At 44.7% G+C, this 47,640-nt stretch carries 34 protein-coding genes, 6 tRNA genes, 1 rRNA gene and 1 pseudogene; 19 read left to right on the top strand and 23 right to left on the bottom strand.

The features are described from left to right. Positions 1-127 (top strand): annotated as a pseudogene (locus tag IQQ51_RS27685) (EamA/RhaT family transporter); the annotation flags it as partial. A 138-nt stretch (positions 128-265) separates the two neighbouring features. On the opposite strand, the gene IQQ51_RS25930 reads toward IQQ51_RS27685, so the two are convergent. The 3 genes from IQQ51_RS25930 to ftnA form a co-directional block, all read right to left on the bottom strand. Next, positions 266-1,459, bottom strand: coding sequence for an NAD(P)/FAD-dependent oxidoreductase (locus tag IQQ51_RS25930; protein ID WP_050053166.1), 1,194 nt, complete (start codon positions 1,457-1,459; stop codon positions 266-268). Positions 1,460-1,707: 248 nt separating this feature from the next. Further along, entirely contained in the window at positions 1,708-2,031 is a 324-nt protein-coding gene (uspB, locus tag IQQ51_RS25920) for a universal stress protein UspB (RefSeq protein ID WP_009848060.1), read from the bottom strand. A gap of 68 nt (positions 2,032-2,099) precedes the next feature. Continuing rightward, positions 2,100-2,627 (bottom strand): non-heme ferritin, encoded by a 528-nt coding sequence (ftnA, locus tag IQQ51_RS25915; RefSeq protein WP_017066029.1) that lies wholly within the window; start codon positions 2,625-2,627, stop codon positions 2,100-2,102. A 189-nt stretch (positions 2,628-2,816) separates the two neighbouring features. Here ftnA and uspA point away from each other — a divergent pair, with 189 nt between their 5' ends. After that, positions 2,817-3,251 (top strand): universal stress protein UspA, encoded by a 435-nt coding sequence (gene uspA, locus IQQ51_RS25910; RefSeq protein WP_017060149.1) that lies wholly within the window; start codon positions 2,817-2,819, stop codon positions 3,249-3,251. A gap of 52 nt (positions 3,252-3,303) precedes the next feature. Further along, positions 3,304-4,182, top strand: a complete 879-nt coding sequence (locus IQQ51_RS25905; RefSeq protein WP_086774453.1) for a carboxylate/amino acid/amine transporter — start codon at positions 3,304-3,306, stop codon at positions 4,180-4,182. Positions 4,183-4,295: 113 nt separating this feature from the next. On the opposite strand, the gene IQQ51_RS25900 is transcribed toward IQQ51_RS25905, so the two are convergent. The 3 genes from IQQ51_RS25900 to IQQ51_RS25890 all read right to left on the bottom strand — a co-directional run bounded on the left by IQQ51_RS25900 (position 4,296) and on the right by IQQ51_RS25890 (position 9,042). After that, the gene (locus IQQ51_RS25900; RefSeq protein WP_193842508.1) at positions 4,296-4,886 is read right to left on the bottom strand and encodes a hypothetical protein; all 591 of its coding nucleotides are present in this window, start codon (positions 4,884-4,886) and stop codon (positions 4,296-4,298) included. Positions 4,887-5,027: 141 nt separating this feature from the next. Then, positions 5,028-5,807: a class I SAM-dependent methyltransferase gene (locus IQQ51_RS25895; RefSeq protein WP_193842507.1), complete on the bottom strand. Its 780-nt coding sequence runs from the start codon at positions 5,805-5,807 to the stop codon at positions 5,028-5,030. Positions 5,808-5,919: 112 nt separating this feature from the next. Next, positions 5,920-9,042: an EAL domain-containing protein gene (locus tag IQQ51_RS25890; protein ID WP_193842562.1), complete on the bottom strand. Its 3,123-nt coding sequence runs from the start codon at positions 9,040-9,042 to the stop codon at positions 5,920-5,922. Between the two features lie 126 nt (positions 9,043-9,168). On the opposite strand from IQQ51_RS25890, the gene asnC reads away from it, so the two are divergent. After that, the gene (gene asnC, locus IQQ51_RS25885) at positions 9,169-9,633 is read left to right on the top strand and encodes a transcriptional regulator AsnC (RefSeq protein ID WP_008218581.1); all 465 of its coding nucleotides are present in this window, start codon (positions 9,169-9,171) and stop codon (positions 9,631-9,633) included. Between the two features lie 102 nt (positions 9,634-9,735). Here asnC and prlC read toward each other — a convergent pair whose 3' ends face one another. After that, the gene (prlC, locus tag IQQ51_RS25880; protein ID WP_193842506.1) at positions 9,736-11,778 is read right to left on the bottom strand and encodes an oligopeptidase A; all 2,043 of its coding nucleotides are present in this window, start codon (positions 11,776-11,778) and stop codon (positions 9,736-9,738) included. Between the two features lie 279 nt (positions 11,779-12,057). Between prlC and IQQ51_RS25875 the strand changes: the two genes are divergently transcribed. The 3 genes from IQQ51_RS25875 (at position 12,058) to IQQ51_RS25865 (ending at position 14,823) form a co-directional block, all read left to right on the top strand. Then, complete coding sequence (locus tag IQQ51_RS25875) at positions 12,058-12,897, top strand: 23S rRNA (adenine(2030)-N(6))-methyltransferase RlmJ (RefSeq protein ID WP_048612424.1); 840 nt, start codon at positions 12,058-12,060, stop codon at positions 12,895-12,897. A 188-nt stretch (positions 12,898-13,085) separates the two neighbouring features. Then, positions 13,086-14,441: a glutathione-disulfide reductase gene (gene gorA / locus IQQ51_RS25870; protein WP_193842505.1), complete on the top strand. Its 1,356-nt coding sequence runs from the start codon at positions 13,086-13,088 to the stop codon at positions 14,439-14,441. A gap of 130 nt (positions 14,442-14,571) precedes the next feature. After that, on the top strand, positions 14,572-14,823 hold the full coding sequence (locus IQQ51_RS25865) for a DUF6482 family protein (protein ID WP_017067233.1): 252 nt from the start codon (positions 14,572-14,574) through the stop codon (positions 14,821-14,823). A gap of 92 nt (positions 14,824-14,915) precedes the next feature. Here IQQ51_RS25865 and IQQ51_RS25860 read toward each other — a convergent pair whose 3' ends face one another. Then, a complete protein-coding gene (locus IQQ51_RS25860; RefSeq protein ID WP_193842504.1) occupies positions 14,916-16,157 on the bottom strand; it encodes an NADH:ubiquinone reductase (Na(+)-transporting) subunit B in 1,242 nt (413 codons plus the stop codon). Positions 16,158-16,457: 300 nt separating this feature from the next. Here IQQ51_RS25860 and IQQ51_RS25855 point away from each other — a divergent pair, with 300 nt between their 5' ends. The 4 genes from IQQ51_RS25855 to IQQ51_RS25840 are packed head-to-tail and all read left to right on the top strand — an operon-like array spanning position 16,458 to position 21,353. Further along, positions 16,458-17,783, top strand: coding sequence for a serine/threonine protein kinase (locus IQQ51_RS25855; protein WP_193842503.1), 1,326 nt, complete (start codon positions 16,458-16,460; stop codon positions 17,781-17,783). Positions 17,784-17,797: 14 nt separating this feature from the next. Continuing rightward, positions 17,798-19,234, top strand: a complete 1,437-nt coding sequence (locus IQQ51_RS25850) for a hypothetical protein (protein WP_048612419.1) — start codon at positions 17,798-17,800, stop codon at positions 19,232-19,234. Beyond that, positions 19,234-19,806, top strand: coding sequence for an ECF-type sigma factor (locus tag IQQ51_RS25845; RefSeq protein ID WP_048612418.1), 573 nt, complete (start codon positions 19,234-19,236; stop codon positions 19,804-19,806). Before IQQ51_RS25850 ends, IQQ51_RS25845 begins: the two co-directional genes overlap by 1 nt. Before the next feature lie 50 nt (positions 19,807-19,856). Further along, entirely contained in the window at positions 19,857-21,353 is a 1,497-nt protein-coding gene (locus tag IQQ51_RS25840) for a hypothetical protein (RefSeq protein ID WP_228013262.1), read from the top strand. Here the strand turns inward: IQQ51_RS25840 and IQQ51_RS25835 are convergent. Further along, complete coding sequence (locus IQQ51_RS25835; RefSeq protein WP_193842501.1) at positions 21,350-22,219, bottom strand: hypothetical protein; 870 nt, start codon at positions 22,217-22,219, stop codon at positions 21,350-21,352. The two genes, IQQ51_RS25840 and IQQ51_RS25835, sit on opposite strands and share 4 nt — an antisense overlap. A 224-nt stretch (positions 22,220-22,443) precedes the next feature. On the opposite strand from IQQ51_RS25835, the gene IQQ51_RS25830 reads away from it, so the two are divergent. Next, positions 22,444-24,774 (top strand): hypothetical protein, encoded by a 2,331-nt coding sequence (locus IQQ51_RS25830; RefSeq protein WP_193842500.1) that lies wholly within the window; start codon positions 22,444-22,446, stop codon positions 24,772-24,774. A gap of 248 nt (positions 24,775-25,022) precedes the next feature. Beyond that, entirely contained in the window at positions 25,023-27,821 is a 2,799-nt protein-coding gene (locus tag IQQ51_RS25825) for a hypothetical protein (protein WP_193842499.1), read from the top strand. 79 nt (positions 27,822-27,900) lie between these two features. Here IQQ51_RS25825 and IQQ51_RS25820 read toward each other — a convergent pair whose 3' ends face one another. The 10 genes from IQQ51_RS25820 to IQQ51_RS25775 form a co-directional block, all read right to left on the bottom strand. After that, positions 27,901-28,863, bottom strand: a complete 963-nt coding sequence (locus tag IQQ51_RS25820) for an SPOR domain-containing protein (RefSeq protein WP_193842498.1) — start codon at positions 28,861-28,863, stop codon at positions 27,901-27,903. Positions 28,864-29,050: 187 nt separating this feature from the next. Further along, a complete protein-coding gene (locus IQQ51_RS25815; RefSeq protein ID WP_048607511.1) occupies positions 29,051-29,989 on the bottom strand; it encodes an ABC transporter permease in 939 nt (312 codons plus the stop codon). 2 nt (positions 29,990-29,991) lie between these two features. Then, positions 29,992-30,969 carry an ABC transporter permease gene (locus tag IQQ51_RS25810; protein ID WP_048612413.1) on the bottom strand — a complete coding sequence of 326 codons (978 nt, stop codon included), beginning with the start codon at positions 30,967-30,969 and terminating at the stop codon, positions 29,992-29,994. A gap of 178 nt (positions 30,970-31,147) precedes the next feature. Further along, entirely contained in the window at positions 31,148-32,701 is a 1,554-nt protein-coding gene (locus IQQ51_RS25805) for an ABC transporter substrate-binding protein (RefSeq protein ID WP_048607508.1), read from the bottom strand. Between the two features lie 94 nt (positions 32,702-32,795). Then, complete coding sequence (locus IQQ51_RS25800; RefSeq protein WP_019826573.1) at positions 32,796-34,523, bottom strand: dipeptide ABC transporter ATP-binding protein; 1,728 nt, start codon at positions 34,521-34,523, stop codon at positions 32,796-32,798. A 950-nt stretch (positions 34,524-35,473) separates the two neighbouring features. After that, positions 35,474-35,550: transfer RNA gene (locus IQQ51_RS25795), tRNA-Pro, on the bottom strand. A 55-nt stretch (positions 35,551-35,605) separates the two neighbouring features. Then, positions 35,606-35,681, bottom strand: a tRNA-His gene (locus IQQ51_RS25790). Positions 35,682-35,725: 44 nt separating this feature from the next. Continuing rightward, positions 35,726-35,802 (bottom strand) — tRNA-Pro (locus IQQ51_RS25785). Positions 35,803-35,879: 77 nt separating this feature from the next. Beyond that, positions 35,880-35,955, bottom strand: a tRNA-His gene (locus IQQ51_RS25780). A 48-nt stretch (positions 35,956-36,003) separates the two neighbouring features. Next, positions 36,004-36,080, bottom strand: a tRNA-Arg gene (locus IQQ51_RS25775). 298 nt (positions 36,081-36,378) lie between these two features. On the opposite strand from IQQ51_RS25775, the gene IQQ51_RS25770 reads away from it, so the two are divergent. Then, positions 36,379-36,792 carry a c-type cytochrome gene (locus IQQ51_RS25770; RefSeq protein WP_017063036.1) on the top strand — a complete coding sequence of 138 codons (414 nt, stop codon included), beginning with the start codon at positions 36,379-36,381 and terminating at the stop codon, positions 36,790-36,792. A 96-nt stretch (positions 36,793-36,888) separates the two neighbouring features. Here the strand turns inward: IQQ51_RS25770 and rep are convergent, their stop codons facing one another. Continuing rightward, on the bottom strand, positions 36,889-38,907 hold the full coding sequence (gene rep, locus IQQ51_RS25765) for a DNA helicase Rep (RefSeq protein WP_017061960.1): 2,019 nt from the start codon (positions 38,905-38,907) through the stop codon (positions 36,889-36,891). A gap of 180 nt (positions 38,908-39,087) precedes the next feature. Here rep and IQQ51_RS25760 point away from each other — a divergent pair, with 180 nt between their 5' ends. The 4 genes from IQQ51_RS25760 to ubiK all read left to right on the top strand — a co-directional run bounded on the left by IQQ51_RS25760 (position 39,088) and on the right by ubiK (position 44,299). Then, entirely contained in the window at positions 39,088-39,669 is a 582-nt protein-coding gene (locus tag IQQ51_RS25760; protein ID WP_017629442.1) for a TetR/AcrR family transcriptional regulator, read from the top strand. Positions 39,670-39,687: 18 nt separating this feature from the next. Further along, entirely contained in the window at positions 39,688-40,794 is a 1,107-nt protein-coding gene (locus IQQ51_RS25755) for an efflux RND transporter periplasmic adaptor subunit (protein ID WP_019820916.1), read from the top strand. 11 nt (positions 40,795-40,805) lie between these two features. Beyond that, entirely contained in the window at positions 40,806-43,928 is a 3,123-nt protein-coding gene (locus IQQ51_RS25750; RefSeq protein WP_193842497.1) for a multidrug efflux RND transporter permease subunit, read from the top strand. A 119-nt stretch (positions 43,929-44,047) separates the two neighbouring features. Further along, positions 44,048-44,299 (top strand): ubiquinone biosynthesis accessory factor UbiK, encoded by a 252-nt coding sequence (gene ubiK, locus IQQ51_RS25745; protein WP_009848085.1) that lies wholly within the window; start codon positions 44,048-44,050, stop codon positions 44,297-44,299. A 274-nt stretch (positions 44,300-44,573) separates the two neighbouring features. Here ubiK and ilvC read toward each other — a convergent pair whose 3' ends face one another. Then, complete coding sequence (gene ilvC, locus IQQ51_RS25740; RefSeq protein ID WP_017631997.1) at positions 44,574-46,058, bottom strand: ketol-acid reductoisomerase; 1,485 nt, start codon at positions 46,056-46,058, stop codon at positions 44,574-44,576. A gap of 146 nt (positions 46,059-46,204) precedes the next feature. Between ilvC and ilvY the strand changes: the two genes are divergently transcribed. Then, positions 46,205-47,095: an HTH-type transcriptional activator IlvY gene (ilvY, locus tag IQQ51_RS25735; protein WP_048612410.1), complete on the top strand. Its 891-nt coding sequence runs from the start codon at positions 46,205-46,207 to the stop codon at positions 47,093-47,095. Between the two features lie 125 nt (positions 47,096-47,220). Here ilvY and IQQ51_RS25730 read toward each other — a convergent pair. Together IQQ51_RS25730 and rrf are read right to left on the bottom strand one after the other, a co-directional pair. After that, positions 47,221-47,311: transfer RNA gene (locus tag IQQ51_RS25730), tRNA-Ser, on the bottom strand. Positions 47,312-47,380: 69 nt separating this feature from the next. Beyond that, positions 47,381-47,496, bottom strand: a 5S ribosomal RNA gene (rrf, locus tag IQQ51_RS25725). Between the last annotated feature and the right edge of the window lie 144 nt (positions 47,497-47,640).

Genomic DNA, 47,640 nt, shown 5'->3' with positions numbered 1-47,640 from the left:
CTCACTGATGCTACTTTCAACCATCATAGGTGAAGAGATTCACCCTGCAACGCTGTTTGGTTTGGTACTGATCATTGCTGGCTTGGTGATTCAACAGATCAAGTTTTCAAAAAACAAAGCTGCGTAAAATAAGAGCTAAATGATTCGATTGAGCACGAAAAGCTATCGATAAAGTCGAATCTAGAGCTAGAACACAATGTGTGATACAAAAATGGCGAGTCGTATGACTCGCCATTTTTATGTCATTTAAAATCTATGGTTAAGCTTAAACCCACTGGCCTGCAGCAAAGCCAGAACTCCAACACCATTGGAAGTTATAACCACCAAGCCAGCCAGTAACGTCCATTACTTCACCGATGAAGTAGAGGCCAGAGACACTCTTACATTCCATGGTTTTTGACGATAGGTGATTGGTGTCCACACCGCCTAGAGTTACTTCGGCCGTTCGGTAGCCTTCGGTGCCGTTTGGCGCGATTTTCCAGTTTTCTAGATGCTCTACGATGTCGTTCAGCTGTTTTTCATTGAACTGCTTTAGCGGCTTGTCTTCAAGCTCTTTACGGTCAATCAACACTTCCACAAAACGCTTCGGCAGTGCTTTCGCCAAGGTATTTTTCAGGCTCTGATTTGGGTGCTTCTCGCGAGAGTTAGCCAGCAGCTCAGCTACATCGACTTCAGGTACTAGATTAATCGAAACCGACTGACCCGCTTTCCAGAACGAAGAAATTTGCAGAACTGAAGGACCCGATAGGCCGCGGTGGGTAAACAGCAGTGCTTCTTTGAACAAGGTTCCGTCTTGCGCGGTGATCTCGGCAGGAATTGCGATACCAGAAAGCTCTGCGAAAGCTTCTTTATCTTCTTTATGCAGAGTGAATGGCACTAAACCTGCGGTAGTTGGCATCACAGACAAACCAAATTGCTCGGCAATCTTGTAGCCAAATGGCGTTGCGCCTAGCTTAGGCATCGACAAACCACCTGTCGCTACAACCAGTGAGTCACACTCAACTTCGTCGGTATTAAGGTGCATCTTAAAGCCAGCGTCTGTTTTTTCGATTGAGTGAACATCACAACGGTAGCGCTGTTCAACTTTCGCCTGCTTACACTCGTCAAGCAGCATGCTCACAATGTCTTTTGCGGTGTGGTCATTTACACAGAACAACTGGCCGTGATCGCGTTCTTCGAACTCAATACCGTACTTGCTGACCATCGAGATAAAATCCCAGTTGGTGTATTGAGATAAAGCTGACTTCACGAAGTGAGGGTTGTTACACAGGAAGTTGTTGGCTGAAACATCATAGTTAGTGAAGTTACAACGGCCGCCACCTGAGATTAAAATTTTTCTGCCTGGTTTCTTTGCATGATCAACCACCAGCACTCGTCGGCCGCGTTTACCAGCTTCCGCAGCACACATTAAGCCTGCGGCGCCCGCACCAATTACGATTACATCAAATTTTTCACTCATGTGGTTCTGCTTTTCTTCACTTTTGCAGCCCGAGTACACCCTGTTCTCGAAATGCCATCAATAAAAAAGGATGTGCATAAACAGCACATCCTTACTAATTGCTCGCTATTTTAGCGGCAATTTTAAACTTTGCAATTGATGTTCAATTGTACAGTTTGCAGACAGCAGCAAATCCACGACTTGGCTTAGCGAACCAACAACCAAGCTTCACACCAAAACCTAAGCTCTACTTCACACGTACTAAAAAATTAGACGATGAAAGAAGACAGCAAGGTTACACCTAGCAGAGCGGAAGAGAGTATGAATAACTGTCTTACACGATCGCACTTCGAAGTAAAAACTTCGTCATGATGATGGTGATACTCTTTGCTTTTGATGTAACTGAACAGGCGAACCTGTTTGGTCATATTGCCATGGGTTGTGAAAAAACCGCCTCCGTCTACTTGTTGATAAAGTAGAGGATGCGCTTCTCGCATAATATAAATGAGCGTTCTTAGCGCAGTAAAATAACGCGCCCAGTTCACGCAAGTCACAACCATTAGTGCAAATAGAATAGTGTCGCCGCTGATCATCCTTTCCTCCCTACATCTTCATAAGAAAACTCAAAAGAAAAAGATAATCAGTGTCTTTCTCGTACTACCTAAACGGCAGGAGCTTCCATAATTGAAGATGAACCATCTTTTGCCAATTGCGCTAGGTCTTTATCAATAAAGAACAGTGCTTTACCGTCTTCACCAACAAGTTCTAGCTTATCCAATACACCTTTAAACAACTTCTCTTCTTCGTGTTGCTCTGCAACGTACCATTGCAGGAAGTTGAAGGTTGAGTAGTCTTGTGTGCTGAAAGCAACGTGAGCCAATTTGTTGATCTTTTCAGTAATCATCTGCTCATGTTCATAAGTTTCACGGAACACTGCGCCAAGGCTTTCGAATTCGTGTTTTGGTGCTTCAATTGCACCCAGAATTGGCATTGCACCTGTTTCGCTTACGTAAGTGAAAAGACGCTGCATATGTTCCATTTCTTCTACTGCATGAACACGCAGAAACTCTGCTGCACCTTCAAATCCTTTGTCTTCACACCAAGCACTCATTTGTAAGTATAGATTGGATGAGAAAAATTCTAGGTTAATTTGATCATTCAGTTGCTCAACCATAGTTTTTGACAGCATTTAAGACTCCTAATTACATCCTCAATTTTCTCTACTATATCACTATTTAATGAATATCTCGCAGGCCATTAGTTAACCAATATTTCGAGCTGTCATTACGCAAGACAGTGGATATGAGATCACTTCAGCAAAAAAAGCCATCGCATAGTGCTAATCTTTAAACAGACAATGAATAAAGGAGGTAGCGATATGAGTTACAAACATATTTTGGTCGCAGTCGATTTATCAGAAGACAGCAAATTAATTGTGGATAAAGCGGTAGCATTGGCAAAGCCATTGGAAGCCAAAGTCTCTTTTATCCATATCGATATTAACTACGCGGAGCTCTACACTGGCCTGATTGATATCAACATGGCCGAGACCCAGCACAACGCGATGGAAGCGTCTCGTATTCAGCTGCAAAATTTTGCGGAGCACGCTCAATACCCGATCACCCATACCCTAGTAGGCAGTGGTGATTTGAGTCATGAACTGTGTGACACCATCAACGAGTTCAATGTTGATCTCGTGGTTTGCGGTCACCATCAAGACTTTTGGAGCAAGCTGCTTTCGTCAACACGACAACTGATCAACGCCTCTCCAGTTGATATGCTGGTCGTGCCTCTAAGAGATTCAGAAGACTAATGATTTAAGGTTAGGTAACATACAGCTCATATCTTATTAACGAAGTTTTACTATGAGCTATTTAGCTGGTGTTACCCTCCTATGGGCCTTCTCCTTTAGCCTGATCGGCGTTTACCTTGCGGGTCAGGTTGATTCTTGGTTCTCTGTTTTAATGCGTGTTGCCCTTGCTGGCGTCGTATTTCTTCCTTTCCTAAAGTTTCGCGGCGTATCGCGTAAGCTGATCGCTAAATTGATGGCAATTGGTGGTATCCAGCTTGGCCTGATGTACTGCTTCTACTATCAGTCTTTCTTACTGCTATCCGTTCCTGAAGTCCTTTTGTTTACCGTTTTCACGCCAATTTACGTCACGCTTATTTATGACTTTCTCAAAGGCCAGTTCTCTCCGTGGTACCTAGTGACGGCGGCAATTGCGGTATTGGGCGCGGTATTCATTAAATTCGCAGGCATCAACGAAAACTTTTTAGTTGGCTTCCTCGTCGTGCAAGGCGCGAACCTGTGCTTTGCTATCGGTCAGGTGGGCTACAAGGTGGTGATGGAGAAGGAATCAACCGAGTTACCTCAGCGAACCGTATTTGGTTACTTCTACTTAGGAGCGCTATGTGTCGCGTCAGTGGCTTTCATGCTACTGGGCAATCCAGAGAAACTACCCACCACCACACTTCAATGGGGAACCCTGATCTACCTTGGCTTGATTGCTTCGGGGCTGGGTTACTTTATGTGGAATAAAGGCGCGTGCATGGTGAATGCTGGCGCGCTGGCAGTGATGAACAATGCCTTGGTTCCTGCGGGCCTAGTGGTGAATATCCTGATTTGGAACAGAGATGTCGATTTGGTTCGCTTGTCTATTGGTGGCGCCGTTATCTTGTTCTCTCTATTCGTCAATGAAACTTGGGTGAAGAAGCGCGTAGCAAGATCTGCCAGCAATGCCTAACTGATTTAAATGAGCTGCATGAGTTAGCTCGGATAACCCCAAAAAAGCAAAAGAGCGACCTAAGGTCGCTCTTTTTAAATCATCGCTGTAGCAATAAACCATTAAAATCAACTTCAGTGGATGTGATTATGGCTCACTACCTGGGTCTTGGTTTCAGTGAAGGCCACATCATCAAGTTGCAGGTTGATGCGTTCAAGGTCACTTTCCAGCTTCTGGCTTTTCTTAAACAGCTTTTGCTGCTTCTTAATCATCTTCGCCAGTTTCTTATTGTACTTCTCTTGTTTCTTAGCTGCTTTCTTCGCTTGTTTGAGTTCAGCTTTCTCATCACCGCTCGCCTTCGCCATCAGTTTTTTCAGCTTGTTTTTTTTCTGTGCTGCTTCTTTTTTTGCAAGCTCAGGGGCAATATCAGCAGCGGCAGGATCGAACATTTGTACGCTCGGTTCAATTGTCTCGTTGAATTCTGCAAGCGATAGTTCTGGTGCAGGTAATGTTTCCGCTAGCAGGCCGCATGCGACTTTCTCTTCAACGGGTTTGTTTTGACAACCAAGAGGTGGAATTGCGGTTGGTTTGCATAGATTCGCTTGATCCGCCGAAGAACGCGCGCAAGAACGACACACGAACTTAGGTTCAGTCACCAAGCTGTGGATCTCGCCCAAGTGTTCAGTGATATCTCGACGGTTTAACTTACAAAAGCGTTTAGCCATGCTACAACTCCAGCTAAGAATAATAATGATTCTTAGTTAGATATACATCCGTAACGCGACTATCGCAAGTGTTAAATGGCAATTTATCGTATTTATGACGGGAAATTTTCTTAGCGTGTAGCTAAGTTATTGATGCTTCCGCTAAGTCATTGATGCTTTCACATACACGTCAAAACGGTTCTTTTTGGTTTCGATCGCCATGCTCGGTTTTTGCTCGTCTAACCAAGCTGCGTAATCCGGTCTTTTAACCACAACTCGCTTCGATGCCAACTTCATCGCTGGCTCAAATAGATCATCAGCATCGAGATCGGCACCCACCAAAGATTGGAATACGCGCATCTCTTTTTTGACCAAAGCCGACTTCTTTTTGTTCTCTGGGTGTGGGTACATTGGGTCGAGGTACACCACGTCTGGCTGTTCGAAGTCAGGATCGTTGCTGAGCTTATCCAACGCATCGTGACTGGATGCGTGAATCAGCTTCATACGTTCACTGACCCAACCACCGATGTCTGGGTCTTGTTGCGCTCGCTGCAAGCCATCATCAAGCAGTGCAGCCACAACTGGATGACGCTCGACCATTTGCACCTTACAACCTAGAGAAGCCAACACAAACGCATCGCGCCCTAAGCCTGCAGTACCATCAAGAATAGTTGGCGTTGCGCCTTTGTTTAAACCCGCTGCTTTGGCAATCGCCTGACCTTTACCACCACCAAACTTACGTCGGTGACCAACAGCGCCTCCCACTAAATCAACAAAGATAGCGCCAAGCTTCGGTTCATCGACTTTACGTAACTCAAGTCGCTCACTAGTCAGTACCAAAGCAAAATCACTGCTTTCATCATGAGATAAGTTCCAGCGGGTCGCTAAGTCATTCAAATGATCGATTTGGGTAGCATCTTCGCAAATCAGTTGTAGTTGCAAGGTCGTCTCCAACAGACAGTAGTATTCAAAACAAAAGAGGCAACCAGTTTACCTGATTGCCTCAACAATACATATTAGCGGTGAAAAGTATTCCCAGCTAAAGTCGGCTTACCTAAACCAATGACTCTGTCTCTCGTTCTTGTCTTAACTCTTCAACGAGCTCTGCGAGTGGTTTAGGTCGGCCTATGATGTAGCCCTGCGCGTAGTTCACACCCAACTCAATCAGCTTGTCGATGATCTGGGTATTTTCAACGAACTCAGCCACGGTGTGCTTGCCCATCTGCTTGGCAAGATCATTGATCGAGCGAACCATCACATGGTCCATCTCATTGACATCAATATCACGCACAAACAGGCCATCGATCTTCACAATATCGACGGGCAGTTTTTTCAGATAACCAAATGACGATAGCCCTGAGCCAAAATCATCCAATGCAATCATGCAACCAAGCTCTTTAATACGAGTGAAGAACTTGATCGCCTGCTTCATGTTACTCATGGCCGCTGTTTCGGTGATCTCTAAACAAATCTTATGACACGGTATCGATGAATCGCTCAGGCTATCTATCAAGAACTCGACAAACTCACGATTACCCATCGAATGACCAGAGAGGTTGATTGAGCACATCCCCAACTCCTCAATAACCTCAGGGCGTTGTTCCAACCAACTCAAGGTTTGACTGACGACTTGGCGATCAATCAAATGCGCGATGTTATAACGCTCTGAAGCTGGCATGAAAATCCCTGGGGAGATGTATTCCCCTTGGATATTCTTGATGCGCACCAAGATTTCAAAGTGCATTTTATCGCTGTCTTCATCTAGGCCAAGAATTCGCTGAGCAAACAGCTCTAAGCGATCGTTAGCCAAGGCCTCATGCACTAGGTTGACGCACTCCATCTCAAGATGACGACGACGCAGGTCTTCATCATCTTGATGGTAAAGATGATAGCGATTGCGACCTTCTTCTTTAGCGGCATGACAAGCAGCATCCGCCTGAGCGTGCACCATCTGCGGTGAAGCTGCTGTATGGTCAATCAATCGAATACCGATAGAGCACGTCAGGTTGAGTCGAATATCATCCCACAAGAATGGATTCTCACTCATCATCGAGATAATACTGCGACACACATTAACCGCGTCTCGCTCAGTACAGTCTTTCATTAATACTGCAAACTCATCACCACCCATTCGCGCTAACACCGCATTGTAAGGCAGTACGTCTTCTAGCAGTTTGGCGCTAAACAAGATCGCAGCATCACCCGCTTCATGTCCTGCGGTGTCGTTCAAGACCTTTAACTGATCCAAATCTAGGAACAACATTGCGTGAGTTCGCATGTGACTCTCAACCTCTTTCAGCGCTTTTTGCAGCTCTTGCTCAAAGTGGTTGCGGTTAAAAGTGTCAGTCAGTAGGTCATAGCGAGCCTGATACTCTAGCTTTTCAGAAAGCTCGTGCGTTTCGGTGATGTCTTCACCCACAATCAACAGCTGATCAGACTCCACCAACGGGCGGATATTTTCACGAATCCAGATCTTGCTGCCGTCGGCATGGCGATATTCGATATCACGACGCCACACACCACGAATCTTATGCTGTGGTTGCAGCAAGATGTGGCGAGGAATCATCGCGTTTTCATCAACATAGAACTCTCTAGGACGATGGCCCAGCAACTGATCGAGTGGATATCCCAAAAGCTCTTCGGCAAACTGGTTCACCTGTTGAATGCGATTATTGCCATCGAGCGTAATCATCATCACCGGCTGTTTGTCGTAATACAGCTTCAAGTTTGCTTCACGTTGGAACAGCTTATTCTCAGCAAGCTTACGTGAGGTCACGTCGCGCGCCTCAAAGAGAAACTGAATGTCTTCGTCTTCACTGCCCGGCATCGGCTTCAATGAAATATCCAACACCATCGCACCGCGATCTCGACACCACACCTCGGCTTCAAATCGTAAGGCTGGGTGCTCACTTTTTGCGATGAAATATTCGGCTAGCACTTCTCTCGCAGAACTTTCCCAATGTTGGTGTTGTTGCAGCGGCGTTCCCAATTTATAGCCTTGATTATAAAGCAGCTCATGTAACTTGCTGTTACTCGACAGCAGCACACCACCCTTATCAATGATCCCCATGAACTGCAGGCTTTGGTCGAATATCGACTCAAGCAGCAGCTGACTTTTTCGGCTGGCACGTTCACTTTTTTTAAGGCGATTGAAGTAATACACCAAAGTCGCGATGACACACGACATCACCAAAAACAGCAAACCTATGGTGCGAATTTCATCGCGGTAGCGCACTAGAAATGACTTCGGCTTATTGAGGAAGGTTACTGAGGCTTCATTCTCTGCACCCAAATCCCAACGTGAGATCTGTTGATAATCGAGTTTGATTTCTGGCGCGCCAGCAACCACCAATGGCAATGGAGCCTTAGGATTGTTCAGCACGCTCAACAGCACGCGTCCTGTATCTCGACCTTGCGTTTCACCACTTTGAATCACACCACCAATCGCACCAAAACCTAGCCCGAGATCGTGCACCATGTACAGTGGCATTTGGGTCTTGATATTCAGTTGTCGCCAATCCTCATCGCTACTCACTCGACCTTGTGCATCGCGGTAGTACGCCCAAAACAGCAAGCTCTTGCCTAGGTCAGCACGTTGAGAAAAGGCCATTAACTCTTGGTAAGAATCCGGCACATAGTGCTCAACGAGGTCAGAAAAATCGGGATGGGTTTTGATGAACAGATCGATTTGAGAACGAATGGCCTCACCCGTGACTGAATGATCGGTAACAATGTAGATCTTCTTTACGGTCGCTTGAAGGCGCTTGATCAGCTCGATGTTGCCAACCAAATCTATGTCTTCGGTAATGCCGGTCGCATTTAAGCCTTCAATCATTTGAGGGGAGAAATTGTTGATGCCGCCAAAGATGACGGGCGTACCTTTGAGATCGGGCGCGAGACGCTTCATTAGATTGAGCGCGTTGTTATCACTCACCACAACTGCAGCGAATTCTTCATGCATCAACTTGGTGTGATAAAGCTGGTAGACACGCTCAAGGTATTCAGGATTTTGAGAGCGTTTGCTATCAAGATAAACGACACGATAAGACAGACCATCGCGATCGAGCTCATCAGATAGTCCTTTATGGAAATCATCTGTCCAGAAAAAGCCTTGATGATAAGAGTGAATAACCAACACATCTTTTGCCTGAGCTGAAGCAAAAACACTCCAACACATCACAATAAAAAATAACGAAAATCGCACTGAATTCACCCTAACCCTATAGTTACTGCTAATATTATCACCCTTGGCTATGATGTGTACTCAAGCCGGTATGTTTTTCATTCAACCTAAGGATTATGCATGTCCACAACCACAGCTCGTCTAGATGATCTAGACCGTGCCATTCTCAAAACCTTGATGGAAGATGCACGTACTCCTTATGCTGAAATGGCAAAGCAGTTCGATGTCAGCCCTGCGACGATTCACGTTCGCATCGAAAAGATGAGATCGGCAGACATTATTGAGCGAACGGAAGTGGTGGTAAACACCAAAAAGCTAGGTTACGACGTGTGTTGTTTTATTGGCATCAATCTTAATGCTGCCAAAGATTACCACTCGGCGATAGCTAAGCTGAATGCCTTAGACGAAGTGGTTGAGGCGTACTACACCACTGGTGCTTACAATATCTTTGTAAAGCTGATGTGTAAGTCGATAGAAGAGCTGCAGTTTGTATTGATCGATAAGCTGCAAGCGATCGATGAAGTTCAGTCGACAGAGACACTGATTTCATTGCAGAACCCTATCAACCGCAATGTGAATCCATAACATTGATTCGCCTTGCTTGGCATCAAACACAGACAAAAAAAGAGCCTCTAACTAGAGGCTCTTTTCGCAATTACCTCGCAATAAACTAGATAGTTACCGTGATTATGCGTTAATTCCCGCGTGGCGCAGCATTGCGTCGATTTGTGGCTCACGACCACGGAAGCGTTTGAACAGCTCCATTGGCTCTTCACTGCCACCCATTTCAAGGATGTTGTTCAGGAAGCGATTACCCGTTTCAGTGTTGAAGATACCCTCTTCTTCAAATGCCGAAAACGCATCAGCTGAAAGCACTTCTGCCCATAGGTAGCTGTAGTAACCTGCGCTGTAACCACCAGCGAAGATATGACCAAAGCTGTGTGAGAAACGGTTCCAATCAAGGCTTGGCAGTACCGACACCTTAGATTTCACGTCCGCTAGCGTTTCTAGTACGCGAGCACCCACTTCTGGGTCGTATTCTGTGTGCAATGTAAAGTCAAACAGGCCAAGCTCTAACTGACGCAGAATAAACATCGCAGATTGGAAGTTCTTCGCTGCCAGCATCTTCTCTAGCATCTCTTTTGGTAATGCTTCACCCGTTTCGAAGTGACCAGAGATAAACGACAGCGCTTCTTCTTCCCAACACCAGTTCTCTAGGAACTGACTTGGTAGCTCAACCGCATCCCAAGGCACGCCGTTGATACCCGCAACTGCGCCCGCTTCAACTTGCGTTAGCATGTGGTGGATACCGTGACCAAACTCGTGGAACAGTGTCACTACTTCATCGTGAGTAAATAGCGCAGGCTTATCACCAACTGGCTTGTTGAAGTTACACGTTAGGTAAGCGACAGGTGTTTGTAGCTCGCCAGATTCAGTAATACGACGACCACGACAGTCATCCATCCAAGCACCGCCACGTTTGTGCTCACGTGCGTATAGGTCTAGGTAGAAGCTACCGCGCAGTGCTCCTGTCGCATCAAATATATCAAAGAAGCGCACTGACTCATGCCATGTGTCGACGCCTTCACGCTCTGTTACCGACATACCAAACACACGATTCAGTACCTCAAACAGGCCTGAAACCACATTAGATTCTGGGAAGTAAGGACGAAGTTCTTCATCAGAGATCTCGAACAGGTTCTGCTTCTGCTTTTCGCTGTAGTAAGCGATGTCCCAAAGATTGAGTTCAGAAACTCCAAACTCTTTTTCAGCAAACTGACGCAGTTCTTCAACTTCGCGTTCACCTTGCGGTTTTGCTTTTACTGCTAGGTCGTTTAGGAAACCAAGTACTTGGTCTGGCGTTTCAGCCATTTTGGTCGACAGTGATTTTTCGCTGTAAGTGCTGAAACCTAGCATACGCGCGATCTCGTGACGCAGTTTAAGTTGCTCAGTGATGATCTCAGTATTGTCCCACTTACCTGCGTTTGGACCGCGATCTGAAGCGCGCGTTACGTATGCTTCATAAAGCTCTTTACGCAGTTCTTGGTTATCACAGTAGGTCATCACAGGTAGGTATGATGGGATATCTAAAGTCAGTAAGTAACCTTGTTGCTCTTTAGACTCAGCCGCCGCTTGTGCTGCCGCCAGTGCTGATTCAGGCATACCTGCCAGTTCAGCTACGTCTGTGATCTGCTTGCTCCAACCCATGGTTGCATCAAGCACGTTGTTTGAAAATTGAGAGCCTAGCTCAGACTGGCGCTTGCTGATCTCGCCGTAACGATGCTGTTCATCTGCAGGTAAGCCAATGCCCGACAGTTCGAAGTCACGCAGTGCGTCAGTAATGGTTTTTTGTTGAGCTCGGTTCAGTGCAGAGAATGCTTCACTCGCCTTGATCGCTTTATACGCTTCGAACAAGCCTTTGTGTTGGCCAACCCAAGTGCCGTATTCAGATAGCACAGGTAAGCAGCTCTCATACGCTTCACGCAGTTCGTCACTGTTCACGACAGAGTTCATATGGCTTACAGGTGACCAAATGCGACCTAAACGATCATCCACTTCTTCAATTGGAGCAACTAGGTTGTCCCAGCTTGGTGAAGTATTACCTTCAAGTACTTGTTCTATCTTGTTGCGACACGCTTCAATCACTTGCTCAACTGCTGGCTTTACGTGCTCTGGCTTGATCTGTGAAAACGGAGGTAAGTCCGTGAAGGTTAATAGCGGATTAGACATATAAACATTCCTTTGGCTTTAGAGACTTTCGTCTTTTTTGTAATGAGGTCGTCTTACAGTCATCAGGCTAAAGTTCGCCCTAAGAAATCACCTGCGAATAGTTATTAAATAGTGCCCAACAAGGCAAATTTCAATAGTAGAACCAATAACTAACTGCATATTGCTAGCGACTGTTCCTGAATTGTTCGAGAATTTATGGTCCATTGAGGGTTATAATAGTCTGATTAACCCCACCTACACTAACCACACTCTAATTCGAGAGTGTTACGAGAGTTTAATTTGTTAAGTTATCGCCACAGCTTCCACGCAGGTAACCATGCCGACGTAGTAAAGCATATCGTACAGAGCCTTATTCTTAATTCTTTGAAACAGAAGGATAAGCCTTTTGTTTATCATGACACTCACTCTGGTGTAGGTCGTTACGACTTAACGCATGAATGGTCTGAAAAAACCGGTGAATACAAGCAAGGTATTGCTCGTGTGTGGGAGCAAAAAGACCTTCCTGAGGACATTCAAAGCTACCTTGAGTCTATTTCCATTCTCAATAATGGCGAGAAACTGCGTTACTACCCAGGTTCTCCACGTGTTGCACGTGCACACCTGCGTGACCAAGACCGCATGGTACTGACTGAGCTTCACCCAGCCGATCACCCTTTGCTTGAGCAAGAGTTCCACCGTGATCGTCAGGTATCTATCTATAAAGAAGATGGTTTTAAGCGCTTGAAGGGCAGCCTGCCACCAAAAGAACGTCGTGGTTTAGTGCTGATCGACCCGCCTTACGAGCTGGCAAAAGAGTACCGTGATGTCGTGACAGCAATCGCTCAAAGCCACAAGCGCTGGGCAACTGGTATCTACGCAATTTGGTACCCGGTAGTAAATCGCTGTGATATCGAAGATATGATCGAAGGTCTCGAAGGCTTAGGCATCAACAAGATTCTACAAATCGAACTTGGCGTATCACCAGACACCAACGAGCGTGGTATGACAGCATCAGGCATGATCGTGATTAATCCACCTTGGAAGCTAGAAAGCCAAATGAAAGAGATTCTTCCATTCTTGAAGGAAGCAATTGCGCCGGCGACCGGTCATTTCAAAGTAGAGTGGATCGTACCCGAGTAATCTCGAACTTAACGTCATGCTCTGACGAATATTCAGCAGATTGTGACGTACACGAATAAATTTTAAACAGGGAGATTGAGTTCAACCGATCTGCCCTCAATATAATAATTAGACAATTTAAGAATCTATAGGACGTAGGTGTTCAGTGCGCTCACTGTACCCACAGCCTTCAATAAATGGAGAAAGTAATGGCGACTCATTTTGATTACATCTGTATCGGCGGCGGTTCAGGCGGCATCGCATCAGCAAACCGCGCAGCAATGCACGGTGCAAAGGTTGCACTTATCGAAGCTCAAGACCTTGGTGGTACTTGTGTAAACGTTGGTTGTGTTCCTAAAAAGGTAATGTGGCACGGCGCTCAAGTTGCTGAAGCTATCAACCTATACTCTGAAGACTACGGCTTCGACGTTGAAGTAAAAAGCTTTAACTGGAGCAAGCTGATTGAAAACCGCCAAGCTTACATTGGTCGTATCCACCAATCTTACGACCGCGTACTAGGCAACAACAAAGTAAACGTAATCAAAGGCTTTGCTAAGTTCGTTGATGAAAAGACAGTTGAAGTGAACGGCGAACACTACACAGCAGATCACATCCTGATCGCGGTAGGTGGTCGTCCAACGATTCCAAACATCCCAGGTGCAGAATACGGCATCGACTCAAATGGTTTCTTCGACCTGATTGAGCAACCAAAGCGCGTTGCAGTTATCGGTGCTGGCTACATCGCAGTAGAAATCGCAGGCGTACTAAGCGCACTTGGCACAGAAACACACCTGTTCTGTCGTAAAGAGTCACCACTACGTAGCTTCGACCCAATGATCATCGAGACATTGGTTGAAGTAATGGAAGCGGAAGGCCCAACGCTGCATACACACTCTGTTCCAAAAGAAGTAGTGAAAGAAGCAGACGGCACACTGACTCTGCACCTAGAGAACGGCAACACTCAAAACGTTGACCACCTAATCTGGGCTATCGGTCGCCACCCAGCAACTGACGCTATCAACCTAGCATCAACTGGCGTTGCAACTAACGACCGTGGCTACATCAAAGTAGACGAGTTCCAAGCAACCAACGTTCCTGGCATCTACTGTGTTGGCGACATCATGGAAGGCGGTATCGAGCTAACTCCTGTTGCTGTTAAAGCAGGTCGCCAGCTTTCTGAGCGTCTATTCAACGGTCAAACCAACGCGAAAATGAACTACAAGCTAGTGCCTACTGTTGTATTCAGCCACCCACCTATCGGCACAATTGGTCTAACGACTCAAGAAGCTGAAGAGCAATACGGCAAAGACAACATCAAGGTATACACGTCTGGCTTCACTGCTATGTACACAGCAGTAACCAAGCACCGTCAACCTTGTAAGATGAAGCTAGTATGTGCTGGCGAAGAAGAGACTGTCGTTGGCCTACACGGCATAGGTTTCACTGTTGATGAAATGATTCAAGGCTTCGGCGTTGCAATGAAGATGGGCGCAACCAAAGCAGATTTCGACTCTGTTGTGGCGATTCACCCAACGGGCAGCGAAGAGTTTGTTACGATGAGATAATCAACGTCTTAGTTGAGCTCTCTTTAGAAGCAGGCCTTGTGCCTGCTTTTTTTATGTCCGCTCTGAACCTTAGCTATGGATTCGACGTAACACAAATATCTACCTATCTAGAACAGCAATGGAGTTTGTTATGAATCTACTAATTGAATCATTTGAAGGCGGGATCTACTTGGCTTACCAAGTTATTGGCGAGCAAAAGCAGTTAATCAAAGATGACCACCAGCATCCTATGAAGTTTTTGAGTGTTAACCAAGCACGCGATCACTTTAGCGACCAAGGTGTAGCATCAGCTATGCTGGTTCATAACAGTGCTTACGACGAAATGTGTGGTGAACACTGTGGTAGCACACAACCTTTCGAGATTGATTTGAAGTGGAGTTAAATCAACCTCAAATCAATCGCGATAAAAATTGAAAGGCTTGCATCAATGCAAGCCTTTCTTATGGGATTCACTTTCCCTTTTAATCACTTAGATCAGCGCGATGTCCGTTTCAGTCTTCGTTTGATGTTCTGTTCTTTCACTACAAAGTCGAACAGCGGAGCGAACAGGTTGGCGAACAAGATAGCCAGCATGATGCCCTCTGGGTAGGCTGGATTGAGCACTCGTATACCAACCGTCATCACACCAATCAAAATGCCATAGGCCCATTTACTCTGATTGGTAAACGCGGCTGATACTGGGTCTGTCGCCATGAAGAAGGTACCAAACGCTACACCACCCAACACAAAGTGCCAGTAGAACGGCATCGAAAACATCGAGTTGGTTTCTGACCCTATCCAATTCATCAAGCTAGATGTCACAACGAGACCAATAATCACACCGGCGACAATGCGCCAAGAAGCTATCTTCATCGCTATCAGAATCAACCCCGTCAACATGATAAGCAATGACGACACTTCGCCCATCGAGCCCGGTATGTTACCGACAAAAGCATCCATCCAAGTGATCGCCTCGCCAGTCATGTTATTGATGAGTGACGTGCTGCCGCCTTCATACCATTGACTCAGCGGTGTCGCGCCTGAATAGCCGTCAGCTGCAACCCACACAAGCCCACCCGACATGTTGGCTGGATACGCGAAATAGAGAAACGCGCGGCCTGCAAGGGCTGGGTTCAAGAAGTTTCGTCCTGTACCACCGAACAGCTCTTTGGCGACAACTATACCAAAGGTGATGCCTAATGCGGCTTGCCAAAGCGGGATGGTTGGCGGGAGGATGAGTGCAAACAGCACCGAACTTACAAAAAAGCCTTCATTAACTTCGTGCTTACGCACAACGGCAAACAACACCTCCCAAAACCCACCTACCACAAACACCGTGGCATAAACGGGTAGAAAATAGAGTGCACCAAGCAACATCTGACTTGCCCAGCCACTTGCCACCAATGACTGCGCATCGCCAAATGCCCACGACAGATGCCAGCTGCTTTCAATAATTGAGGCAAGTTCGTTAAGTTGATAGCTGGAGGTTAATGCGAGGACACTTTGGTGCCCAACGTTATACATACCCCAGAACATCGCAGGAAAGGTCGCTAACCACACCAGAATCATGATGCGCTTTAGGTCAATGCTATCGCGAACATGGGTTATGCCGCAATTTACGTTTCCGGGTGTATAAAATATTGTCGCGAAAGCTTCATAGACTGGGTAGAGCTTTTCGTACTTACCACCCGCTTCGAATTGAGGGGATACGCCCTCTAGCCACTTATTCAATTTCATATCTTTATAACCTCATTGGTGTGAGTCAAAGACAATACGAAACAAATAAGGTTAGAGAACAATTTGGCATAATCTACCTCTATAAAGCGAACCTTTAACCAACCATTCACCGTCAATATTTGAGAGAAAATCAAGAGCTAAACTTTGGAAAGAAGATCACATACCCGCATTTTTGATGCCACCTCTCAAAAATGCGACTTTTTAGCTTATTTTTTTATATGTAATTGATAAAAACATCGAAAAAACATCTAAAACTCTTATAGAATGTATGCATAATAAGAGACATAAAAAAGATCAGTTGTGCAAAATAGAAGCAGTGGCCCCACTGAGGTTTTCTATCGCCTCATAGATATCCCAGACGCGGAAAAAAGTCTCTACCTAAAACGACTAGAGCAAGAACAACCCAGCTTATATCAGCAGGTACTTCCTCTCATCAGTGAAGTCCCCTCAGAGCAGCTCACATCACTGCTCGGCTTTCACGCACAACAAGCAACAGAAAGTGAGCTCAACCTAACCTACACCTTAGTCGATAAATACTATATATCGCATGAACTCGGTCGTGGTGGTATGGGGATTGTCTATGCAGCTAGTCGAGCAGATAGAACCTTTGAGCAAGACTTAGCAGTTAAATTCATACAGCCCTCTCTTTCACATATTTTAGGTGAGCATGCTCTATTTCAAGAAGCACAATTACTCGCACACCTAAACCATCCATGTATAGCCAAAGTGTTTGATGGTGGGGTCTACGAAGAGTCGGTCTATATTGTGATGGAGCGAGTTGAAGGGGAAACGCTTTCTCTGTATTTGCAGAATCGCTCTTGTAGTGAAAAGCAAAGGCTCAATTTATTTAAAGAAATTTGTTCGGCAATTGAACATGCTCATCAAAAACAAGTGCTGCATGCTGATCTCAAGCCCGAGAATATCTTAATTGATCCTTTTGGTTCACCTAAGATTCTCGACTTCAATCTAACTCAAAAGGTCAAACAACCCACACCCAACCAAAGCTCAGATGCTTCCATACTGACAGCCTACAGCAAGGCTTATGCCAGCCCAGAGCAGGTTGCAGGTCACTTCCTAACTCAACAAAGTGATATTTACTCACTGGGTAAAGTGCTAGCGCTGATTTTTGACTCTTCTTCAAGCTTAGATATTAACCTAATTGTAGAAAAGGCGACAAACCACGAACCCTACCGTCGCTATGCCAGCGTAAGTGAATTGCGCCAAGACATAGTGCGTATCTTAGAATGTCGCCCCATTTCTTTGAGAGAGAAGCAGCCACTCTATTCATTATCAAAGCTATTAAAGCGACGCCCAGTACAGAGTGCTCTAACAATTCTATTGCTACTGTCAGGCGCAACGTTTTCAACAGCTATATTCAATAAGAATTTACAACTACGCAAAGAAAAACTAGTCGCGGAAGAGATGATGTATGAAGTGACGAGCCTATTGTTTCATGCCAAAGGCAGTGATGCTGCAAAAATGTCAGTCGGCACGATGCTTGAGCTCACTAGACGACGGATCTTATCAAACCCTGATTTACCCAAAGACGTTAAACAGAAAATGCTATTGGCGATGCTGACACCATCACCTGAAAAATCTGTGACTAACAAAAACAAAGAAAAGTAATCCAACAATTAATTATGAAAAAAATACTTCTCCCGCTGATAGCTCTCTGGTCAACGAGTCTTTACATCCATGCTAATGGCAGCGAAGTTCTTACTGGGTATTTTATTGATTCGCCAGTATCAGGGCTTTATTACGAAACCAGCTCCAATCTTTCGGGCACCACTGATAAAGGGGCATTCCAATACAATTCAGGTGATATCGTCAGCTTTTTTATTGGCACCGACAATTCGGGTTACTTGCTGACAACGCTTTCTGGCCAGGAGGTAATAACACCAACCCTATCGTCAACTCGCCCAAGCCGCAGCATCAACATGACTCGTTTACTTCTATCGCTTGATGACACTCCAGAACACCGCGATGAAATCATCTTAGCGAGCAAAGTTTTATCTGACGTAGAGTTTCAAAAGAAGCTCAAAAATCTCGACCTAAGCTATTTAGATGCTCAAGAATTAGGCATTGACCTTGTTTCAGTCAAAGAAGCTGCAAAGCACCTCAACCAGAGCCAAGAATACATCAAGGATAACTTTGCCTCAGAGGAAATCATTTTTTCTCCTAAAGACAAAGTGCTTCATAACATTATTATTGCTAAGAAAGACTATGCAGGACGCGCGTGCTTTTACGACTTAGCTCACCACACTAACCCAAAATACAAAGGTCCGATTGGAGAGCTTAGTTACCAAATCACAGACACAGAACTCATTCAGTTCCCAGGAACAGGCGACTATTTTAACGGCTGTAACCTACGCCCTTACCAGACACCCCAGAAGATCATTCGCGAACCATTATCCAACAGCGATGGCTGGACAGGCTTTACCAGTTGTGCTCAAAAAGGCTGCACACGCCACGATTTGAGTGGATTCTCAATTGAAGACTATAACGATGAAGGGGACTGGAAGTACCGTACCGTTGCATTGGATTTTGATACAGAAACTGAGCTGTTGATGGAAAAAACCCAAGGTTTAGGACAGAAAGAACACATCCGTCATTCAAACAAAGCTGAGATGATTTGGTTTACCTACACCAATGATCGCGGTAATCACATCCCTTATGAAGGTGTTTGGCAGCACACTCAATATCAACAAAACGACATCATAAATGAGTGCCTACTCATCAAAGATAAACGCATTTTTCTTGGCCCAAGCGACACTGAGGCCTGCTCAACAAACCACCAACAATACACGCAAGACGTTACAGAAAAATTTGGCGATATGTGGTGGCTGACCAACCCAGAACCTACAACTTCTCTCGCCCAGATGAATGTCTCTGTCCGCTGGTATGACTCAGTACCACAACAGCATTTCACAGCATGGGAATACTTGCCTGCAGGCCAAAATTGGGATCAAGGCATACTCTACAGATTCAAACAAAAAATTTCGCTAAACCCTGATAAATCCCATAATATCAGCACCCTATCCGTTTCCGAGTTTAGTAAAGTGAGGTCTAAAAGCTAATGGCAACTGCAACTCCAGATATCACACAGATCATCCAACAATGGCAATCCGGCGATAAAAGTGCCGAAGCCGATCTATATCAATTCGCGTACTTGCAGTTAAGACATATTGCTCAACAAGAACGCTCTCGTAGCGCTCAAAAATATGGTGCTGACAATCAAGTGCTGAGCGACAGTATGAACAGCACGACGGCTTTAATTCATGACGCTTACCTAAAGATCTCATCTTCCGACCTTCAATCGGTCGAAAATAAAAAAGACTTTTTTCTTATGGCTGCAAAAGTGATGCGCCAAATTTTAATCGATAATGCTCGCCACCTTCAGGCAAAAAAGCGTCAAAAGATGACTATGCTAAGCGACAGCAAAGACGATAAGTTCGAGCAATTAATGATCATGGATAAAGCCATAGACAACTTCAGTATCCACTACCCTCGTCAATCTCAGGCACTCAAGCTTAAGTACTTAATGGGCATGCGTAATCGCGAGATCAGCGAGCTACTGAAATGCAGTTCGAGCTTGATCGAGAAGGATCTTAAATTCTCACGTTGTTGGCTACAAAGCAAACTGGTTTAATAATGAAAAAGCGATTCTGTTTACTGCTCATTTCCGTCTGTGGGGCTCTCATGTTCCTGCCTCCTTGGATAGCCTCAAAAGAAACTAACCTGTCGCACACCAGCAGTGGCATAAAACAGTTCTCTTCGAATAATAAACCTTCACCTCATAGCCCAGTAAACGGTGCTTCAATGCAGGGTTTGAATGAGGCAAATGAAAAAATTAGAAGTCATTCAACCTCAGAAAAAGCCGACGTTTCATTAATATCTAAGTGGGCTTCGAACACCTTCGAATCGGCGCAACTAGACGTGGTTACCTTTAAGGAAAAAACTCAAACGATAGTCGTCGAAGAAGAGCGAGATAGATCTGACAGTAATCAAAAGCCACATGTGAATCTTACGGTGCTGCAAAGTATTCAGCATGAAATCAACCAGTGGTCATTCACCGAAAATTCCCCGATCAACTACTCAATTGATATTACAGGGCTGTTTGAGGACCCAGATGATGACCTACTGACAACACAGCTTGTTGTTAATCATCCTAAGTTTTCCGTATCTCACTTAGGCGGGACATCGAGCCTACAAGGCACACCAAAAATCGGCAACGCACCAACTCAACTTATTGCGCGAGCCAAAGATGATTATCACGGTTCGGAAGAGGGCGCTTGGGTAACTGCCACCTTTCCACTGCCTTCGCTCTCATCAGGCCTAGAAGGTGAGGGATTACACCCTTTGATTGGTCAAACTTGGTACCGCCTTGAGACAAACCACCTGTTTGCAGGTAAGACTTACAACTATGAAAAGGTGTACTGCGAGGCATTTAAGTTCATCAATGACGAAGTGTTTTTTGCCTCATCCAACACTCTAACCACCTGCCCTAACGAACATCAACTACGTAAAGTGGGAAGTTATCATGTTGATGGTGATGATCTTATTGTCTCTAGCACTCAGTCAATATTTGACCATGATATGCGTTGGAAAATCTTGGAAACCTATCCAAGTCACCCGATGTTCACCACCGCTCATGTGACACAAGTAAAAATGGGCAATGAATATGAAACTTATACGGTTGCCTCTAAAACTCAAATAGAGCAACGCATAAACACTATTACAGGCTTAGAGGCACTACAACTGACACCAGTCAACTATATGTACTTGGCTAACGACGGTCACTACTACTTAGGTTGGTATGGCATGCATATTGGTAATTACCAATTAACGAACCCAGACTGGCCCGATGAGATGGATGGTGACTTAAATGTACAGTCTTACAATACAACGGTTATTTGCGAAGATTTACTCGACAAATTTAATCACTACTCTGTTGGTGGGCAAGGCGTATATGGCGACATTATAGGTCAAACCATCGGCGAAAATTTCGAGTCTATCGAGTGTGAAGAACGACCACTAGGCCACCTTCAATATTCCTTCTTCGATGTCGACTTTTTAGAGTTTGATGAGTTCAAGCATGGCGAAGTATTTAGCATCATACTTCGCCCCAAGCTCGAGTGGCGTCATAAGGTTGAAGAGATCAAACTCAATATTCGATATCTAGACCCTAACGCCTAGAAACTCCAAAGAGCCTGTAAGCCGGTACTGAATGTATAGGTGTCGGCTTCAGGTAAGGTCGCCTTTTTTTGTTCTGTTACGTAATCTGTACACACTCCATCAACCATGGTTTTACAGTATGTGGTTGTCACTGTTTCTGTATCCGACTGAAACCGCTTCTCATAACCAAACATTGCATACCAACCTAAGTGCAAACCGGGTGTCACTTCATAGCTCACCGATCCTTCCACTGCTGCTCGATAGCCGAAGTCGTAGAAGTCAATATTTTCAAATTGCGTATTCGAAGTCACACTCCAAACTGGCAAACCAAAGGTCGCCTTACCGCTGATGTGCCATTTATCACTAAGATACAAACTACCGTCATCGTAGGCTAAACCAACATCCATAAAGATATCCGTCGACGTTTCCTCCCACGTACCGTAGAAATATTTGTTTCCCGCATCCGTATGATTTTTCACACCATAACGAGTAAAGGTTTGATATGTCAGTGACGGACCACCAATCACACGCCAGTTATCTTGCAACTTGTAATGCAACTGAATATTGGTTGCCGTCTTCAGGTACTCCATCTGGTTCTTTTGAATAGATGCGCCATTATTAGCCCACTCTTCTTTCGAGCTTTGTGGAGAGAAAGAGGCCAATGCATCGATAGAAAAATCGAAGTCATCATTCACGTAATACAGACCGCCAGTATTCAGTATCGGATTGGTCACCGTCACATCCGACCTTAACCCACCAAAGTGCTCTTGATACGTCACATTTTCCAAGCCAACCGTGAAATACGAGTAGCCATACTTATCACTATTATGTGTTTGTTGAGCCATTACCGAAAATGGCAATAGACTAAAACCGATCCATTTTTTCATTTTTATATCTATCAAACTAATTCGGGGCAGCATGCTATTGAAATTGGAAATCGATTAGAAGAGCAATCGTACAAATAAAAATCAAATAAATTTTACGGTTTTTTTATACCTTTACGTGTGTTGAAAAAACAACCAACAACAAGTAAAACATTCACCAGGCAAATAAAGGCATCATAAAATGAAACAAATAGAGCTTAGCTAGAGCTCATTACAAAGGATATGACATGAAAAAAGTTAGTTTACTAGCAGCGTCAGTGGCTTTCGCCTTAACAGGCTGTGGTGGTTCAGACGGTGATTCAGCTTCAACTTCTCCGAGCGGTGTAACAATTACAGGTTTTGATGGTTACTTTAATCAAGCTGTCGTTTTTGACGATAAAGACAACAATGGCGTTCTAGACATTGGCTCTGACGTTATTTTCGGTCTTACTAACGACCAAGGCCAAATTGAGATATCTGGCGACATTTCAGGTGCACTAGCACTTCAAACATTAACACCTGGCGGCACGGTACAAACTGCACTTGCGAACCACGATAGCAGCAAATACGCGGGTAAATACACAATCGATATGGATCACCCTGCGCAAGCAATGGCTCATGAGCTTGTGTTCCGAGCTCCAACTTCATCGGATGTAATCTCTCCAATTACCGATTTAGTTGCGATTGAAATGGCAAAAGGCACAGACGCAGCGCCAGTTAGTGAGGAAGAAGCAGTCGCGATTGTTAGCACAGCTTTAGGTGGTACAGAAGAAGCGCCTATCGACCCTTACTCTGATTTCGTTTCAGGTGCTGATGCAAATGCTGAACTACACAAAACAGCACAGATCCTGACGGAATCGAAAGCGGCTAACCCTACTACTTATGAAGAAAAGTCCGATCAGTTTGCAAAAGAAGCCGATGCGATCGTTGATACGCTAACTCCAACAGAACTAGCAGACAACGATTTAAAACCTGTTATTGAAGATAACGCGGCTCCTGGTGAAGATCTTGACCCTGTTGTTGTAACCAACAATAAGCTGGTTGTAACAGCAAGCATTCTGGAAGCAGAACAAGGTAAAATCCCAACACTAGAAGAAAATGGTAGCTCATCAAATATCGTGCTTAATATTGCAGGTTTATTTATTGATAAAGACCAGACTCTAATCACGCCAACTCTAACTCACAACATCCCTGCAGAAAGCGGTATTGTTGTGACTCTCAATGGCGACACATTAACTCTAGTTGCATCAGATTACATCGATGCTGCTGGTGACTTTACAGTGACTTTAACAGCTGAAGATAAGAACTCGACGCCTGAAGTCGTTGGTTCTGCGATCGCGACGTTCAACGTTAAAATTGAAGCTGCGAACCAAGTTCCGGCTGTTGATTATACGGAATATGACGTTTTACAAGCTGAAATCAACAACTGGCAGCTAGAGGTAGGCGTTCCATTCGAGCAAACTATCAATATTGAAAACCTATTCACAGACAAAGATGGTGACATTGTTTCCTACCGTACTGGTGGCATGACAATCCCTGGTCTAGTTGTATCTCCACAAGAGGGCACAAACCCAATTATCACTATTTCCGGAACACCAACCAAAGCAACAGCAGCTAACGCTTCTGAAGCATTCATGGTTGGCGGTGTTGATAACGAAGGCGCCGAAGCTTACCAAGAAATGTTGATGCCTCAAGTCGCTGAAGGTGTGATTCCAGAACCAGATCTTCACCCTCTAGAAGGTAAGACTTGGTACATGCTAGAGCACGGCAGTTCAAACGGTGAAAATGAGCAGAGCTACGCAAGCATCTGGTGTGATTCAATTAAATTTGAAGACGGCATTGTACTAGGCAACGTAAGAAGCATCGCAAATAAAACAAGCTGTTCTGCCGCTGACACTCAAACTGAAAATGCAACTTACGAAGTTATCGACGGTAAGCTTTTTGCTACATTTGAGTTCGAAGAGGATGGGCAAGACCTAGTTGAAACCTTCCAAGTAGAAATGTTCGAAGACGCAGATGATATTTCTACAGGTGCTAAGACTATTATCCACCGCATGAAAGATTCTACTGAAGATTCAGCAGAACGTTACACATACTTCAGCAACAAGGCAGACATCGAAAAACGTATCAATGTAACTTCTGAAATGGGTCCTGATGCACGTTATTTCACTGCTTACTTACCAGCTGAACAAGACCTAACGTATAACTTAGGTACTATTGGTTTAGCGTTGAATGAAAATTCTAACTCGAATGATAGTGACGCAATGGATGCAGGTTTATCTTTTGATGTTCCAAACAATGATTTTACATGTGAAACAGTTAAAGAATTCTTCTCAGGATTTTACTTTACAGGTGAAGACATCGGTGAAGTGGCATCTAGAGAATATAATGGCACGCCGATTGAATGTTACACAAATGAAGAAAATGGCGTCAACTATGCTTCTATTGACTTTGACTTACCCGCGCTAGCAGTCAACAACGTTTACAGCGTAATTGGCAAGGTAAAAGACAGCGATGGCGAATACTTAGAAGCTGTTAAGTTCAACATTAAATGGACAGGTACAGGTAACAACGAATAATTCGTTCATTAAACTGAATCCACAAAAGACCCCTCAAACCAAGGGGTCTTTTATCCACAAAACCAACATAACCATACCCTTACGTACGCCTCACAACTAACTAATTCCACAAAATATTTTTTATGAAAATCTGTACGGATTTTCCATTCATTCCCGTATCTTGCACCTCATTCATACAAGCTGTAAAAACTAGCCAGTTTTATATCACCTCAAAAAATAATAGATCTCACTCGGTAAGGATGAAAAGAATGAAGAAGGTTAGTTTACTAGCGGCGTCAGTGGCTATTGCATTATCAGGTTGTGGCGGTTCAGATGGTGGCTCATCAGATGGAGCGACTCCTGGCGGTATTGTGATTACTGGCTTCGACGGCTACTTTAAAAATGCAGTTGTATTTGACGATGTCGGTCAATCTGGCGTTTTAGAAGTTGGCACAGATACTATCTTTGGCTTAACAGACCAAGATGGCAAAATCACACTTCCAGTAGATACTGAAATTGATGGGAAACTAGCCATAAAAACACTTCGTCCAGGCGATATGACTAAAGCGCTTGCTGAAGAGCTTTCGGCGTTGAGCTCTAAAGCGGATAGCTATTCTGATTTTATGGATGTTTACACCACAGACATGGACCATGAAGGCCAACCAATGGCTAACAGCGTTGTATTCCGCACGCCTGAAAGTACCGATAAAACTGCATTAGTTATCTCTCCAATTACCGACCTTGTTGCTATTGAAATGCAGAAAAACGATAGCTCATTCGAAGATGCTACGACATCTGTAAACGAAAATTTAGGCGGAACGATTGAAGAACCTATCGATCTATTTTCAGACTTTGTAGCAACTTCAAAAGATGATCTTGAAAGCGCACAGTTGCACAAAACTGCACAAATTCTTACTGAATCCAAAGCACAAGATCCTGCAGCCTACGAAAATAATGTAAATAGCATTACCGAGACCGCCACAGAAAAGTCTAAAGAGATCGTAACAGAAGAGAACATGGGTTCTGAAGAACTTGTTAACGAGAAGCCTGTTATCGATCCAAGCCAACCAGAAACTGCTGTGACTAACTACAAGTTACTGGTAGACCCTACTGCGCAAGCTGATCTCGAATCAGAATTTGCAAAGCTAGAGGTAGTTGAAGGTCAAGGGTTTACACAGACGATCACTGTTCCTGAAAACTTATTCCAAGATAAGTACAGTTCTGAAGATAAATATCAAAACATCGCTATCGCTCGTGCTGAAGTGAATGGTAAGCAAGAAATTACGGTAACGCTAGAAGGCGAGACATTAACTATCTCAGCAAAAGATAGCTTTGTTCCTACATTAAGCAGTTACATTGTTACTCTGACAGCAGTTGATCGTGCCACTGCTGACTCAAAAGTACTGAGTGAGTTAAGTACTACATTCTCATTCGATGTTTCATTGGTAAATACTGCGCCAAAAGTAGAGCCCGAAGCACAATCAGAAATACAGCGCGAGATTACTGACAACTGGACAATGAAGCAGGGTGAAGCTTTCTCAGCAGAGCTCATGGTTAACGGCCTATTTACAGACCGCGAAAATGACACTCTTACTTATGATTCCAACATCGGTAATGTCGTGAAAGGACTGACATCAAAGTACGACGCCAAATCAGGCAAACTAATTATCTCAGGCCACCCGGAAACGCCAATAGAAGATATCAAGCAGTTCAACATCACAGCCGATGACGGACACGCTGCGACATTTATGGTTTCAGAGCCAGCAGTTTTTGATTTACCAATCATTGAGATCGGCGATATCGCTGTCGACGAGGCTGTTGAAGCCGAACTTCAAAAGACGATCTCTAACAACTGGTCGCTTAAAGCTGGTGAAGCATTCTCTGAGCAACTCGATATTAGCGAGTTATTTACCTCAAATGTTTCTGGTGACGTTGAATATTACGCAAACTATGCGTCTCACGACAATGAACCAGCACGTAACCCAATTCCTGGTGTTTCTATCAAGATTGACGCGAGTGGTTTAGTAACACTGGAAGGTACACCTACAGCGGAAACCAACGGTGTCATGCTTTACGTCGCTAAAGGAATCAACTTCTCTGGTGGTGACGAGAATGATATTGAATCTGAAATGGTTACCTTTGCATTACCAAATGTACAACCAACTGATGAAGTTGATCCACCAGCACCAGAACTGGGATTTACGAAAGCACACTTCAATAACCAAGAGTGGAAGATGGGTAGCTTTGCTCCAAATGACGGTGAAATAGCTTACGCTAGTTTAATGAAGAACGACTCAACTGGTGATTTGAAATTCTGCTGGGGCGCAACGAATGGTGACAATTCGCCTTATGAAGCTAACATAGGCTATAGCTTCAGAAATAGTGGATTAGGTCTTAACGACGGTAGTGAAATCATAGAGATGCTGTCCGAACTTGATGATGCAACTGGATACTTAGATTCTCAAGAGAAAGATTGCTGGCCTGTAAGTCTGAGCGATGGAAAGCTAGATGACGGCGAAAGTCGCTACGAAATGCTTTACCAAAAGAAAACGGAAGTAAATGGCGAAACCCAATATCAAATTCTTGTAAAGATCGGTACTGATGAACTGTTCTGGTTAGACTCAACAAACATGCCATTCGCTCATATTCAGCCTGTTGAGAATAAAGTAAACGAAGGTATCGTTGAATTTGATTTGATGGTAGAAAGCGAAGGTGAAGATGATAGCACGCAGCTAACATACAGTTTTGGCCAGTACAGCTATGACCAAACAACTTATGACTATGACTCTGTTATGCCAGAAGGTTTCCATACTCCTGGAGAGTGGACTCTAGTGGCAGATGATTTAAACAACCCACTACTACAAGCACAAGAAACGGGTGAAATGTCGGATTACAAAACTCGCTTCCGTTATATCGGTCGTGATTTTGGAGATTTTTACATCGGTATGAAATGGAGCCGTGAACCAGGCCAAGTCTACCAATCAGCGCCTGAATACGGTCTGTTCTCTATTGATAAAGACAAAATGTTCAGCATTGTAAATAGCCTACCAATGATGTCAGTTGACTAACATTAAAAAACCCCAGCACATCGCTGGGGTTTCTTTTATCGGTGCATTTTAGCCTACGGTAACTCCAATACTCTTGACGTTACTTAACGCACATTACATTAAGCAATGAAGAACCTTTCAATTGATTGACGTTACCGTTGGTAAACAGACCTTTCTTATCTGCGCCCCAATAAGGGAGATGCATTGGCCAGTTCTGTTTTTCCATAACCTTTGAGTTCAAGATGCTCTGCCATTGCTTTTCACTCATCAGCTTCATGTTGACCTGATTACACACCAATTCAGCGCTATCGTAATCTAGGCGGCTCCAAGGCTTACCTTGCTCCATGTAGAACTGTTGTTGATGGTCTAGAAGGTAAGGAATCGCATATTGGCTACCCGCAACGTCTGCTTTCACGCGAATCTCGATCTCTAGATCATTGTCTGAGCTCGCGTTACCACTTGGTAGCGTCTGAATAGCAGCAGCACTCGTTACCGCCGCCGCTTGCTTAGCAGCCACAGGTTTCGGTGCAGGCTTAGCTTTTGCTTTTAAAGGAGCCTTAGGCTTCACCACTTTTGGCTCTGCCTCTTTTGCAACGATAGGTTGTGATGAGGTTTTAGACTTATCGACCATACGAATAAAGGCTTCACCGTAACCAGGAACCTTACGTACTTGAGCTAGGTCTTTTCTCGCATCAGAGAAGGTTGAATAAGGGCCGATTAAGCAACGGTAGTCACTTCCTTCAGGCTTCATCCAAACGTTGGTCGAGATCTTTTCATAAAGAGGTTTTGCACGGCTCAGTGACAAAGGCTTGTTCAGCAGGCCACATTGAACCCAGAACAGTTCGTTATCTGAATGACGTTTAGGTGCCTTACTGCCCCAAACGCCTTTACCAATCGGACATGATTGCTCTAGCTGTGGTAATTGGTTGGTGCTTGCCTGAGTTGCATCACATAGAACCGACTCTGCATTCACTTGGCTCGATACCAAAAGAGATGCAGCAATAAGCCCCATACGATAATTTCTCGTCACAGCACGACATACAGCATTCATTGTCAATTTCATAACCACCACTTAAACCCTTGCGGGCTAATTATTACCGAATCTATGTCGATAAAACATGAATTCCATTTTAAGTATTATTGACACTGTCAATAATACTAAGTTCCAGATCCATTAAGCAAAAAAAGAGCCGTAATTGCTTACGGCTCTTAATTTAGTGACTTTTTTTACTAAAAATCAAACCGGGCTATCACCCTTTATAAATTTTCGGGTTAAACACGTCACGTAACCAGTCGCCTAATAGGTTAATAACTAGAACCAATGTTACCAAAAGCACACCTGGGAATGCTGTGATCCACCATGCTCCTGAGAAAATGTAGTTAAAACCAGTACTGATCAGGGCGCCGAGTGACGGTTGGTCTACCGGAAGACCTAAACCTAGGAAAGAAAGTGCCGCTTCTGACATGATGGCATTTGCCACCTGTACCGTAGAGATAACCAAAATCGGTGATAAACAGTTAGGCAGAATATGGCGGAACATGATGCGAGGCGCTCTAAAGCCCATCACACGTGCCGCTTCTACGTACTCTTTCTTCTTCTCTGCCAATACCGATGCACGAATCGTACGAGCATACTGCGGCCATTCAGCAATACCGATGATCACCACCAGCATAACAACCGCATATTGCGCGTAGAAGTCACTACCGAAACTCGCCTTAAAGATGGCCGAGACAATGATCGCAACCATCATGGTTGAGAACGAAAGCTGAACATCGGCAAAACGCATCAGGAAGCTATCAATACGACCACCGAAGTAACCTGCAGACAAGCCAATGATGATACCGAGAGTCAGCTGAAGACCTACCGCTAGGAAACCGATCGTCAATGACAGACGCGAGCCGTAAAGCATCGTAGATAAGATGTCACGACCTTGCTCATCAGTACCCAGTAGGAAGCGTTCTTCGCCGTCTTCCATCCAAGATGGTGGCAACTCAGAATCCATGATGTCGATAGACGTCACGTCATACGGGTCTGTTGGCGCTAGAATCGGTGCCGCTAATGCCATCACAAGGAAAGCTGCAAAGATAGCAAAGCTCACCATTGCCACTTTATCGCGTAAGAAGTAGTACAGAATGTCTGACTGCTTGAATCGCTCCCAACGAGATGGAGCTGTTGTTGTGTGTTCCATGATTATGCTCCTTTCCCTGTAATATTCACTGTTGGGTTAATGATGCCGTAAAGCAGGTCAACAATGGTGTTCGTTACTACGAAGATCAGACCAACGAAGATAACGTATGCGGTAATCAGTGGAGTATCCACTCGGTTAATCGCTTCAAGGAATAGGAAGCCGGTACCCGGCCACTGGAATACAGTTTCAGTCAGAATGGTGTAAGCCACCATAGTACCGATTTGAACACCACCTACCGTTAGTACAGGCAGCATTGTGTTCTTCAAAGCGTGTTGGTAGTAGATCTTGTTCAGCGCGAGGCCTTTTGCTTTACCAAACTTGATGTATTCAGAGCTAAGAACCTCGAGCATTTCAGAACGTACTAGACGAATGAACAGCGGCAGCATGATAGATGCCAGAGCAATACTCGGCAGCACTAAGTGCGCAAGGCCATCGAGCGTTAAGAAGCCAGACTCCCAACCAAACCAGTTTGCGGTATCACCACGTCCGAATGACGGCAGCCAACCGAGCTCAATAGAGAACACGTACATCAGCATGATTGCGGTTAAGAAAACAGGTACCGAGATACCGATACTACTGCCCGCCATCACCAATTTAGTGAAGAAACTTTTTGGGTGTATTGCAGAATAAACGCCGAGTGGAATCGACAGACAAACGATGATCAGAGAAGCGCCAAACACAAGTTCAAGCGTCGCGACCAATTTGTCTAAGATTACGTCCACAGCAGGGCGTTTAAAGAAATATGAAGTACCAAGATCACCTTGTAGAGCTGCGCCCACAAAGCGAGTGTATTTTGTAATGAAGGGATCATTTAAGCCGAGTTCATCACGCAGCGCTTGACGCTCCGATTCTGAAACAGATTGACCGACTAACTCACGCAACGGGTCGCCCAGGTTATCCTGAATGGCAAACGCCACCAAACTGATCACAAACATCACTATCAGTGCCTGAAACAGGCGCTTGACCAGAAACGTAACCATTCCTTGCCCCTTATCTATCCATGACTATCTAATCGAAATCCGCGACTAGATAACAAAATTCAGTCTTAAAAAAGGTATTTAGCCAGACTGAAGGAAGACCAAATACCGAAACTTAAATCTATTTCTTAATAATTTGAGAGCCTGAAAAGCTTCAGGCTCTCGATTCTAGCAAGCTAGATTATTTTACAACTAGGTCGCCGAAGTAAGGCATAACCATTGGGTTTACTACGTCTGCTGCACCTACGTTAGACTTCGCGCCCCACGCTTCACTCTGCCAGTGTAGAGGTACGAATGCTGCGTCGTTGTACAGTGTTGCTTCAACGCCTTTCAGCATTTCAGCACGCTTAACTGGGTCAGTTTCAGTGTTAGAAGCTTCTACAATCGCATCCATTTCTGGGTTTGAGTAACCAGAACAGTTGTATTGACCACGGCCAGTTTCTTCGTTACGAGTCATAGTTAGGAACTCGTTGAAGTTAGCTGAATCTTCAGTATCTGAGTGCCAGCCGATCATCATCATGTCTGCTGAACATAGGTCAAATTCAGGCCAGTACTGTGCTTTAGGCATAGTCTTAAGATCAACTTTGATACCAATCTTAGATAGCATTGCCGCAGACGCTTGCGCTACTTTCGCATCGTTCACGTAACGGTTGTTTGGTGCCATCATAGTTAGCGTAAAGCCATCTTCGTAGCCCGCTTCTTTCATCAGCTCTTTCGCTTTTTTCAGGTCGTAACGAGGAACTAGGTCTTCGTTGTGACCCGCGTAGCCTGTTGGGCTTTGCTGACCAGCGGCTGTCGCGAAACCTTTCATGATTTTCTTAACAATACCTTCATTGTTAATCGCATGAACGATTGCTTGACGAACGCGCACGTCTTTCAGTGCTTCGTTGCTGTTTTGGTTCATTTGGAACGTGATGATACGAGTACCAGGTAGCGTTACTAGATCGATGTTCTTAGCGTTTTTAACACGCTTGTGATCGTTTGGTGCTACTGGGTGAATCATATCAACGTCACCAGAAAGAAGTGCTGCAACACGTGTTGCGTCTTCTTTGATTGGCACAAGTGTTAGCTTGTCTACGTTGCCTTCAGTTTCTGTGTCCCAGTAATCGTTGAAACGCTCGAACGTTACTTTAACGCCTTGCTCACGCTGCGTTACGATGAATGGACCAGTACCTGAAACGTTAGTCGAAGCGAACGAGTTACCGTGCTTAACTAGCTCAGACTTGTCTTTACCTTCCGCTGTTTGGCCAGAGTAGAACTTGCTGTCCATTGGGAAGATGTACGTTGCTGTTTGTAGTACTAGTGGGTAAGCCGCTTTAGAAATAAGCTCAACTGTGTAGTCATCCACTTTTACCATTTTTTCGTATGGCGTGAAGATAGACTTAAAGTCTGGAGAAGCTTGTAGACGTTCAAAAGTCCACACAACATCATCAGCAGTCAGTTCGTTACCAGAGTGGAATTTCACACCTTTACGTAGGTTAAAGCGGAAAGTCGTTTCATCAACACGCTCCCAGCTAGATGCTAGGCGGCCTTCAAAATCCATCTCTTTTGTGAAACGTACTAGAGGGTCAAACACCATGTGAGACATTTGCAGTGTGCCACCAGACAGCTGCTCGTGCGGGTCAAGTGATACAGGGTCAGCTGCGTAGCCAACGGTAATATCTGCTGCTGCTGCACTAAAGCTTAGGCCAGCTGCCATTAAAGCTACTGCTAATTTGCTTTTCATGGTTTTCATTGCATAACTCCTTCATGCGGGAATCCAGATCCCTAGTTGTTGTATTTGCGTCTGTTTATTGTTTTTAGCAAGCTAAACTCCAGCCTGCTGATTTTTATACCGCGGCTTGTGCCACTGCTTTTTCTTCTCTTAAACCTGTAAATTCAGGCATTAAAGAAATTAGGTGTTTGCTGTATTCATGCTGAGGCGATTGGAATAGCTGCTCGGTTGGCGCGACTTCCAATAGCTCTCCCATTTGCATCACACCAACACGATCACACATTTGGCGAATAACCGGTAAATCGTGACTGATGAACAGCATGGTTAGGTTTAGCTCGTCTTGTAAGTCTTTTAATAGGTTGAGGATCTGAGCCTGTACCGACACATCCAGTGCCGACGTAGGTTCATCACAAATCAAAAGACGAGGGCGAGTTGCCAAGGCGCGAGCGATAGAAATACGCTGACGTTGGCCACCTGAGAATTCGTGTGGGTACTTAACCCCGGCCATTACGCCCAAACCAACGTGCTCTAGTAGATCGTTCACGATCTGACGAGTTTCATTCTCGTTACGCGTAAGTTTATGGAATCGGATAGGCTCAGCAATGATGTCGAATATCTTCATTCGAGGGTTCATTGATGTGTAAGGGTTTTGGAAAACCATCTGCATTTGGCGACGCATTGGGCGACGCTCTTTTTCAGATTTAAGCCCAGTCAGGTCAACGCCTTCAAACGTTACCTTGCCTGAGTTGGGTGCGTACAAGCCAGCAATCACACGAGCAATCGTTGATTTACCTGAGCCTGACTCACCTACTAAACCAAACGTTTCGCCTTCATGCACTTCAAAGCTCACGTTGTTTGATGCTTGAACGTACTCACGACGGCTCTCAAAGAAAGAATCTTTGGTGGTAAAGCGTAAGTGCACGTTTTCAACATTCAACAATGGGCCAGTGTAATCACGGTGATCTTGGCTTTGGCCTAACCAGTGGTTCTTCACATCCAATGGCTCCATCTCGTGCGCTTCTTCGATGTAGCTCACAAGAGGGAAACGATCAAGTTTACGGTCTGAACGTGGAACCGCTGAGATAAGACTGTGTGTGTATGGGTGTTCAGGAGTACCAAGGACTTTCGCCGTCGGGCCAAACTCAACTAAGTCACCACGATACATAACGGCTACGCGGTCGGTAACGTTTGATACCACGCCCATGTCGTGCGTGACCAACATACAACCTACGTTCTTCTTGATACATAGGTCGCGAATCAACCCCAAGATTTGATCTTGAATAGACACATCCAGTGCCGTCGTTGGTTCATCTGCGATGATAAGGTCAGGTTCACCAGCCAATGCGATCGCGATAACCACACGCTGACGCATACCGCCAGAGAACTGGTGTGGGTACTGCTTTAAACGGTTTTCAGGTTGTGGGATACCCACTTGGTTCATCAAGTCTAATGAGCGCTGGTAGGCTTCTTGATCCGAAACCTTCATGTTGGCATGAATCGTCTCTTTTAACTGCTGTTCTACTGTGAATAGAGGGTTAAGAGACGTCATTGGATCTTGGAAGATAAAACCAATCTTTGAGCCGCGAACAGAACGCATCTGTTCAGGAGATAAACCAGAGACTTTTTCGCCGTCCAGAAATACCTCGCCGCTAGCAATGCGGCCTGGAGGGCTCAGCAAATCGATCACAGCATTACCTACTGTTGATTTACCTGCACCAGACTCGCCTACAACACCAACAATCTCACCACGTTCAATGTTGAACGAAAGTGATTTAACTGCGGCGTGAACTCCATGACGAGATGGGTATTCGATACGAAGATTTTTTACTTCTAAAAGTGACATTACCAGACCTCTACTGCTTTGGCAGCTTTCTGCCCTGTCTGCAAAATTGAATCCATTCTTACCAGAATATTGTTCTGATATTTTATACGGTTGACAATTTGGCAAATAATTCACAGAAAAGCAACAAAAATAGGATAAAAAGTCGACATTAAACGCTTAGCAAGCAAAAGTACCACATAACTATTCACCTAAAGAGCATATAGTAAGAAAAATCAACATTATATTATCGGCAAGAAATACTCACAAACTCCTTACCACTACTTACTTGTAGAGTTAAAGCCGTGCTTCAAAGCAGATCTCACTACCAGTCACTAAAAACAAATAATTATTCTAAAAAACAATTAACACTATAGAAACAAACGCTGATTTTGTTAATTTGAACAAATAAAACAACCAGATACACGTTAATTAACCATACATTTAACCATTTGTATTATTTTGGTAAATACAAAACAGATAAACGAAAGGCCTAATAAATCAGAGGAGTTTTTGAACGACCAAATGCGTAGAAAGCTGTCAAATTCAGGCCTTAGTGAGCAAATTTAGGGTTAGATTTAATTTTTCATAAAAGTCTTTAGACCAAACCCATTAATATGTCTAATTATTGAGTGCGTCACTTATATAAAATTAGATATAGATCTACACATTTGATAAAGAAAGCAACTCCGTATCAGTACCATAATCAAGCAGATCGATAAGAATCTGTCTTATATAAGAAGGGGGATACAGAGGCGACACCAGACAAGGTGCCGAAGCAGGTAAGATCTCAGCATTCAAAATCGATAAAAACTAAAACGACAGATGTAAAAAAGCCCCAATCTTTCGACTGAGGCTTCTTAAGTGATCGGTGAAGAGACATTCTTTGAACATCAGGCGAACCCCACTCTGTTCAAGTTATCTAAATTTCAGATGTAAAAAAGCCCTAGTCTTTCGACTAGGGCTTCTTAAGGTGGTCGGTGAAGAGGGATTCGAACCCCCGACCCTCTGGTCCCAAACCAGATGCGCTACCAAGCTGCGCTATTCACCGAGACGTTTCGTTTGATTTCTCAAACTGGGAACTTCAAAGAAGCTACCAAAATTAATGGGGTGGCTAACGAGATTCGAACTCGCGACCACCGGAATCACAATCCAGGGCTCTACCAACTGAGCTATAGCCACCACTAATTTTTTATATAACCGCTTAAAAGCGATTATTGAAATAGTGGTCGGTGAAGAGGGATTCGAACCCCCGACCCTCTGGTCCCAAACCAGATGCGCTACCAAGCTGCGCTATTCACCGACTAGTTTTGTATCGACTCTTGGGAATAATGAATCAACACTGGAAGCCGAAGCTACCGATATTTTGTAAAGAAAGAATGGGGTGGCTAACGAGATTCGAACTCGCGACCACCGGAATCACAATCCAGGGCTCTACCAACTGAGCTATAGCCACCATTGTTTCTTTTTGCCAATTTCTCGCTTACCGAAGTAAGAGACCGGATGGCGCGCCTGAAAGGATTCGAACCTTCGGCCTTTGGCTCCGGAGGCCAACGCTCTATCCAGCTGAGCTACAGGCGCATGCCCTGTCGGCGGAGTGGAATAATACGTATATCACCCAATGCCGTCTAGTACTTTTTTAACTTTTTTTTCTGTTTGGTCTCTTTTTCGACAGTTAATATGTGATAAACCCCTTATTTGAGTACTACAACCCGCCACAGCTTATAAGTTGTTGTTTATTGCAACAACTTATCGGGATATAATCACCCATTATTTACATTGGTTTAACAGTTGCTCTTTGCTGGTTAAAGCCAAAACACCCTTCCAACACTATAAATTGGTAAGCATGTACTTACCTTGGGAATGTAAAGTGAGTTTAATGGATATGTCTCGTCGAATTTTAAGCGTTGTCATCGCAGTTTTAACCTTTTCAACTGGCGCAATGGCTGCAGGCCTTAGCGAAGCAGAGCACGATGCAATTGCTGAACGCATCAAACCAGTTGGCCAAGTTTACCTAGTCGGCAGCGAGCCAGTAGCCGCAGAACCAACAGGCCCTCGTGATGGCGCAGCAGTTTACGGTACCTTTTGTATCGCTTGTCACGCATCTGGCGTAAGTGGCGCACCTAAAACAGGTGATGCTGGTGACTGGGGTCCTCGTATTGCTCAAGGTCGCGACATCCTAGCTGACCACGCAATCAACGGTTTCAATGCGATGCCAGCGAAAGGTTCATGTATGGACTGTTCAGACGACGAAATCAAAGATGCTATCGAGCACATGATTGCCGGTCTGTAATTTACCGATCTATAATTAAAAATGCCAGATTCAAAAAAGGTGACCTCATGGTCACCTTTTTTATTGGCTTCTATATAGTGCTATTGAAGTAGGGCATTACTTCTTGTTGAACATCGCTCGAATATTCGCAATGTGCGCCTGCCCTTTTTCCATTCTTTCTTCAGCGGATTGAGGCTTCTTAACGCTTTCCCACTCCACATCATCGTGCGGCAGCTCGTCTAGAAAGCGGCTTTGTGTTGGCTTAATCAATTCACCATATTGACGACGTTCACGACACTTAGTAAAAGTCAGCTCTTTCTGCGCTCGAGTAATCCCCACATACATAAGACGACGTTCTTCTTCTACGTTGCCTTCATCAACACTGGTTTGGTGCGGCAAGATGCCCTCTTCTGCTCCCATCAGGAATACATACGGGAACTCTAGGCCTTTCGATGCATGCAATGTCATTAATTGGACTTGATCTGCATCGTCATCATCCTCACCACGCTCCATCATATCGCGCAGCGTTAAACGTTGAACCACCTCGCGCAGGGTTTTCTCTTCTTTGTCGTAGTTGTCACCCTCAAGATCGGCCACAATCCAACTATAGAGATCAGAGACGTTCTTCATTCGCATTTCAGCGGCTTTCGGGCTCGCTGAGGTTTCGTACAACCAATCTTCGTAGTTGATGTCACGAACCAAAGAACGAACGGCTTCAACCGTGTTGCCACGCTCTGCATTATCTGAGATACGAACAATCCAGTCACCGAAACGGCGTAGATTTTCTAAACCACGCCCTGTCAGTGTCTGCTCTAAGCCCATCTCAAAGCTGGCTTCAAACAGGCTCTTACCACGCATATTGGCGTAACTGCCTAATTTCTCAAGCGTCACCGGACCAATCTCACGACGCGGTGTGTTTACAATACGTAAGAAGGCGTTGTCATCATCAGGGTTCACCAACACACGTAGGTAAGCCATGATGTCTTTAATCTCGGCTCTCGCAAAGAAAGAGGTACCGCCAGAGATCTTGTAAGGCACACGGTTCTGCATCAAGGCTTTCTCTATCAAGCGAGATTGGTGGTTACCACGGTAAAGCACTGCGTAATCTTTATATTCAGTACGGTTCAAAAACTTATGAGCGATGATCTCACCGGTAATACGCTCGGCTTCATGCTCTTCATTCTTAGCGTTCAGTACCTTGAGCTTTTCACCGTCTGGGATCTCTGAGAACAGTGACTTTTCATAAACGTGTGGGTTGTTGGCGATCAAGATGTTCGCCGCACGTAAGATTCGACTGGTTGAACGATAGTTTTGCTCGAGTTTGATCAAACGAAGATTCGGATAGTCCTCACCCAACAACACCAAGTTTTGCGGTTTTGCACCACGCCATGAATAGATAGATTGGTCATCGTCACCTACTACCGTCAAGCGACCACGCTCTCCCACCAGTAAACGAACCAACTCATATTGGCTGGTGTTGGTATCTTGGTATTCATCGACCAGCAAATAACGGATACGCGACTGCCAGCGCTCACGCACCTCTTGATTGGTTTTCAGTAGTAATACCGGCATCGCAATCAGATCATCAAAATCGAGTGCGTTGTATGCCTTCATCTGCTTCTGGTACATCTCAAAACAGAATGCAAACAACTGCTCTTGTTCGCCTTGAGCTCGAGCTTTCGCCTGATCTGGCGTCAGCATGTCATTTTTCCAATTCGAAATGGTGCTCATTAAAGCGCGCAGTAAATCCTTATCACCATCGATCTGTCTCTCTGTTAGCTCTTTTAATAGCGCTAACTGGTCTTGGTCATCAAACAGAGAGAAACCCGCTTTCAAACCCAGCGCTTTGTACTCGCGACGAATGATGGTTAAGCCCATGGTATGAAAGGTCGAAACAATCAGCCCTTTCGATTCACCCTTACCCAGAGTTTGCCCAACACGCTCTTTCATCTCGCGTGCCGCTTTATTGGTAAAGGTTACCGCTGCAATATTGCGCGCCTTATAGCCACACTCTTGAACCAAGTAAGCGATCTTATTCGTGATAACACGTGTTTTACCGGATCCAGCACCCGCTAATACTAAGCAGGGGCCCGAAACATATTTCACGGCTTCATCTTGTCTTGGGTTCAGTTTCATTTGATTCTCAGTTTGGTCTAGAGGGGCGAATTCAATTGCGCGCCTATAATAATGCTGCAACAGCGCGAATGCTACGTTCTCTTATACAAGATTTTTACGCTGATTATGTAAAACTTTGTTGCACATGTGTGTGGTTATTAGGCTATAATGAATGAACGTTCATTCATTGGTGATTGAAATATGACAACTCATGCACCTCGGGATAAACGCCAGCAAATACTTTCTGCAGCTGAAAAGCTAATTGCAGAGGTCGGTTTCCAAGGCCTTTCAATGCAAAAATTAGCCAAAGAAGCGGGAGTAGCTGCAGGCACTATCTATCGCTACTTCGATGATAAAGAGCATTTGATAGAAGATGTTCGAATGCTCGTGACTCAAAGAGTAGCTGATGCTGTTCAAGAAGGGGTTAATGATTCGGATCCAATTAAACAACGCTACCGTACTATGTGGTTGAACATATGGAACTTAGCAGGAACGAATTTAGCCGCAATAAAAAATCGGGTTCAGTATGACTCTCTACCCATCACAAATAGCCTAAACTTCAGGGAACTAGAACGTAAAATGTTTGCCCAAGTTGAGCTGCTATTTAATGAGGGGAAAGAACAAGGATTGTTTAAACCACTTAACAATGAAGTATTAGGTGGATTGAGCTTGGCGGCTAGTGTTTCTCTAGCACGCAAGCATTCTTTAGGATTTTACCAACTTGATGAGGCAGAACTAGAATCTGCAATCGAAGCCAGTTGGGACGCAATAATTAAACACTAGATCGGAGTTTTGACCATAATGAAAAAGTGGACTTTCTTCATGTTACTCATCGCTGTACTACTTTTCGGCAGCGTTATTGGGTTTAACATGTTCAAACAACAAAAAATTGCTGAGTATATGGCCAACCGCCCTGAACCAGAGTTTCCAGTAACGGTAACTGAAGTTCAGCCGATCGACTGGGTTCCTGTGATTGAAGCTATCGGCTTCATCGAACCTAACCAAGGTGTGACACTAGCGAACGAAACCAGCGGTGTTATTGACCAGATCTCTTTCGAGTCAGGTACTGATGTTAAGAATGGTCAGCAACTGGTACGTCTTGATTCTGACGTAGAGAAAGCAAACCTAAAGAGTTCTGAAGCTCGTTTGCCTGCTGCGAAAGCAAAATACAAGCGTTACCAAGGTCTATTCAAGAAAGGTTCTATCTCTAAAGAAGCGTACGATGAAGCAGAAGCAAACTACTTCTCTCTATCTGCTGATATTGAAAGCCTGAAAGCCTCGATCGAACGCCGTGAAATTCGCGCACCTTTTGATGGCAAGGTTGGTATTCGTAACGTATACCTAGGTCAATACCTACAATCGGGTACCGATATCGTTCGTTTAGAAGACACCAGTGTCATGCGCCTGCGCTTCACAGTTTCTCAAACAGATATCTCTCGCATTAATGTTGGCCAGGCTATCGACATCTTTGTTGATGCTTACCCAGAAAAACCGTTTGAAGGCTCTATCAGTGCTATTGAACCTGCAGTAAGCATCCAAAGTGGTCTTATCCAAGTTCAAGCGGATATTCCAAACAATGATGGCAAGCTTCGTAGTGGCATGTTCGCTCGAGCTAACATCATTCTGCCTAAACTAGAGAACCAAGTAACTCTGCCTCAAACAGCGATTACTTTCACTCTATACGGTGACAATGTTTACATCCTGACTGAAGAAGACGGCGTTCAACGTGTTGCTCAACATGTTGTGAAAGTAGGTGAGCGTACAGCTGATATTGCACACATCCTTGAAGGCGTTAAAGCCGGCGATACGGTTGTAACTTCTGGCCAAGTACGTCTAAGTAACGGTGCCAAAGTTAAGGTTGTTGAAAGTGATGCAATCACTCCACCATCTGAAACACCTAAGCTGTAACTGGAGGCACAATGCGCTTTACTGATGTTTTTATTAAACGTCCAGTTTTAGCGGTATCCATCAGCTTTTTGATTGCGCTGCTTGGCTTACAAGCAATCTTCAAAATGCAGGTGCGTGAATACCCTGAAATGACGAATACCGTTGTAACCGTAACCACGAGTTACTACGGTGCAAGTGCCGATCTTATCCAAGGCTTTATCACCCAGCCCCTCGAACAGGCTGTGGCTCAAGCGGATAACATCGACTATATGACTTCTTCTTCTGTACTCGGTAGTTCGACTATTACTGTGAACATGAAGTTGAACACCGACCCAAATGCGGCGCTGTCTGACATACTGGCCAAGACTAACTCGGTACGTTCTCAGCTTCCTAAAGAAGCCGAAGATCCAACCGTAACCATGTCTACCGGTTCAACGACAGCGGTACTCTACATTGGTTTTACCAGTGATGAGTTGGTGTCGAGCCAAATTACCGACTACCTAGAGCGTGTAATCAACCCGCAACTATTCACGGTAAATGGTGTATCGAAAGTTGACCTATATGGTGGTATGAAATACGCACTGCGCGTGTGGCTAGACCCATCAAAAATGGCGGCGGTAAACCTAACTGCAACTGACGTTATGGCGGTATTGGATGCGAACAACTACCAATCAGCTACGGGTCAAGCAACGGGTGAATTTGTTCTTTATAACGGCAGTGCCGACACGCAAGTATCGAACACTGAAGAGTTAGAGAACTTAGTCGTTAGAAGTGGTGAAGGTGAGATTATTCGTCTGTCTGACATCGCTAAGGTTTCTCTAGAGAAAAGCCACGACGTTTACCGTGCAAGTGCGAACGGTCAGGAAGCGGTTGTTGCAGCAATTAATGCGGCACCAAGTGCGAACCCAATCAACATCGCTGCAGATGTACTTGAGCTTCTTCCTCAACTAGAGAAGAACCTACCAAGCAACATCTCTATGAACGTAATGTACGATTCAACCATTGCAATTAACGAGTCAATTCAAGAGGTTATCAAGACCATTCTTGAAGCGGCATTAATCGTATTGATCGTAATTACCTTGTTCCTAGGTTCATTCCGAGCGGTACTGATCCCTATCGTTACTATCCCACTATCTCTGATTGGTGTGGCAATGGTAATGCAGGCAATGGGCTTCTCTTGGAACCTGATGACGCTACTGGCAATGGTACTCGCCATCGGTCTGGTGGTAGATGATGCGATCGTAGTACTTGAGAACGTCGACAGGCATATCAAGCTCGGGGAGTCCCCTTTCCGCGCTGCGATCATTGGTACTCGTGAAATTGCGGTGCCTGTTATCGCAATGACACTAACGCTAGGTGCGGTATACGCTCCAATCGCGATGATGGGTGGTATCACGGGCTCGCTATTTAAAGAGTTCGCATTAACCCTAGCCGGTTCTGTATTTGTATCGGGTATCGTGGCACTTACGCTATCGCCAATGATGTGTTCAAAAATGCTAAAAGCTCACGCTGAACCGAGCAAATTTGAGCAGAAAGTTCATAGTGTTTTGGATGGCATGACTAACCGTTACGAGCGTATGCTTGGCGCAGTTATGAACCACCGTCCAGTGTTCATTGGTTTTGCGATCATCGTATTTGCAAGCTTGCCGATGCTGTTTAAGTTCATCCCTAGTGAATTAGCACCTTCAGAAGATAAAGGTGTAATCATGCTGATGGGTACTGCACCGTCGAATGCAAACTTAGACTTCATGCAAAATACCATGAACGACGTAAACAAGATTCTGTCTGATCAGCCAGAAGTAGCTTACGCGCAAGTGTTCACTGGTGTTCCTAATGCAAACCAAGCGTTTGGTATTGCATCTATGGTTCCTTGGAGTGAGCGTGAAGCAAGCCAATCTGAGGTAGCAAACCGCGTTGGTGGTTTGGTGAAAGATGTGCCTGGAATGGCAGTAACAGCCTTCCAAATGCCAGAGCTACCAGGTGCGGGTTCAGGTCTTCCAATTCAGTTTGTTATTACAACACCAAACAGTTTTGAGAGCTTGTTCCAAATCACCACTGACATCTTGACTGATGTAGCGACCAACCCACTGTTCGTATACTCGGATCTCGATCTGAACTATGACTCAGCAACGATGAAAGTACACATCGACAAGGATAAAGCGGGCGCTTACGGCGTGACCATGCAAGATATCGGTATCACGCTAGGTACCATGATGTCAGATGGCTACGTAAACCGTATCGACTTGAATGGTCGTTCTTACGAGGTTATCCCTCAGGTTGAACGTAAATTCCGTTTGAACCCAGAATCGATGAATAACTACTACGTACGTGCTGCGGACGGTAATGCTGTACCACTAGGCAGTTTGATTACGATAGATGTTGTGGCAGAGCCTCGTTCTCTTCCTCACTTCAACCAATTGAACTCAGCTACGATTGGTGCAGTACCAGCTCCAGGCGCTGCAATGGGTGATGCAATTGCATGGTTTGAAGACACGGCGGCGAATAAGCTTCCAAGTGGCTACAACCACGATTACATGGGTGAAGCGCGTCAATACGTAACTGAAGGTAGCGCACTTTACGCGACCTTTGGTCTAGCACTGGCTATCATCTTCTTGGTACTAGCGATTCAGTTTGAATCTCTGAAAGATCCACTGGTTATCATGGTATCTGTACCACTGGCGATCTGTGGTGCCCTAATCGCTCTGGCTTGGGGTGCGGCAACGATGAACATCTACTCGCAAGTAGGTTTGATCACCTTGGTCGGTCTGATTACCAAGCACGGTATCTTGATCTGTGAAGTTGCAAAAGAAGAACAGTTGCATCATCACAAGACTCGTATCGAAGCGGTAATGGAAGCTGCGAAGGTTCGTCTTCGCCCAATCCTGATGACAACAGCTGCGATGATCGCGGGTCTAATCCCACTGATGTACGCAAGTGGTGCGGGTGCAGCTCAGCGCTTTAGTATTGGTATCGTAATCGTTGCTGGTCTAGCGATTGGTACTATCTTTACGCTATTTGTACTGCCAGTGATTTACAGCTACTTGGCTGAAAAACACAAACCTCTACCTGTATTTGTTGAAGACAAAGATCTAGAAAAGCTAGCTCGTGTCGATGAAGCAAAAGCGGCACACAGAGAATTAGCTGATAATAAGTAATCGCTAAGTCGTATTAACAATAAAAAGGCTACTTCGGTGGCCTTTTTTTATACGCCATAGGCGACATCTCAAGTGTGATTAAATAGAATAGTGGTAAATATACAGGAGTTTTAATTGATATGTTTGATCCAAAAAAACTAGAGCAGATTGCTAAGCAGATCCACGATTCTATGCCTCAACCAGTAAAAGAGCTTGGTTCAGACGTAGATCAAAAAGTTCGTCAGGTTATCCAAGGCCAACTGAACAAGCTAGACGTTGTGAGCCGTGAAGAGTTTGATGTTCAAACACAAGTACTGCTTCGCACTCGCCAAAAGCTGACTGAAATGGAACAAAAGTTAGCGGACTTAGAAGCAAAGATTGCTGATAAGTAAGCATAAAGCAAGAAAACTGAAAGGGTTGGTGTGAAAGCACCAACCCTTTTGTATTTCTGAAGATCAATCAAGAACTGAAAATAGACAAAGACCTATCAAGCAATATTCATTTGATTGATTTTTAAGACTTTGTTACTAAAAGCAAAAAGGCTTGGTCAACGGCGACCAAGCCTTTCTATTAGATGTTGTGTTGCTTATTTATAACTCCAACCTGTAAGGAGTTAGTGATACTGCTTCGCTTATTCTGCAAATTTATCAGTATCTAAGCGACTCATTAACCGCCTACAGCGATACGCTTCATGTCGCTCATGTAGCTACGCAGCTCTTCACCAATGTACTCTACAGGGTGGTTACGGATAGCTTCGTTTACTTCAATTAGCTTAGCGTTATCAACTTGGTTAGATGTTTCACCTAGACCACGGCCGATTACGTCTGTCGCTACAGAAGGCATGAACTTCTCACGTAGTAGCGGTGTTGCTACGTTAGCGAATAGGTAGTTACCATACTCAGCAGTATCAGAGATTACAACGTTCATTTCGTAAAGACGCTTACGAGCAACTGTGTTTGCGATTAGTGGAAGCTCATGTAGAGATTCGTAGTAAGCAGACTCATCGATGATACCAGATGCAGTCATAGCTTCGAATGCTAGCTCAACACCAGCACGAACCATAGCAACCATTAGGATACCGTTGTCGAAGTACTCTTGCTCTGAGATTTCTACGTCAGAAGCTGGGTAGTTTTCGAATGCCGTTTCGCCGGTCTCTTCACGCCAGCCTAGTAGGTTCACGTCATCGTTCGCCCAGTCAGCCATCATTGTGCTAGAGAAGTGACCAGAGATGATGTCATCCATGTGCTTGTTGTAAAGCGGACGCATTAGGTCTTTAAGCTCTTCAGAAAGCTCAAACGCTTTAACTTTAGCTGGGTTAGATAGGCGATCCATCATGTGAGTTACGCCACCAAACTTAAGTGCTTCAGTGATCGTTTCCCAACCGTATTGTAGAAGCTTGCCTGCGTAGCCAGGTTCGATGCCATCAGCGATCATCTTCTCGTAAGATACGATAGAACCCGCTTGTAGCATGCCACAAAGGATAGTTTGCTCACCCATCAGGTCAGATTTAACTTCAGCTACGAATGAAGATTCTAGGCAACCTGCACGGTGACCACCAGTACCCGCAGCCCAAGCTTTAGCGATATCCCAACCTTCACCTTTAGGGTCGTTTTCTGGGTGAACAGCGATAAGTGTTGGTACACCGAAGCCACGCTTGTACTCTTCACGTACTTCAGAACCAGGACACTTAGGCGCAACCATAACAACAGTAAGGTCAGAACGTAATTGCATGCCTTCTTCAACAACGTTAAAGCCGTGAGAGTAACCAAGAGCAGCGCCTTGCTTCATTAGAGGCATTACTGTTTCAACAACGTTTGTGTGTTGCTTATCAGGAGTAAGGTTGATTACTAGGTCTGCTTGAGGGATTAGCGTTTCGTAGCTACCCACAACAAAGCCGTTTTCATCAGCATTTTTGAATGATTGACGCTTTTCATCAATTGCCGCTTGGCGTAGAGCGTAAGATACGTCTAGACCAGAATCACGCATATTTAGACCTTGGTTTAGGCCTTGAGCACCACAACCAACAATTACGATTTTCTTACCTTCAAGGTATTCAGCTTCTGTCGCGAATTCTTCACGATCCATAAAGCGGCAACGACCTAATTGGTCTAGTTGTTCACGAAGGTTTAATGTATTGAAATAGTTAGCCATTCTAGGGCACTCCTTTAAAAATAAGTCCGTAAGGTCGATATCTCTCTATCGAATGACTTCATACTAAAACAGACACTCCGTTGCTGAAAGTGATATATTCACAATTAGTTATTGCAATAAATGCAACATGGAAACGATCGCAGAACATGAACATAAAATCTCTACAATTATTTATACATTTATGCGACAGCAAGAGTTTCAGCAAAACCGCTGCTGCTATGCACGTCAGTCCTTCAGCGCTGAGCCGTCAGATACAAAAGCTTGAAGAGGAAACAGGACAAGAACTGCTAATCAGAGACAACCGCAGTGTTGATCTGACCCCTGCAGGAAAACACCTATTGCCTGTAGCATTGAGCATCGTGGGAGAGTGGCAGCAATATAACCTTCACCTGAAGGGCGGAGAGCAAGAGCTTAAAGGTGAGATACGTATATTTTGTTCAGTAACGGCTAGCTACAGTCACCTACCTGAACTCATAACCGAATTTAGGGCTATTCATCCGTATATTGAATTTAAGCTCTCTACTGGCGATCCAGCACAATCCATCGACAAGATCTTAAACGATGAAGCAGATATCGCTATCTCAGCAAAGCCAGACATCCTTCCTTCAAGGTTAGAATTCGAGACCATCAGCGATATTCCACTGTCAGTCATCATTCCATCTGGTGTGAGTAGCTTTAGCCAGCAACTGCAATCTGATAAACCAAACTGGAATGAGGTGCCTTTTATCATCCCAGAAGCAGGAACTGCCCGAGAACGTGCAAACGCATGGTTCAAAAAGATGAAGATAAAACCCAATATTTACGCTCAGGTATCTGGTCATGAAGCGATCGTCAGTATGGTTGCCCTTGGTTGTGGGGTTGGTATAGCCCCTGATGTCGTCATCAACAACAGCCCGGTACGTGACAAAGTAGACCGCTTAAAGATAGAGCCAATCAAACCATTTGAGTTAGGGGTGTGCTGTAAGCGAGCACAATTAGAAAACCCATTAATTAGAGCATTTTGGCAGGTCGCCGAAGGGAAATACCTGCAAGACTAGTTATCTATAAGTGATAACTAGCAGGTGTGGAGTCACAGATAAAGAGCACACTAGTGCTCTTTTTTGTTTTGCTAAACGACAGATATGAAAAAAGCCCGCTGATTTCTCAGCGGGCTTTTCAATGGTGGTGGAGGGATAGGGATTTGAACCCTAGAACCGCTATTAACGGTTGCCGGTTTTCAAGACCGGTGCTTTCGACCACTCAGCCATCCCTCCAACAAATTGTCATCAACAGATTAGTACACTGTTGAGGTTGCTACTTGTTATACAAGCAACGAAATTAAAGCCTGGCGATGTCCTACTCTCACATGGGGAAGCCCCACACTACCATCGGCGCTATTGTGTTTCACTTCTGAGTTCGGCATGGAATCAGGTGGGTCCACAATGCTATGGTCGCCAAGCAAATTTTAAAATTCGGAAAACTGTATTTAAAAGTCTCTTCAAACGCATTCAAGGTCTGTCTTTGAGTCCACAAAACCCCTTGGGTGTTGTATGGTTAAGCCTCACGGGCAATTAGTACAGGTTAGCTCAATGCCTCGCAGCAC

The organism is Vibrio sp. OPT18 (genome assembly GCF_015163615.1).
Lineage (GTDB): Bacteria > Pseudomonadota > Gammaproteobacteria > Enterobacterales > Vibrionaceae > Vibrio > Vibrio coralliirubri.
Note: the sequence above shows the minus strand (reverse complement) of the source record. Positions and strands in the feature narration are given on the sequence as shown.

Coding starts and splice junctions, on each gene's coding strand:
- IQQ51_RS25930 (WP_050053166.1), bottom strand. CDS start 1,459: ATGAGTGAAAAATTTGATGTAATCGTAATTGGTGCGGGCGCCGCAGGC.
- uspB (WP_009848060.1), bottom strand. CDS start 2,031: ATGATCAGCGGCGACACTATTCTATTTGCACTAATGGTTGTGACTTGC.
- ftnA (WP_017066029.1), bottom strand. CDS start 2,627: ATGCTGTCAAAAACTATGGTTGAGCAACTGAATGATCAAATTAACCTA.
- uspA (WP_017060149.1), top strand. CDS start 2,817: ATGAGTTACAAACATATTTTGGTCGCAGTCGATTTATCAGAAGACAGC.
- IQQ51_RS25905 (WP_086774453.1), top strand. CDS start 3,304: ATGAGCTATTTAGCTGGTGTTACCCTCCTATGGGCCTTCTCCTTTAGC.
- IQQ51_RS25900 (WP_193842508.1), bottom strand. CDS start 4,886: ATGGCTAAACGCTTTTGTAAGTTAAACCGTCGAGATATCACTGAACAC.
- IQQ51_RS25890 (WP_193842562.1), bottom strand. CDS start 9,042: ATGTGTTGGAGTGTTTTTGCTTCAGCTCAGGCAAAAGATGTGTTGGTT.
- asnC (WP_008218581.1), top strand. CDS start 9,169: ATGTCCACAACCACAGCTCGTCTAGATGATCTAGACCGTGCCATTCTC.
- prlC (WP_193842506.1), bottom strand. CDS start 11,778: ATGTCTAATCCGCTATTAACCTTCACGGACTTACCTCCGTTTTCACAG.
- gorA (WP_193842505.1), top strand. CDS start 13,086: ATGGCGACTCATTTTGATTACATCTGTATCGGCGGCGGTTCAGGCGGC.
- IQQ51_RS25865 (WP_017067233.1), top strand. CDS start 14,572: ATGAATCTACTAATTGAATCATTTGAAGGCGGGATCTACTTGGCTTAC.
- IQQ51_RS25860 (WP_193842504.1), bottom strand. CDS start 16,157: ATGAAATTGAATAAGTGGCTAGAGGGCGTATCCCCTCAATTCGAAGCG.
- IQQ51_RS25850 (WP_048612419.1), top strand. CDS start 17,798: ATGAAAAAAATACTTCTCCCGCTGATAGCTCTCTGGTCAACGAGTCTT.
- IQQ51_RS25845 (WP_048612418.1), top strand. CDS start 19,234: ATGGCAACTGCAACTCCAGATATCACACAGATCATCCAACAATGGCAA.
- IQQ51_RS25840 (WP_228013262.1), top strand. CDS start 19,857: ATGTTCCTGCCTCCTTGGATAGCCTCAAAAGAAACTAACCTGTCGCAC.
- IQQ51_RS25835 (WP_193842501.1), bottom strand. CDS start 22,219: ATGAAAAAATGGATCGGTTTTAGTCTATTGCCATTTTCGGTAATGGCT.
- IQQ51_RS25830 (WP_193842500.1), top strand. CDS start 22,444: ATGAAAAAAGTTAGTTTACTAGCAGCGTCAGTGGCTTTCGCCTTAACA.
- IQQ51_RS25825 (WP_193842499.1), top strand. CDS start 25,023: ATGAAGAAGGTTAGTTTACTAGCGGCGTCAGTGGCTATTGCATTATCA.
- IQQ51_RS25820 (WP_193842498.1), bottom strand. CDS start 28,863: ATGAAATTGACAATGAATGCTGTATGTCGTGCTGTGACGAGAAATTAT.
- IQQ51_RS25815 (WP_048607511.1), bottom strand. CDS start 29,989: ATGGAACACACAACAACAGCTCCATCTCGTTGGGAGCGATTCAAGCAG.
- IQQ51_RS25810 (WP_048612413.1), bottom strand. CDS start 30,969: ATGGTTACGTTTCTGGTCAAGCGCCTGTTTCAGGCACTGATAGTGATG.
- IQQ51_RS25805 (WP_048607508.1), bottom strand. CDS start 32,701: ATGAAAACCATGAAAAGCAAATTAGCAGTAGCTTTAATGGCAGCTGGC.
- IQQ51_RS25800 (WP_019826573.1), bottom strand. CDS start 34,523: ATGTCACTTTTAGAAGTAAAAAATCTTCGTATCGAATACCCATCTCGT.
- IQQ51_RS25770 (WP_017063036.1), top strand. CDS start 36,379: ATGGATATGTCTCGTCGAATTTTAAGCGTTGTCATCGCAGTTTTAACC.
- rep (WP_017061960.1), bottom strand. CDS start 38,907: ATGAAACTGAACCCAAGACAAGATGAAGCCGTGAAATATGTTTCGGGC.
- IQQ51_RS25760 (WP_017629442.1), top strand. CDS start 39,088: ATGACAACTCATGCACCTCGGGATAAACGCCAGCAAATACTTTCTGCA.
- IQQ51_RS25755 (WP_019820916.1), top strand. CDS start 39,688: ATGAAAAAGTGGACTTTCTTCATGTTACTCATCGCTGTACTACTTTTC.
- IQQ51_RS25750 (WP_193842497.1), top strand. CDS start 40,806: ATGCGCTTTACTGATGTTTTTATTAAACGTCCAGTTTTAGCGGTATCC.
- ubiK (WP_009848085.1), top strand. CDS start 44,048: ATGTTTGATCCAAAAAAACTAGAGCAGATTGCTAAGCAGATCCACGAT.
- ilvC (WP_017631997.1), bottom strand. CDS start 46,058: ATGGCTAACTATTTCAATACATTAAACCTTCGTGAACAACTAGACCAA.
- ilvY (WP_048612410.1), top strand. CDS start 46,205: ATGAACATAAAATCTCTACAATTATTTATACATTTATGCGACAGCAAG.